54 protein-coding genes, 1 tRNA gene, 1 riboswitch and 2 other annotated features (2 of these 58 cut by a window edge) are annotated in these 57671 nt (G+C 51.9%); of the genes, 6 read left to right on the top strand and 49 right to left on the bottom strand.

From position 1 onward, the window contains the following. Together L1N82_RS10145 and L1N82_RS10140 are read right to left on the bottom strand one after the other, a co-directional pair. Window positions 1-94, bottom strand: the start of a protein-coding gene (locus L1N82_RS10145; protein ID WP_235287254.1) for a homoserine dehydrogenase. 1193 nt of this gene lie to the left of the window's left edge; only the first 94 of its 1287 coding nucleotides appear in the window; the start codon lies at window positions 92-94; its stop codon lies beyond the left edge, outside the window. Window positions 95-120: 26 nt separating this feature from the next. Beyond that, a complete protein-coding gene (locus L1N82_RS10140) occupies window positions 121-558 on the bottom strand; it encodes an ACT domain-containing protein (RefSeq protein WP_235287253.1) in 438 nt (145 codons plus the stop codon). Window positions 559-892: 334 nt separating this feature from the next. On the opposite strand from L1N82_RS10140, the gene L1N82_RS10135 reads away from it, so the two are divergent. Then, complete coding sequence (locus L1N82_RS10135) at window positions 893-1429, top strand: hypothetical protein (RefSeq protein WP_235287252.1); 537 nt, start codon at window positions 893-895, stop codon at window positions 1427-1429. Window positions 1430-1495: 66 nt separating this feature from the next. Here the strand turns inward: L1N82_RS10135 and L1N82_RS10130 are convergent, their stop codons facing one another. The 10 genes from L1N82_RS10130 to L1N82_RS10085 all read right to left on the bottom strand — a co-directional run bounded on the left by L1N82_RS10130 (window position 1496) and on the right by L1N82_RS10085 (window position 10373). Continuing rightward, window positions 1496-2725, bottom strand: a complete 1230-nt coding sequence (locus L1N82_RS10130; RefSeq protein WP_235287251.1) for a sn-glycerol-1-phosphate dehydrogenase — start codon at window positions 2723-2725, stop codon at window positions 1496-1498. A gap of 166 nt (window positions 2726-2891) precedes the next feature. Next, window positions 2892-3650: a DeoR/GlpR family DNA-binding transcription regulator gene (locus L1N82_RS10125; RefSeq protein ID WP_235287250.1), complete on the bottom strand. Its 759-nt coding sequence runs from the start codon at window positions 3648-3650 to the stop codon at window positions 2892-2894. Between the two features lie 161 nt (window positions 3651-3811). Beyond that, a complete protein-coding gene (gene obgE, locus L1N82_RS10120; protein ID WP_235287249.1) occupies window positions 3812-5137 on the bottom strand; it encodes a GTPase ObgE in 1326 nt (441 codons plus the stop codon). 13 nt (window positions 5138-5150) lie between these two features. After that, on the bottom strand, window positions 5151-5888 hold the full coding sequence (locus tag L1N82_RS10115; RefSeq protein ID WP_235287248.1) for a Spo0B domain-containing protein: 738 nt from the start codon (window positions 5886-5888) through the stop codon (window positions 5151-5153). A 158-nt stretch (window positions 5889-6046) separates the two neighbouring features. Further along, the gene (rpmA, locus tag L1N82_RS10110) at window positions 6047-6358 is read right to left on the bottom strand and encodes a 50S ribosomal protein L27 (RefSeq protein ID WP_111148492.1); all 312 of its coding nucleotides are present in this window, start codon (window positions 6356-6358) and stop codon (window positions 6047-6049) included. A gap of 15 nt (window positions 6359-6373) precedes the next feature. Next, window positions 6374-6709, bottom strand: a complete 336-nt coding sequence (locus L1N82_RS10105; protein WP_235287247.1) for a ribosomal-processing cysteine protease Prp — start codon at window positions 6707-6709, stop codon at window positions 6374-6376. A gap of 12 nt (window positions 6710-6721) precedes the next feature. Next, entirely contained in the window at window positions 6722-7033 is a 312-nt protein-coding gene (gene rplU / locus L1N82_RS10100) for a 50S ribosomal protein L21 (RefSeq protein WP_111148490.1), read from the bottom strand. Window positions 7034-7047: 14 nt separating this feature from the next. Further along, window positions 7048-7134, bottom strand: a sequence feature (ribosomal protein L21 leader region). Window positions 7135-7262: 128 nt separating this feature from the next. Then, complete coding sequence (locus L1N82_RS10095) at window positions 7263-8519, bottom strand: Rne/Rng family ribonuclease (RefSeq protein ID WP_235287246.1); 1257 nt, start codon at window positions 8517-8519, stop codon at window positions 7263-7265. Between the two features lie 41 nt (window positions 8520-8560). Next, a complete protein-coding gene (locus L1N82_RS10090) occupies window positions 8561-9460 on the bottom strand; it encodes a site-2 protease family protein (protein ID WP_235287245.1) in 900 nt (299 codons plus the stop codon). Beyond that, window positions 9426-10373, bottom strand: a complete 948-nt coding sequence (locus tag L1N82_RS10085) for a M23 family metallopeptidase (protein WP_235287244.1) — start codon at window positions 10371-10373, stop codon at window positions 9426-9428. The genes L1N82_RS10090 and L1N82_RS10085 overlap by 35 nt, the downstream gene beginning before the upstream one ends. 211 nt (window positions 10374-10584) lie before the next feature. On the opposite strand from L1N82_RS10085, the gene L1N82_RS10080 reads away from it, so the two are divergent. Beyond that, window positions 10585-11562: an aldo/keto reductase gene (locus L1N82_RS10080; RefSeq protein WP_235287243.1), complete on the top strand. Its 978-nt coding sequence runs from the start codon at window positions 10585-10587 to the stop codon at window positions 11560-11562. A gap of 123 nt (window positions 11563-11685) precedes the next feature. Beyond that, the gene (locus tag L1N82_RS10075; protein ID WP_235287242.1) at window positions 11686-12573 is read left to right on the top strand and encodes an EamA family transporter; all 888 of its coding nucleotides are present in this window, start codon (window positions 11686-11688) and stop codon (window positions 12571-12573) included. Window positions 12574-12672: 99 nt separating this feature from the next. Here L1N82_RS10075 and L1N82_RS10070 read toward each other — a convergent pair whose 3' ends face one another. From L1N82_RS10070 to L1N82_RS09915, 32 genes are all read right to left on the bottom strand, one after another. Beyond that, window positions 12673-13818 carry an FtsW/RodA/SpoVE family cell cycle protein gene (locus L1N82_RS10070; protein WP_235287241.1) on the bottom strand — a complete coding sequence of 382 codons (1146 nt, stop codon included), beginning with the start codon at window positions 13816-13818 and terminating at the stop codon, window positions 12673-12675. Between the two features lie 7 nt (window positions 13819-13825). Then, window positions 13826-14617 (bottom strand): septum site-determining protein MinD, encoded by a 792-nt coding sequence (minD, locus tag L1N82_RS10065; RefSeq protein ID WP_235287240.1) that lies wholly within the window; start codon window positions 14615-14617, stop codon window positions 13826-13828. 3 nt (window positions 14618-14620) lie between these two features. Beyond that, window positions 14621-15286: a septum site-determining protein MinC gene (locus L1N82_RS10060; protein ID WP_235287239.1), complete on the bottom strand. Its 666-nt coding sequence runs from the start codon at window positions 15284-15286 to the stop codon at window positions 14621-14623. Between the two features lie 62 nt (window positions 15287-15348). Next, the gene (mreD, locus tag L1N82_RS10055) at window positions 15349-15870 is read right to left on the bottom strand and encodes a rod shape-determining protein MreD (RefSeq protein ID WP_268821902.1); all 522 of its coding nucleotides are present in this window, start codon (window positions 15868-15870) and stop codon (window positions 15349-15351) included. After that, window positions 15867-16748 carry a rod shape-determining protein MreC gene (gene mreC, locus L1N82_RS10050; RefSeq protein WP_235287237.1) on the bottom strand — a complete coding sequence of 294 codons (882 nt, stop codon included), beginning with the start codon at window positions 16746-16748 and terminating at the stop codon, window positions 15867-15869. Before mreC ends, mreD begins: the two co-directional genes overlap by 4 nt. Before the next feature lie 41 nt (window positions 16749-16789). Next, window positions 16790-17824, bottom strand: coding sequence for a rod shape-determining protein (locus tag L1N82_RS10045; RefSeq protein ID WP_235287236.1), 1035 nt, complete (start codon window positions 17822-17824; stop codon window positions 16790-16792). Between the two features lie 43 nt (window positions 17825-17867). Continuing rightward, window positions 17868-18557 (bottom strand): RadC family protein, encoded by a 690-nt coding sequence (gene radC / locus L1N82_RS10040; protein WP_235287235.1) that lies wholly within the window; start codon window positions 18555-18557, stop codon window positions 17868-17870. A gap of 32 nt (window positions 18558-18589) precedes the next feature. Then, a complete protein-coding gene (locus L1N82_RS10035) occupies window positions 18590-19225 on the bottom strand; it encodes a Maf family protein (protein WP_328284463.1) in 636 nt (211 codons plus the stop codon). 40 nt (window positions 19226-19265) lie between these two features. Beyond that, a complete protein-coding gene (locus tag L1N82_RS10030; protein ID WP_235287234.1) occupies window positions 19266-19508 on the bottom strand; it encodes a DUF4321 domain-containing protein in 243 nt (80 codons plus the stop codon). 72 nt (window positions 19509-19580) lie between these two features. After that, window positions 19581-20969 (bottom strand): SPOR domain-containing protein, encoded by a 1389-nt coding sequence (locus L1N82_RS10025; RefSeq protein WP_235287233.1) that lies wholly within the window; start codon window positions 20967-20969, stop codon window positions 19581-19583. 174 nt (window positions 20970-21143) lie between these two features. Beyond that, the gene (gene murC, locus L1N82_RS10020) at window positions 21144-22526 is read right to left on the bottom strand and encodes a UDP-N-acetylmuramate--L-alanine ligase (RefSeq protein WP_235287365.1); all 1383 of its coding nucleotides are present in this window, start codon (window positions 22524-22526) and stop codon (window positions 21144-21146) included. An 8-nt stretch (window positions 22527-22534) separates the two neighbouring features. Next, window positions 22535-23899: a bifunctional folylpolyglutamate synthase/dihydrofolate synthase gene (locus L1N82_RS10015; RefSeq protein ID WP_235287232.1), complete on the bottom strand. Its 1365-nt coding sequence runs from the start codon at window positions 23897-23899 to the stop codon at window positions 22535-22537. Window positions 23900-23927: 28 nt separating this feature from the next. Further along, window positions 23928-26621 (bottom strand): valine--tRNA ligase, encoded by a 2694-nt coding sequence (locus L1N82_RS10010; protein ID WP_407946735.1) that lies wholly within the window; start codon window positions 26619-26621, stop codon window positions 23928-23930. A gap of 94 nt (window positions 26622-26715) precedes the next feature. Further along, window positions 26716-26949: a binding site (T-box leader), on the bottom strand. A gap of 105 nt (window positions 26950-27054) precedes the next feature. Continuing rightward, complete coding sequence (locus L1N82_RS10005) at window positions 27055-28752, bottom strand: LysM peptidoglycan-binding domain-containing protein (protein WP_235287231.1); 1698 nt, start codon at window positions 28750-28752, stop codon at window positions 27055-27057. Between the two features lie 110 nt (window positions 28753-28862). Then, entirely contained in the window at window positions 28863-29831 is a 969-nt protein-coding gene (locus L1N82_RS10000) for an RluA family pseudouridine synthase (protein WP_235287230.1), read from the bottom strand. Between the two features lie 5 nt (window positions 29832-29836). Beyond that, window positions 29837-31126, bottom strand: a complete 1290-nt coding sequence (hemL, locus tag L1N82_RS09995; RefSeq protein ID WP_235287229.1) for a glutamate-1-semialdehyde 2,1-aminomutase — start codon at window positions 31124-31126, stop codon at window positions 29837-29839. Between the two features lie 139 nt (window positions 31127-31265). Then, complete coding sequence (gene hemB, locus L1N82_RS09990) at window positions 31266-32261, bottom strand: porphobilinogen synthase (protein ID WP_235287228.1); 996 nt, start codon at window positions 32259-32261, stop codon at window positions 31266-31268. After that, window positions 32258-33811, bottom strand: coding sequence for a uroporphyrinogen-III C-methyltransferase (cobA, locus tag L1N82_RS09985; protein ID WP_235287227.1), 1554 nt, complete (start codon window positions 33809-33811; stop codon window positions 32258-32260). Before cobA ends, hemB begins: the two co-directional genes overlap by 4 nt. A 4-nt stretch (window positions 33812-33815) precedes the next feature. After that, window positions 33816-34778, bottom strand: coding sequence for a hydroxymethylbilane synthase (gene hemC, locus L1N82_RS09980; protein ID WP_328284462.1), 963 nt, complete (start codon window positions 34776-34778; stop codon window positions 33816-33818). Then, window positions 34753-35424 (bottom strand): precorrin-2 dehydrogenase/sirohydrochlorin ferrochelatase family protein, encoded by a 672-nt coding sequence (locus L1N82_RS09975; RefSeq protein ID WP_235287226.1) that lies wholly within the window; start codon window positions 35422-35424, stop codon window positions 34753-34755. The genes hemC and L1N82_RS09975 overlap by 26 nt, the downstream gene beginning before the upstream one ends. An 18-nt stretch (window positions 35425-35442) precedes the next feature. After that, window positions 35443-36264 (bottom strand): cytochrome C assembly family protein, encoded by an 822-nt coding sequence (locus L1N82_RS09970; protein ID WP_235287225.1) that lies wholly within the window; start codon window positions 36262-36264, stop codon window positions 35443-35445. A gap of 22 nt (window positions 36265-36286) precedes the next feature. Further along, complete coding sequence (gene hemA, locus L1N82_RS09965) at window positions 36287-37666, bottom strand: glutamyl-tRNA reductase (RefSeq protein ID WP_235287224.1); 1380 nt, start codon at window positions 37664-37666, stop codon at window positions 36287-36289. 210 nt (window positions 37667-37876) lie between these two features. Continuing rightward, window positions 37877-38281 (bottom strand): adenosylmethionine decarboxylase, encoded by a 405-nt coding sequence (speD, locus tag L1N82_RS09960; protein ID WP_235287223.1) that lies wholly within the window; start codon window positions 38279-38281, stop codon window positions 37877-37879. Between the two features lie 349 nt (window positions 38282-38630). After that, window positions 38631-39224, bottom strand: a complete 594-nt coding sequence (locus L1N82_RS09955) for a non-ribosomal peptide synthetase module (protein ID WP_235287222.1) — start codon at window positions 39222-39224, stop codon at window positions 38631-38633. Window positions 39225-39417: 193 nt separating this feature from the next. After that, window positions 39418-40005, bottom strand: a complete 588-nt coding sequence (yihA, locus tag L1N82_RS09950) for a ribosome biogenesis GTP-binding protein YihA/YsxC (RefSeq protein ID WP_235287221.1) — start codon at window positions 40003-40005, stop codon at window positions 39418-39420. A 31-nt stretch (window positions 40006-40036) separates the two neighbouring features. Next, the gene (lon, locus tag L1N82_RS09945; RefSeq protein ID WP_235287220.1) at window positions 40037-42376 is read right to left on the bottom strand and encodes an endopeptidase La; all 2340 of its coding nucleotides are present in this window, start codon (window positions 42374-42376) and stop codon (window positions 40037-40039) included. Between the two features lie 35 nt (window positions 42377-42411). Continuing rightward, window positions 42412-44115, bottom strand: a complete 1704-nt coding sequence (lonB, locus tag L1N82_RS09940) for an ATP-dependent protease LonB (protein WP_235287219.1) — start codon at window positions 44113-44115, stop codon at window positions 42412-42414. A gap of 221 nt (window positions 44116-44336) precedes the next feature. Beyond that, the gene (gene ispG / locus L1N82_RS09935) at window positions 44337-45446 is read right to left on the bottom strand and encodes a flavodoxin-dependent (E)-4-hydroxy-3-methylbut-2-enyl-diphosphate synthase (RefSeq protein ID WP_235287218.1); all 1110 of its coding nucleotides are present in this window, start codon (window positions 45444-45446) and stop codon (window positions 44337-44339) included. Window positions 45447-45536: 90 nt separating this feature from the next. Beyond that, a complete protein-coding gene (clpX, locus tag L1N82_RS09930; protein ID WP_111148448.1) occupies window positions 45537-46793 on the bottom strand; it encodes an ATP-dependent protease ATP-binding subunit ClpX in 1257 nt (418 codons plus the stop codon). A gap of 24 nt (window positions 46794-46817) precedes the next feature. Continuing rightward, complete coding sequence (gene clpP, locus L1N82_RS09925) at window positions 46818-47411, bottom strand: ATP-dependent Clp endopeptidase proteolytic subunit ClpP (RefSeq protein WP_111148446.1); 594 nt, start codon at window positions 47409-47411, stop codon at window positions 46818-46820. Between the two features lie 224 nt (window positions 47412-47635). Beyond that, the gene (tig, locus tag L1N82_RS09920) at window positions 47636-48937 is read right to left on the bottom strand and encodes a trigger factor (RefSeq protein ID WP_235287217.1); all 1302 of its coding nucleotides are present in this window, start codon (window positions 48935-48937) and stop codon (window positions 47636-47638) included. An 89-nt stretch (window positions 48938-49026) separates the two neighbouring features. After that, window positions 49027-49911: a hypothetical protein gene (locus tag L1N82_RS09915; RefSeq protein ID WP_235287216.1), complete on the bottom strand. Its 885-nt coding sequence runs from the start codon at window positions 49909-49911 to the stop codon at window positions 49027-49029. Between the two features lie 367 nt (window positions 49912-50278). Between L1N82_RS09915 and L1N82_RS09910 the strand changes: the two genes are divergently transcribed. After that, a tRNA-Arg gene (locus tag L1N82_RS09910) sits at window positions 50279-50352 on the top strand. 78 nt (window positions 50353-50430) lie between these two features. Here L1N82_RS09910 and L1N82_RS09905 read toward each other — a convergent pair. The 3 genes from L1N82_RS09905 to L1N82_RS09895 all read right to left on the bottom strand — a co-directional run bounded on the left by L1N82_RS09905 (window position 50431) and on the right by L1N82_RS09895 (window position 54227). Next, complete coding sequence (locus tag L1N82_RS09905) at window positions 50431-50640, bottom strand: PLDc N-terminal domain-containing protein (RefSeq protein ID WP_407946734.1); 210 nt, start codon at window positions 50638-50640, stop codon at window positions 50431-50433. Window positions 50641-50803: 163 nt separating this feature from the next. Next, window positions 50804-52552, bottom strand: coding sequence for a methyl-accepting chemotaxis protein (locus L1N82_RS09900; protein WP_235287215.1), 1749 nt, complete (start codon window positions 52550-52552; stop codon window positions 50804-50806). Continuing rightward, a complete protein-coding gene (locus tag L1N82_RS09895) occupies window positions 52542-54227 on the bottom strand; it encodes a pyridoxal phosphate-dependent decarboxylase family protein (protein ID WP_235287214.1) in 1686 nt (561 codons plus the stop codon). Before L1N82_RS09895 ends, L1N82_RS09900 begins: the two co-directional genes overlap by 11 nt. A gap of 126 nt (window positions 54228-54353) precedes the next feature. Further along, window positions 54354-54446, bottom strand: a riboswitch (cyclic di-GMP riboswitch). Window positions 54447-54795: 349 nt separating this feature from the next. On the opposite strand from L1N82_RS09895, the gene L1N82_RS09890 reads away from it, so the two are divergent. Beyond that, window positions 54796-55704, top strand: coding sequence for a YihY/virulence factor BrkB family protein (locus L1N82_RS09890; protein ID WP_235287213.1), 909 nt, complete (start codon window positions 54796-54798; stop codon window positions 55702-55704). A 34-nt stretch (window positions 55705-55738) separates the two neighbouring features. Here L1N82_RS09890 and L1N82_RS09885 read toward each other — a convergent pair whose 3' ends face one another. Continuing rightward, the gene (locus L1N82_RS09885) at window positions 55739-56083 is read right to left on the bottom strand and encodes a hypothetical protein (RefSeq protein ID WP_235287212.1); all 345 of its coding nucleotides are present in this window, start codon (window positions 56081-56083) and stop codon (window positions 55739-55741) included. Continuing rightward, complete coding sequence (locus tag L1N82_RS09880; RefSeq protein ID WP_235287211.1) at window positions 56080-56430, bottom strand: hypothetical protein; 351 nt, start codon at window positions 56428-56430, stop codon at window positions 56080-56082. Before L1N82_RS09880 ends, L1N82_RS09885 begins: the two co-directional genes overlap by 4 nt. Window positions 56431-56565: 135 nt before the next feature. Here L1N82_RS09880 and asnB point away from each other — a divergent pair, with 135 nt between their 5' ends. After that, window positions 56566-57671, top strand: partial view of an asparagine synthase (glutamine-hydrolyzing) gene (gene asnB / locus L1N82_RS09875; protein ID WP_235287210.1) — the 5' portion only. The gene runs 739 nt beyond the window's last position; only the first 1106 of its 1845 coding nucleotides appear in the window; the start codon lies at window positions 56566-56568; its stop codon lies beyond the right edge, outside the window.

Below are 57671 nucleotides of genomic sequence, written 5' to 3'. Positions count from 1 at the left end.
GGCCGAGCAGATCCTCCTGATGTCTCTCCACTATGCGGACAACACCTGTTCCGACAGTGCCAAGCCCTAGCAATCCTACCTTGACTGGTTTCATACGCTCTCCTCCACGATACATTTAATCTATCCCTGCCCTATTACCGACACTTTGCGTACTCCGTCCTGTGAACGAATGCTGTCCAGCAGTTCCGCAAGCGACGCAGGCATGCCCGATGTATCCACCGAGATTACCACATTGGCCAAGCCCTGCAGTGGAATACTCTGATGAATCGTCAGCACATTACCGTCGGAATCGGCCACAAGCCCGAGCACTTTGGATAAAACACCCGAGCGGTGATCAAGATCCATCGAAACGGTCACAATCCGTTCCCTGCCTAGCTGATTCAAAGCATAGATGCCGTCTTTATATTTATAGAAAGCACTTCTGCTGAGCCCGACACGTTCCACTGCTTCATGCACCGTCTCGGCTTCGCCTCGCTGCAGCATGCCTTTAACTTGTATGGTCTTGACAATCGCTTCCGGCAAAATGTCCTCGCGGACGACATAATAACGATCCGGCACCTATCGCCGTCCTCCTCACAAAGACAACTGTACATCTATAGTGGACATTATATCGAAACAGCCACACGGCCGCAATAGGCAATATTGGGTTAACCGCCCTTCTATTACGCTCCCTATTATACCGGAAAAGCGAGCTTGAAGCGTGAGAGATTGTTTAGGAATCATATTAGTTTTTATTTACACCAATACGCTATTTATTTTTATATTAATTGGAAATATAATGTACTTATTCGGATTATTCATATTAATAAGGAGATTTAAACACTACATTAAGTATTGTTTTAATTATGATCAACTTTATTTTCAATTTTGAACTTCGAGAGGTGTGTTATTCATGAAAACTATTCAATCAGGACCTATCAAGTCCTACAGCCCAATCTCCGATCCCCCTTCAATTCATAGCGGTGCCGACCGGTTCCTTAGAGCCATAGACACCAAGCTCTCACTAACCTTTATTGTCCACAGCTTCTGGGCAATGTTCTGGCTGCTAAACGGACTCGACAAATTCTTCAATTATCAATACTTCTATGGTGTAACGCGGGATGAGAAATTCGCCAACTATTTTGCCACCCTCAATCTGCCCGATTATATTGCATCGATTTGCCTGTACGCGATCAGCGTGATAGAGATCATACTGGCCGCCGTCTTTATTGTCTTGGCAGCGAAGTCATCATCCAATAGAAGCCTGCAGTCCCTTGCATTCAAAATCAGCATGCTGGTCTTCTTTCTCTTCTCAGCCGGCGATATTCTGTTCGGGGACCGGGCAGAGCTCTGGGAGCATGGCACCTTTATGATTCTAGTCATGACAAGCTTTATGATGGTACAATTTTATGCCAAGCAGTCCAGCGAGAACAGGAAGACTGACCACTAGATTCCATATTCCCACTGTAAAACAAAAAGAGGTTTTCTCTATAAGGGAGAAAACCTCTTTCGTTATTTAGACCATAACCTTGGAGGACTGCATGGATTTGTTGTACGCACGCAGCAGGGTAAACCGGTTGGGCCGGATATGATGTGCCCCCCGCAGGCTTCGTGACAGCAGCTCGCTGTCTACCCCCAGCTGCAGCGGCTCCGTAAAGCCTCCGACTGTTCTAAGCAGCTGCTTCAGCTGCTCTGGTGACGGGATAGCCCTGATAGCCGCCTCAATCTCCTCCCGGTGCTCATGAATGGCCTGGAACGCCTCATGATCGGCAGGATCGGACTCCAGAGATTGACCAAACCAGCCTTCAGCGGCCAGCCGATGGTACAGCTCGGATATGATCGTGCAGGCTACACCCACTTTAGCACCGTGCAGCAGCTGTTTGCGGCCGAGCCTCAGATACTCCATCTCCCAGTAGTGGGAGAGATGATGCTCAGCACCCGAAGCCGGATGGGAAACACCAAGGATCAGCATGGCCAGCCCTGACTCGATCAGGGAGTTCATTAAGCTCCGTATCCCCTCCGCATCTCTACGGGCAATGGCTTCCGCCTGGCGTACACACTGCTCCAATGCATCCTTCGTAATTGATTCCGCCAGCTTGCTGTGAGGCTCTCCTGCGGCAATCCGCCCGAAATTCCAGTCAAACAGCGACGTGTACTTGCCCAGCATATCACCAAAACCGGCTGCTACCAGCGCTGCTGGCGCTTTAATAAGAATGTCCAGGTCGGCAAATATCGCTACCGGAGATGAAGCGGCAATCGTTATTTTATCACCGCGAATGATCAGCGGCGCACCCTTCGAGTTGAAGCCGTCAACAGAAGGCGCAGTCGGTACCGACAAAAACGGCTTGTTCATCTTGTAGGCGATAAACCGCACCACATCATGAATCGTTCCCGAACCTGCAGCTATAATCAGATCCGTAGTATCGTGATCTATTTCAAGCATCACCTGGATAATGGTCTGCTCATCCGCCACCACATCGCCAATTGTATTGGGCTTCACCATGACCTGCTTATTGGCAACTCCCGCTTCCACAAGCAGCTCCGCCAGCTCGTTGCCTGCCGCCCGTGCCGTATTTTCATCAGCGACGATGATAACACGGTTGTAGCCATGATTCTGAATGTAGGCCGGCACCTTGGACAAAGCTCCGCTCTCCACTACAATCTCGTCCAGCGTCACGGTATGATAATGCCAGCCGCTCTTATCCTCAGCGACCAGCCGGTTCACTCTCTCTATCATGGTCTCCATCTTTATCCACCTCTGCTCCGTTTTCCGTTGTATTTCCCTTTCAATTCTTTCGATTTTTCTATTGAATGTCAACATTTGATTTCGTTTGCGACCAACAGTCGTTCATTATCAATCGTTTACTACTTGTTATCAGTTGCGAACGCTTGCGTCAATGAACAACAGCTTATTATTCGGCTACAACAATCTGGAGTTGATGAAGGGAATCAAGAAGACGCCGGTCTGCATGACGGTCGGTAATCAGCATATCTAGACCGGATACCTGGACACTCGTTGCAATGGAACGGCGGTTGAGCTTGGTGTGATCCACCATAGCGCAGACTTTAGCAGCATTTGCCGCCATCCGTTTTTTGAGTTCTGCCTCATATAGACTGAAATCGGTCATGCCAGCTTCAGCATGGAACGCTTCTGCCGAAGTAAAGAAATAGTCTGCATGAACCTCCTCCAAGATGCTTCTACCCAGCAGGCCTTCAACCGTCCGGGAGCTCGGCCGGAGTACTCCGCCAATCAGGATGACATTAATGCGCGGGTTGCGGTTAAGCTCAATAGCAGACTCCAGACCATTCGTCACGACTGTGAGAAAATCATAATCCACGAGAAGCTTGGCCAGCTCCAGAGCCGTTGAACTGGCATCCAGCATGATACACTGTCCTTGATGGACAAATGCGGATGCCGCTCTTGCAATCGCCCGCTTCTCCTCGCGATTCAATTCACTTCTTGAAGCGTAGCCCGAATCATGCAGCTGTGCACGCGGCATAACCGCCCCGCCGTGAGTCCGCTCCAGCAGTCCCTCTTCCTCCATTATCCTTAGGTCTGTCCGCAGCGTCCCCTCGGAAACGCCGAAACGGCTGGCCAGCTCTTTCACAATAATTTGCTTTTGCTCTTTCAATAACGCCATAATCTGTTCTCTGCGCTGTGCTGCAAACATGCCTGCCGTCTCCCCCGTCCAATATAACCATTTAAACGAACCACTCAATATTTAATCGCATAAATAGCTGCTGCATGTAAGTATATATGTAAATTATCATACCTAAAATGAAAACAAGCGGCAACAGACGACGATAAACGCCACCCATTCCGCTTGTTTTGTTACTCACCAAAATAATAATCTGCACCTTCAAAGAATTCAAAGCTGAAGTCACCGATTTGTACCAAATCTCCGCCTTTAGCCCCTTCTTTCCGCAGTGCAGTATCTACGCCCATATTACGCATTACTCGCGCAAACCGCATGACAGCATCATACGAATTAAGATTCGTCCGCTTAATGAAGCGTTCAATGCTTGGGCTTTCAACCACAAAATATCCATCTTCCTTGCGGACAGTAAACGAGTCATCGTCCTTCTTCTCGTACTTGTACACCTTCCGCTCTTCTACCTCAACCACTTCATCCACTTCCGGTGCAGACGGCATCTGATCAAGCAGATCTGCTGCCTTGTACAGAAGCTCCTGTATCCCCTGCTTCGTCAGCGAAGAGATCGGTACAATCTCGTACTCTTTGTCTCCGCGCACCTCGTCCAGCTGTTCTCTGAACAGCTCTAGCTGGTCTGCGGATTCGGGCATGTCCATTTTGTTTGCCGCTATAATCTGCGGGCGATCCGCCAGCTTTTCATTATATTTCACAAGCTCTTCATTAATTTTGACCCAATCTTCAAACGGGTCCCGCCCTTCAGAGGCCGACATGTCTACAACATGGATAATAACTCTTGTACGCTCCACATGCCGCAGGAATTCATGACCAAGCCCCACGCCTTCGGCTGCTCCTTCGATAAGCCCCGGGAGATCCGCCATGACAAAGCTACGTCCTTCCCCGACATCCACAACACCCAGATTAGGGGTTAACGTTGTAAAGTGATAGGCTCCTATCTTCGGTTTAGCCGCAGATACCACTGACAGCAGCGTGGACTTGCCGACACTCGGGAATCCGACCAAGCCGACATCCGCCATTACCTTGAGCTCGAGCACGATCCAGCGTTCCTGTCCTTCTTCTCCGTTCTCCGATATATAAGGGGCGGGGTTGCTTGCTGTTGCAAAACGGATGTTGCCGCGGCCTCCGCGGCCTCCTTTGGCAACGACTACTTCCTGGCCGTGACGAGTCATATCCGCAATAACTTCCTGCGTGTCGTCATCTATGATGACAGTACCCGGCGGGATTCTGACGACCATATCATCTGCATTCGCGCCGTGCATCCCTTTCGTCTTGCCCTTCTCGCCCCGGGGGGCCTTGAAGTGCTTCTGGTAACGGAAGTCAACAAGCGTACGCAGACCTTCATCCACACGAAATATAACATTGGCTCCGTTGCCGCCATCCCCGCCTGCGGGCCCGCCTTCAGGAACATAAAGCTCCCTGCGGAACGAGATAATACCGTCTCCGCCGTCCCCGCCTTTAACAAATATCTTCGCCTTATCTACAAACATGATGTTCCTCCGTTCAGCTGCGCAGTTCAGCGCGCAATACCATGTCCTTCATATCTGTCTCCAGCAGCTCAGCCTTAAGAGGTGATTTCTTGAGCCGCTGCTTGCATTTGTCATACAGGGCAGACGCATCGTTCAGCTCTCCATCGTATTCAAGACTAATAATTACCGCTTCCTCATTCCGAGCAATTGATAGAGCCAGATGAGCTGCGTCCCCGGTCCCGGATTTCACGGCAAAGCGGTAAGCATTAATAATATCAATTAATGCGGCTGAGACATCCTCTGCCTGAAGCGGCAGTTCCGATAAATTAACATCATCTGTCACCTCAATCTCCAGCTGTACAGCATTAGTCAGCGTACGGAAGGATTGAAGAAACAATATCAATGACGGGACGCCCAGCTTGGCAATCCGGCTTTCAACCGTCATTCGTTCTCTTATTTTTTCCACGCAGTCAATCGTTTTATCCGGTTTGTTCAGCCGAAGATAGCCGTACAAAACCTGTAAATCATTCATCCAGTCGTGCCGGTGATGGTTCAGTGTCCGAATTGCCGCCAATTGGAGTGCCTGTTTATTCTGTGCGACGCTATTTTTCCATTCTCTTCGCTCTACCCATACCCACAGTCCTGTCGCAAGCAGTGTCCAGAGTATAAACATCCCATGCATCCAAAGTTTCTCCGGCCACAGCAGAACAGCAGCAGCGGGCAGCAGCACGGAACCGGCTGTGTAGAGGCGTATAGTCCGCCATTGATTCATCAGCGAGTCCTCTCTTCGTTTCCATTCATTCCCTAGCCCCAAACAAGTATAGCACAGCCAAACGCTGCAGCCCAAGCGAATCATTAGGCAAAACTTACCTGTCCCGATATTTAAAAAAACCCGGCCTGTGAACCAGGCCGGGTTTCGGTGTTGGTGTCTTAAGCTTCTACGGCTGCAGCTACTGGAGCTACCTCCACGGGGTAAACACTCACTTTTTTGCGTTCGCGACCCCAGCGTTCGAATTTCACAACGCCTTCCACTTTTGCATACAGCGTGTCATCTTTACCGATGCCAACATTGTTGCCTGGGTGGATTTTCGTACCGCGCTGGCGGTAAAGAATGCTGCCAGCTGTAACAACCTGGCCGTCAGCACGCTTTGCGCCAAGGCGCTTCGAGATACTGTCACGTCCGTTCTTCGTCGAGCCTACACCCTTCTTCGAAGCGAATAGCTGAAGATTCAGTTTCAACATGGTTATACCCTCCTTCTAAACCGATTGTTCACTTATAACGACGTATTTGCCGTAGGATTCCGTTATGGTTTGAAGCATGACGACCATCGATTCAAGCAGCAGCTGAACCTTCTCGTCACATGCTTCAACTCCCGATGGCGGGATATCCGATTGCAGCCAGCCGTTCCGCATGGAGGCCGGCAGTTCCAATCCGGTTAAAGCTTCAATCGAATTGACTGTTCCAACCGTCACCGCGGAAACCCCGGCACACACGATATCCTTGCCTGGCTTCGCATATTCCGCATGACCTTCCACAGCAAACGAAAGAATTCGCCTGTCTGCAGCACGACGGGTCAGCGTTACTGAGATCATAGTCCGAACCTCTTACGCCTCGATCTTGCCAATCGTCACTTTCGTGTACGGCTGACGATGACCTTGCTTACGGCGGTAGTTCTTCTTGGCTTTGTATTTATACACGATGATCTTCTGACCTTTACCGTGCTTCTCCACTTTCGCGGAAACAACAGCGCCAGCCACTACAGGGGAACCTGTAACCAGGCCCTCGCCTTTGGATACGGCCAGAACGCGATCAAACGTTACGCTGTCGCCTTCTGCAACGTCCAATTTCTCGATGTAGAGCACATCGCCCTCTTGAACCTTGTACTGCTTGCCGCCAGTTTCAATGATTGCATACATAGATGGTGCACCTCCTCATGTCTAAGACTCGCCTGAAAACCAGGTGGCAGATTCCTTACAGAACTGCTCTTCTTACCTGTCCGGAGCGGTTGTAGCATGCATAGCAACAAGCACTAGACACACACACTGAACGATTATAGCATGTGCCCGCAGGTTAATCAAGCTATTCTATCGGCGAACCTGCAGATATACTATAAAGCCTTCCCTAATCCCGTTAAGCTGGACGCTGTTAATTTCCGGACGGGTGATTCACGTATAAGGTACCGCGGCCCTTACAGGCCGCACAAGGCTCCAGATATCTTCCCGCTAGACGGCCTCTGACCTTCTTCCTCGTCATCTCCAGCAGTCCGAGCTTCGTCCAGCCCACGACATGGCATTTGGTCCTGTCCCTGCGCACCAGAGCTTCGAGCGAACCCATAACCTGCTGGCGGTGCTCTTCTGAATCCATATCAATAAAGTCAATTATGATAATGCCGCCCGCATCCCGAAGCCGCAGGAGGCGCGCCACTTCCTCCGCTGCCTCCATATTCGTCTTGTATACCGTCTCCTCAAGATCCTTGGAGCCGGTATATCTGGAGGTGTTCACATCAATAACCGTCAACGCTTCCGTCTGATCCCAAACCAGCTCAGCTCCGGAGGGAAGGCGTATCCGGGCGGCAAATGCTTTGTCAAGCTCGGTATTGACACCGAATTTCTCAAACAAAGACAGCTGCTTCGCTCCCCTGTATACCTTCAGCCTGGGCTCCATTGCCGGCGCCATACTGCGGATATAAGTCAGCACTTCCTCGTAAGCCCTGCTGTTGTCAATCCAGATTTCATCTGTCTCTGCATCGAGTATATCTCTCACTACCCGCTGCATAAGACCCGCTTCCCGGTGAACGACTGCCGGCACCTCGGCTTTATCAGCCTGTTTCAGTATGCTTGCCCACCGTTCCCGCAGAGCGGCGACATCTCTTGCCAGTGAATCGGCGCCCTCACCGGCTGCTGCAGTCCGCAGTATGATGCCTTCTTCTGCCTGCCGGATGGACTCACCGGCCTGTCTCAGCCGTGCCCGTTCACCCTCCGTCGGAATTTTTTTGGACACCCCGACATAATCAGCGTACGGCATGTATACAAGCCAGCGGCCAGGCAAAGAATAGTGTGTCGTTACCCGCGCGCCCTTACCGCCAATAGGCTCCTTCATAATCTGAACCAGAATGTCCTGCCCTGGACGCACCACTTTTTCTATCGGCGGCTTTTCCCTTGGCTTCTGCTCCAAATTCGGATGCAGCAGGTCATCGATGTGCAGGAAAGCATTTTTGCCTTGCCCGATATCAACGAAAGCAGCATCCATTCCGGGCAGCACATTGACTATCCTTCCTTTATAAACACTGCCTACGGTCTGGCCGTCCGCTGCCTGTTCGGTATAATACTCTTCCAGCCTGCCATCCGTAAGCACAGCTGTCTGGACAACTTCCCGTTCTACGTGCACCAGCATCTGCTTCATCGCAGTCCTCCACCCGCCAGAGGCCCATTTTGACCTTTATTTTACCTGAAAAGCTCGGAAACTGCACGGCCCGGTTTTCCTTCCGTCAAGTAAGCCTGAATAATGTGTTCTTCGGGAATCACACCCTGCACGCTTCCTTTATCCTCTATCAGACAGATCAGGTGGTAACGCCCCCTCCGCAGCCTTCTCAGCACATCTCCCACCGAGTCACGCGGCCTAACCAGGATGGGATGCGCGTTCGAGTCTTTCATCCGTGCGGCGCTCAGCTCCCGGTGCATCAAGAAACGCACATAGACATACGGTATATGTCGCAAAAAGGTCCAGTTCGAAACAAACAGGAATATACTGATGGCCAGCAGATTAAGCTGAATCGCTCCATGATGCGCCGGCAGGTAACAGGCATACATAATCATCGTGAGGCTTACGGCTAAGCTTAACCTAGTACACATGTAAAGGGAACGGTAATAGGAGCTTGTACAGCTGAGAAGCGCTGACAGCAGCTTGCCTCCGTCGAGCGGCAGTACAGGCAGCAGATTAAACAGCCCGATCATTAGATTGGCCTTCAGTATATAATCTGCCCAGCCGGCGTCAAAACCAGCCCACTCCCCGAGCGCCCAGGCAGCGGCACCCATCCAGATGTTTTGCAGCGGTCCGGCGGCGGCTACTACCGCTTCCTCCCATGCTGACACTGTACCGGCCTCTTCTGTCTCGGCCACACCACCGAACGGCAAAAGCCGGACCTCCCTGATCCGCCACCCAAAGCTCTGTGCAGCCAGCACATGACCCGCTTCATGAATCAGCACAATGCTGAAGAGAACCAGCAGCTCGACAAAATAACCTGTTAACAAGGAAGCGGCCATGACGAGCACAAACAGCGGGTGTATGCTCCAGCGGATACCAAGGAGCTTAATCAAGCGGGACCACATCCGTCGGATCGACATAGCGGCCGTCCACCCGCACTGCGAAATACAAGAGACTGTCACCATCTGGCGTGTCGTTAAGCCATCCGAGCCGCTCTCCTGCTTCCACCCAATCCCCTGCCTCCACAGAGGTCTCACGCAGCCGTCCATAAATGGATGTCCGGTTATCCGCGTGCTGAACTACAATACTATAGCCATCGGCCTCATTACCCGAAACGAGCCCCACCCGTCCGGTTTCGATTACGGTGATTTCACTGCCCGGGCGTCCCGCAATCTCCACACCGTTCAGAGTTTCTGCGAAAGAGCGCACAACCGTGCCGTCTATTATCGGCAGAACGGCCGGCTGGGCCACGGAGCCATCCACACGCTTCGCTTCAGTAACCGTACGGTCGAATATCGGGATAAATGACGGGGCTCCAGCAAAGGTTTTTTTGTACCATTCTGCAGCCGCCTCCGTGTCCAGCTCCTCGGTTAATGCACTTAGCACAAATCGCTGTATATCTTCTGTTCCAGAAGGCTTAAGGGAAAATAACCCCCAGACGGCACCAAATATGAACAGCGATATCACCAGCTTTACCCTCATGCCACCCCAGCTTTTTCCGTAACGGGTCGGGTCTTCAAAATCGCTCGATGGTACCGGGCTCTCTGGCAGGGAAAGCTTGGACAGCCTGCCTCCCCCCTTGAGCCAGTCTTCCGATCTTCGCTTCCATTCGATCTCCGGGTCCCGTTCTCCACCAGCTGGCTGTGCACTCACACCCGTCCGGTGTACCTGCTCGTGCTTATCCGGTTGTATTCGCTGTTCAACAGAAGGGGGAGCCATGCTCGTATCCATAACTTCTCCATAACCGAGTGTACTGTGTTCATTCAAGCTTCGTTCCATCAGTTCTCTGATGCGTTCCTCCCTGCGCTGCTTGACACGGGTACGTTCTGCCATAACCGCCGCTCCCTTCCCCCGCGGAGAGGCACAAGACGGGCCGTCCACGGATAGCTTGTTCTCCTAACAAAATATGAAGGAGTCGTCCCAATTATGTCGCAGCTATACTTCGGTATATAACGTATAGATTTTTTCACTGCTTATTTTCCGGGTGGAGAACAAACTATAATAACCGTAGGGAAACACAACTTTATTCCTGAGGAGGATGAGCATGACAGCGATATTGCCGCTTGAACGCAGAGGAATTCCAGCAAGCCGGCTGGTCTTGGGCTGCATGGGGCTTGGGGGCGGCTGGAACAGCGACCCGGTTACAGACGAGCATTATAAGCAGGCGTCCGAAACGATGGAGGCTGCTCTTGCTTCAGGTATTACCATGTTTGACCATGCAGACATCTATACAATGGGGAAAGCCGAGATGGTTTTTGGCAACGCCCTGCGCGAGCATACCGGATTAAGAGAATCCATTATTCTGCAGTCCAAATGTGGAATTCGCTTCAGCGATGGGCCGGACAAGCCCCACCGCTTTGATTTTTCAAGTGAGCATATCCTAAGCAGTGTTGACGGCATCCTCAGCAGGCTAAAGACCGACTACCTGGATATTCTGCTGCTGCATCGCCCTGATCCCCTGATGGAACCTGAAGAGGTTGCCGATGCCTTTGAGAAGCTGATAGCAGCCGGCAAGGTCCGCCACTTTGGCGTGTCCAATATGGGCGCTGGGCAAATCAGGCTGCTCCAAAGCGCGTGTACTGTTCCGCTCATCGTTAACCAGCTTGAACTGAACCTGGCTCATACGGACTGGATCGACCAAGGGGTCCATATTAACCAGCATGCAGGTAAAGACCAGATCTTTCCCGAAGGAACACTGGAATTTATGCGCATGGAAAATATCCAGATTCAAGCCTGGGGACCGCTGGCAAGAGGGCTCTTTACAGGCGCACCGCTTGAGAACCAGCCGGATCATATCAAGGATACCGCTGCACTAGTTGCGGAGCTGGCTGAAGAGAAGGATACAAGCCCTGAGGCTATCGTACTGGCATGGCTAATGAAGCATCCGGCCTGCGTGCAGCCTGTCATTGGAACAGTCAATCCTGTAAGGATCAAAGCCTGCGCTAAAGCAATTGATCTTTCACTCACCCGGGAAGAATGGTACCGTCTTTACCTTGCATCGCGCGGCAGACCGCTCCCTTGATATCGCATAGATTACAGTCTGTGCTGTCCTCTGGCGTATACCTGTTAAATTTCTCCGTATGGTGGTAAGCTCTAGAGAGGTACGCTTCGAAGGGTTAATTCTACCAAAGGAGATCATTAAATTATGTGGCTAGTATTTGCTTCACTGGCAGCCGTAAGCTTCGGACTGCGCGGCGTATTCTATCACTGGACCTCTACGAAGCCAATGGAACGGAGCCTGATGCTGTGCGGTGTCTTTTTTACAGGCACCTTGATCAGCCTGGCCTGTGCCCTGATGCTGGGTCAACTATGGACCGTATCCGCGTTTACAGGCATTCTGATGGGCGTATTCTCCTTTGGCGCCAATGCCAGCATGGTGAAGGGCTTTTCGGTCGGCAAGGCATCCCTGATCGCCGTACTGACTGCTCTTCCTCCGGTCGTTGTCGTCCTGCTGGCTTTTGCCATCTGGGGAGAAACGCTTACCAATCTGCAGCTTGCATGCTTTGCTGTCATTCTCACGGGTATCCTGCTGATCCGGTTCTCGGGAGATGTTTCATTCAAGCACTTGGAAGGTGTGAAATGGGGGCTGCTCGCCACCTTGTTCTTCGGTCTGAACGATATGGCGGGCAAGTGGTCGACGATGCTGGAGGCCGCCACCTTCCCAACCTTAGTCGGCATGTTCGCGACCGGAACCGTGCTGTTCGGCTTGTCCTATCTCTCCGGCACAGCAAGACGCAGGAGCGCGGCAGCGGGCAGCGGCCGTGTCATCGCGGAAGCGGGTGCCCAGTGGAGCCGCAGCAAAACATTTGGCACCGGGATGGCGGTCGGAATTACGAATTCCGTCGGGATGGTTCTCATCCTGCAGGCATTCGATCTTGGCGTGACCGGTCTTGTATCCGCTGTGGTCGCGATGAATGTGGTCGTGATCCTGCTCTATACCCGAATTGTCGTGAAGGAGAAATTTACACGCCAGGAATTGGCTGGCATGGTCTTGGCAATTTGCGGAATTATCTTGCTTAGACTATTCGATTAATCGTCCTTGGTACTCATCATCAAGCAGGGCTGGCGCAACGGGTTCCTCCGAACCTGTCACGCCAGCCCTGTATTGTTTAATATACAGCTTTAGCTTTCTTTATACCAACTCATATTTCTCCTGATGTGCTTTAACGCTGAATACCAGTCCGATGCTCAGCATGTTAAGCAGCAGCGACGTGCCGCCATAACTGACAAACGGCAGGGTAATACCGGTAATCGGCATCAAACCGATGCTCATACCAATGTTCTGAAAGATTTGAAAGACAAACATCGATACAACACCAATGATGATGTAGGAGCCCTTCAAATCATAACACTGGAAGGCGATTATGATCATCCTGTAAATCAGTAGAAAATAAAGCAGCAGCAGTACTGCTGATCCCTGGAAGCCAAACTCCTCCCCGATGACCACAAAGATGGAGTCCGAATACGCGTAGGGGATGAACTTGCGGTTCTTCGAATCACCCTGCATATACCCGTCGCCGGTCAAGCCCCCTGAGCCGATGGCAATTAATGACTTCTCCGACTGATGCTTGTCATCATCAGATGCCGTCTCAGGGTGGATATAGGTATTAATCCGCTTGTACCAGTGCTCCTTATCATGGGAACTGAGGTAATCCCTGATTTCCGTATTGAAGGTATTAAACAGGGTCACGAACAGAACAAGCCCGCCAACCACTGCCGCAAGCCCAATCAGCACATGAGTATACTTGACGTTGCCAATCCACAGCATTCCAAGCACGATGACCACGAAGATAATCGCATTGCCAAGGTCAGGCTGGATCATAACAAGCAGGAACGGCAGCAGCGAGAACGCGGCGATCGGCAGCAGATCACTGCGGAAGGACAAGCGGTCTCCTTCCCTGCGTCCCATCAGCACGGCTAACGTAAGAACAAGAATAATCTTCATGAACTCAGCGGGCTGGAAGGACAACAGATCTCCAAGACTAAACCAGCTGCGCGCTCCGTTTATCTTAGCTCCGAAGAAGTAGACAAGCACAAGCAGCAGTACACCGATTCCATAAAGCACATGCCAGCCCTTAAGAATGACACGGTAATCAAACAGTGTAGCCCCAATGGCCACCACAAACCCCGCCGCAAAGAAGACAAGCTGCTTCAGGTCATAGTTAGTGTAGCCCGCCAACCCGTGGGTGGCGCTGCGTACGGCAAGCGTGCTGATGATCATCAGCATGATCAGAATCAGCAGGATGCCCCAATCCAGCTTCTTAAGTTTATTTAGCACAGCGCATTCATCCTATTCCAAGAAACTTCCTGAGGCGCTTGAACATGCCATTCTTGTCTTCCATCTGCATCAGCGGCACCTTGTCCCCCAGGATCCGCCTTGCAATATTACGGTAAGCAATTGCCGCACGGGATGAAGGATCCATAACGGTCGGTTCTCCGGCATTCGCAGCCTTGATCACCTTCTCATCATCCGGCACAATGCCCAGCAGGTCAATAGCGAGAATCTGGCATATTTCATCGATATCCAGCATATCGCCGCTCTTAACCATAGTCGGACGAATCCGGTTAATAACAAGCTTTGCTGAAATTTGTGCCTGCTCCAGCAGTCCAATGATCCGGTCTGCGTCTCTAACTGCCGCATTTTCAGGTGTTGTCACAACGATAGCTCTGTCAGCTCCGGCGACAGCGTTGCGGAAGCCCTGCTCTATGCCTGCCGGACAATCGATAATGACAAAATCGAAGTCCTTCTTAAGTTCCAGCACAATATCCTTGACCTGCTCAGGTGAAATATCATGCTTATCCTTCGTCTGCGCAGCCGGCAGCATATAGAGCTCGTCAAACCGCTTATCCTTAACCAGAGCCTGATTTAGACGGCAGCGGCCTTCCGATACATCAATTAAGTCGTATATAATCCGATTCTCTAGCCCCATTACGACATCCAGATTCCGCAGACCGATGTCGGTGTCTACCATACACACTTTTTTCCCATGCAGCGCGAGGGCAGTGCCCAGGTTGGCCGATGTAGTCGTCTTCCCTACTCCGCCTTTGCCCGATGTAATGACTATCGCTTCTCCCATTTGTTACACTCCTTTGAACACAATCGGATCCTTGCGCAAGCGGTGCAGCTGTGACAGCTTGTCGATCTTCATCTGCCCCTCCTGCAAATAGGCGAACTCCATGAAGGTATCCCCTGTCATCCATTCATCCGGCGGACGGCTGATAATGTCCGCTATACGAAGCTGCGTCGGGCGAAGCATCGACGAAGCGATAATAACATCCCGGCGTCCGTCAATTCCCGCATGCGCCAAACCCCTAAGGGCTCCCAGCACATAAATATCGCCTGTCGACATGATGGTTCCCCCCGGATTGACGTCGCCCATCAGCATGATATTCCCTTCATGCCGGATCGTCTGGCCTGAGCGGACAACACCCGTCATGACTTTCATATCATCCTTCTTAACTGCTTTGGCAAGCTCCTCATCCTGTTCCCCATCCACAGACTGGACCAGGAGATTTCCCCGCTGCCGGATAACCGATACGATCCGTTCCTTCTCTTCCTCACTGGCACGTCTAGACCCAAGCTTCACCTGAACATGGACTAGCGGTCCGGTCAGCAGCTGCTGGTGAGTCGTTTCCAACTTATAGTGAAGCTCGTCAAGCAGCTCTCCGAAATCACAACTGTCATCAAGCAGAAAGACGAGACCTTCTTTGACCCCTTTGATCGTTATATGCTGTTTTTCGGTCACGCTTTTCCCTCCCTGAACCTATACCATTCGGTTCACACTGCCCGGAATCCTGCTTGATGCCGCTAATCGACATCATCTGCACTGCCTTTACCCGAATTTTCAAACATCCGCCTTGCCGGTATGTACAGTGCAAGCGCAAAGCCCAGCTGCAAAAATAGACTGGGCAGGATATGCTCGATAAGCGCAAATGCATAGGTTTCCGAGGTGATTTGAAACGCCTTGTATATAAAATAGACCAGGGAATCATAAAACAGTGACCCGATTCCAATGGCAGAGAGCGCCATCATGATGGTGCTTCGCCTATGCTCCAGCATTAAGCCTGTTAAATAACCGCAAATTCCCATTGCAAATGAATGAACACCGAGCAGATGCCCGTAATATACAATATCCTGCAAAAGGCCAAAGATGAGACCTAGTGTCAAAGCCGTATGCCGGGCTGAATACAGTGCTGAATACAGGACAAAGACAAAGACAAAATGAGGCACAAGCCGTCCTTCCAATGATCCGGGGATCAGCCAAGGGTAGATCGTTCCTTCAAACAGAAACAACAAAACCATCAAGAAGACTGCAAGGCGAAGATTCATTCTTCTAGTCCTTCCATTTCGGGCGGTACAACGACAAACACCTCATACAAGCGGTCCAGCTTAGCGGTCGGTTTTATCTCTGCCACATGGGTAAGACCGAAATCGCCGACCCGGCGGGACTTCACTGTACCTATAACGAGTCCGCGCGGAAACACGCCGCCAAGCCCCGAGGTAATAACTGTATCCCCCTTATCCAGCTTATCATCTTCAGCTATCTTGGACATTACAAGCATCCCCGTCTGTGTGTCATAGCTGTCGATCATGCCGAAGGAATCCAAATTGCCGAGAACCGTGGCAGCGATAGGCTTGGCTCCAGGGGTATCCGCATTCAGCTCGGTAATGGGCATAACGGTTGAATAGACTGGGAACACCCGGCTCACAACACCGACCATACCATCCACAGTGATGACAGCCATATCCGGCTTGATGCCGTTCCTTGATCCCAGGTTTATTTTAATAACATTGTTGTAAGGGTCTTGATTATCTGCGACCACCTGGGCAATCACAAACTTGTAATCATTCATCTCTTGCTGCTGTTTGGTGAAATCCAACTCTTCCTGCAGCCGCTTAACTTCCTGCTCCAGGAAGTTATAAGCGGTGGCGTCCCGCGCATATTTTGCCGTAGTCATCCTCAGCTGCTCGTTCTCACGATAAAGCTCCTTCATCGTCCTTACATCCTCAAACAAGCCCGCCAAGTAAGCAGCGGGCTTGTAGAACCATTGCTGAACAAATGTAACGGAATCGCCGATAAAGTTCTCAGGCCAAGACAGCTTGTCGCGCTTGGTGAGCGAGAACCCCATAACAGCGATAAAGACGATCAGGCCGATCATGAGCGCGAACAATCGTTTATTTCGGAATAATCTAAACAGTCTGCTCACCCGCCCATTACTAATTCATAGTACTTATCCCTTGAACTCCCTTAGCGCTTAGAGCGTATAGACGAGCCTGCTCTTGGCTTGAAGAGATGAATATTCTCAAGTGCGCGCCCTGTCCCTATGGCCACGCAATCAAGCGCATTCTCCGCAACGATAACAGGCATTCCGGTTTCCCTTGCAAGCAGCTTATCCAAATTGCGCAGCAATCCGCCGCCGCCCGTCAGCACAATACCGCGATCCATAATATCCGCCGAAAGCTCGGGCGGACACTTCTCCAAAGTCACCTTGACCGCATCAACAATTGCATTAACCGTATCGGTCAGCGCCTCCGTAATCTCATCCGAAGATATCGGAATCGTCTTCGGCAGGCCGGTTACGAGGTCACGTCCGCGGATTTCGATCTTCTCGGTCTTATCGAGCGGCAGAGCCGAGCCGATCTCCAGCTTAAGCTGCTCGCTTGTCCGCTCGCCAATCATCAGGTTATACATGCGTTTGATATATTGGATGATCGCTTCATCCATCTCATCTCCGGCTATCCGGATTGAACGGCTGGTAACAATACCGCCCAGCGAGATCACGGCAACCTCGGTCGTACCGCCGCCGATATCAACAACCATACTGCCTGTTGGCTCCCAGACTGGAAGATCCGCTCCAATTGCAGCTGCGAAAGGCTCTTCAATTGTATAAGCCTCCCGGGCTCCCGCCTGCTTGGTAGCATCCTCCACCGCCCGCTTCTCAACAGCGGTTATTCCCGACGGAACACAGACCATCACATTCGGATGGCGCGGAAACAAGGAGCGCTGCTTTTGGGCTTGGCGAATAAAATATTTTATCATCGTTGCCGTTGTCTCGAAATCGGCGATAACGCCGTCTTTCATCGGTCTTACGGCACGTATATTGCCAGGAGTACGGCCAATCATCTTCTTAGCTTGCTCTCCGACTGCTTCAATGGTCTTCGTATCGGTACGCAGGGCAACCACCGACGGTTCCCTAACGACTATTCCTTTACCACGGACATATACAAGGGTATTCGCCGTTCCAAGATCGATACCCAAATCCTTTGTGAACCCTCCAAACATCGCTGTACTCCCTTCTATCTGTCAGACAATCCCTCTTATTATATTACATTAAACCTTGTTCCTTCAAACTAACGTAACGGTTATCTCCAATGACAATATGATCGAGAACATCGATGCCGACAAGCTCTCCCGCTTTGCATAAACGTTCGGTAATGGCAATATCTTCAGGGCTTGGGCTCGGATCACCGCTAGGGTGATTGTGCAAACAGACCAGCGATGCGCTGCTGCATTTCATGGCGGCACGAAAGACTTCCCGAGGATGTACAAGGGAAGCGTTCAAGGTGCCGATTGATAAGGTTTCACGGCCTATAACCTGATTCTTCGTATTCAGGAAGAGACATATGAAATGCTCCTTCTTCAGGTAGCGCATCTCCTCCATCAAAAAATCAGCCGCATCCTGAGGCCGGCGGATCGTAAGCCGCTCCTCATCACGGCTTTGAGAGAGCCGTCTGCCAAGTTCTATGCCCGCACGAAGCTGCAGAGCCTTTGCCGGACCGATTCCCCGGATGGCCGTTAGTTCTGCCAGACTCATATCCGTTAAATTCCGAAGGCCTCCGCAAGAGCTGAGAATTCGGGAGGCCAGATGGACGGCGGACTCATTCCGAGTGCCTGTCCGAAGTAATATTGCCAGCAATTCTGCATGGCTGAGCGCTTCCGCTCCGACAGTCATCATGCGCTCTCTAGGTCGGTCTTCATTCGGAACATCACGCAGGACTAAACGCTCGGGGTTCATACCTGCTCCTGTCCGGCTGCTAACGCAGCCACTTAGATCGTTTCCACTCCAAAATCGGCAAGAAGCTCTGCGAGCAGTGATACCGGCAGCCCTACAACATTGAAATAACAACCTTCAATCCGGTCTACCAGCACAGCACCCAATCCCTGAATGCCATAGGAACCGGCTTTATCCATTGGTTCCCCCGAAGCAATATACCGCTCAATCCTGCCCTCATCCAGCGGCTTCATATGTACGCGGGTAACCCGGCTCTCGCCTCTGGTGCGGCCGCTCTGTAAATCAATGACAGCTACGCCTGTAAACACCTCATGCGGCCTGCCCTGCAGCCGCTTTAGCATGGCGGCTGCCTCCCCGGCGTCAGCCGGCTTGCCCAGCTTGTCACCATCCAGCACGACTATTGTGTCTGCGCCGACAATTACGGACGGCGACTGGATACGGCCTTCCTTCAGGAATCGGTCTCTAACCGCTCCCGCTTTACGGACAGCCAGCTGTTCCACGACCTTTGCCGGAAGCCATTCGTCCGGTGTTGTCTCATCGGCATCCGATGACACAATCTCCACCGGGATTCGCAGACCAAGCGATTCGATCAGAACTCTTCGGCGCGGCGAGGCTGATGCCAGTATCAGACGCTCCGGCATCTTTTCAGTTGGAATATATGCAGCTTCCACAATCATTCAGCTCCTCAAGCGCAAATGGCTGCCCGGATGATTACAGCTTCCGGTAGAGCCATACAGCAATAATAACGCCAATAATGCTAATCAGGCTGATATCCAGCGTTAGCGTGAAATCAAAACTGAACACCACCAGATCTGCTTCAGGCGACCATCTCAGCCGGGCGGTTTCCGTCAAAAAAGACAGCACTGGAATGCCGACCAGCCACCGCGACACTAGCGCGCCTGCCACCAGGCCGATGATGATGAACAACACTAGAATCCACGCATTTTTCCGCATCTTCCAACTTCCCTCGCCTTTTTTTGACACCTGACCTATATTATACGTTGGAAAGTACAGGTTTACAATGCGTCAAAACTGGCCAAACCATTCCTTCTGAGCGAAAACCGCCGACATCAAGGCCGACTGGGCCTGCCAGATGTAGCTTCTCGATTCCTTGGACTGATAAGCTGCAATAGAATTGGCAGCCGTCTCATAGGCTAAAGCTATATGGCTCAGCTCTTCCGCGCCTTCCGCGTTAACACCCTTACGGAATGCTTCAAACGAAGCAGCCCAAGCATTATAGCTGTCCAGCCATTCCTTGACGGATACCGAACCGCCTTCCAATATAGTAACGGTTAATCCGGCCAAATGGTTTGCAAGCTCCGCTGTTTGGGTGAAAAATTGTTCAGCATCCTGCCCGCCGCCTTCATGAGGAAACCCGCTCACTTCCGGAATGTCGACCGCTTTAACATACACTTCAAGACCGCTCAGCTGCTTGGCCAGTGCTTCGGCTTCGGCTTTGGTCGCTGCCATACCTGCATATACCCGGAAATCGTCAGCCTGCAACGCTGCTGCCGAATAACCACGGCTCTTCAGCTCCGCCATAGCGGCTTCCATACCCTCCGCTTGGCTAAAGACACCGTACTGTAGCATGTAATAGGTTTCAGCGGGTATCTCTGCTGCTGTGGGGGCAGATGTCTGGTTTGATGCAACCTGAGTGGGAGCAGGCTCGTTAACAGCGCCCGACTTCTCTGCCACCTTACCGGCGCCTTGACTACCCGGCAGAACGGAATTGCCCGCGAAGAGTGAGAGCAGCAGGTATCCGAATAACGCCCCCGTAGCTAGAGCCCCTCCCACTGAACCGAATACCTTGAGCCAGGAAGGCCCGCCCGGCTGCTGCCTGTGAACAACATAACCCCTATAACGCTTGTCTTCTGGCTCATCGAGCTCGTCAACAGAAGACTCTGACAAGACTGGTGCCGGATTGACCTCTGGCACAGCTGGGCTATTAATTACGCGATTCTTCCCGGACCGCTTATTATCGGCTCCCCGGTCCCCGGCAGGCTTCCCGTCTGACTCGTATCTGTCCTGCCCGCTTCTATGCTCATCGCCCAGCGGAATCAGCTGGACCGGCTTCCGTTCAGCTTCAACTGCTGGCTGTGCTTCATAACGTTCGATGTCAGAGATATTTTCAATTTCTTTCCCGCTCACCGAGACTATTGAGTCATCTCTTTGCTCCTCGCTGGAATCGTCGTCCTCCCGGCCTCCACTCTCACGGATCAGCTTCTCAAGTGCAGCCGGATCATCCTGAAACGGACTTTTCCAAGCTTCAACATCGGTTGTGAATTTCAGTTCTTCCGGATATAAGGAAATAACGTTGGAGCCGGAAACCGGCGGCACCCGGTTCTCTGCAGACGGCCCGCCGTTTACCTGAGCCTTGTGATCGAAACGATAGGTGATGCGCGCTTTCGGTTTCATATCAATCTCTCCTTGTCCATATCATCTGCTAGTATTCTATGATTGGTTTGAGAGATTTATGAGTGGCAATAACACCTTAAGCTGAACATAGCAAAACAGCCGTGCGTTTATATCGCACGGCTGTTACTGTTTATACTATAGTAAAGGCTTCACACTACGCTAAGTATTATAGCCTCACTGTCCTTTGAGTTTGTCGGCCAGTGATACGGCTACCTTCCAAATATCTCCTGCGCCCATAGTAATGACGAGATCGCCTGGCTTAACGCTATCCGCCAGGTAATCCAGTACCTCTTCCTTAGTAGGGAGGTAGGAGGCGTTCGCGTTGCTATTCTCAATAATCATATCGACTAATCGCCGTGAGTTGACACCCTCGATCTGCTGCTCCCCCGCAGGCGAATAGATGTCGGTAATGATCACTTGGTCAGCCTCCGGGAATGCCCGGCTGAACTGCTCCAGAAGAAAGAAGGTACGCGTATACCGCTGGGGCTGGAAGACGGCGATTATCCGTTTACCAGTCGCTTTGGCCGCACTTATCGTCGCCTGGATCTCAGTAGGATGGTGGGCGTAGTCGTCGATTACAAGAATGTCATTTACTTCGCCCAGCACTTGAAACCTGCGCTTGGCCCCGCGGAAATCGAGAATCGCTTCTGCCACCTCTGCGAACGGCACCCCTGCCTCCAGACAAGTAATGACGGTGGCAAGTGCATTGCTCACATTGTGCAAGCCGGGAACAGACAGCTCGATTCGTCCCAGTACACTGCCCTCTTTGACAAGATTGAAGGAAACCTTGCGGTCTCCAAGCTTAATATCTTCAGCCTTATAATCGGCAGGACTGTCGATGCCATAAGTAATAATTCGACCGCCCTTGCCTTCAGACTGAGCCAGTACTTCACGTACATTCTCGTCGTCGATACATACAATTGCTTTGCCGTCTTCCTTAACCTGGGATAGGAACCGGACATAAGCCGCCTTCAGCTTATTGAAGTCGCCGTCATAATTCTCCAGATGATCCGCTTCAATATTAGTCACAATGGCGATTGCCGGATGATAATGGAGGAAGGAGCCGTCACTTTCATCCGCTTCCGCCACCACATATTCACCTTTGCCTGCCTTTGCATTGGTTCCCACATTGACGATTTCTCCGCCGATAATATAAGTCGGGTCAAGACCGCATGACTCCATAACGAGTGCAATCATGGACGAGGTAGTGGTCTTGCCATGGGCACCAGCGACCGCAATGCCTTTGCCGGCATTCATCAGCCTGGCCAGCATCTGGGAACGGTGTATAACAGGTATATTACGGAGCTCTGCCGCCTTACGCTCTACATTGTCTTTGGAAAGCGCGGTTGAGTAGACGACCAGGTTGGCCCCTTCCACATGTTCCGCCTCATGTCCAATATAGATTTGTGCACCCTTGGCGGCCAGCTTCTCGGTCAGCTCCTGCCTGGCGACATCGGATCCGGTCACCTTGTAGCCCATCTCCAGCATTACTCTGGCGATGGCGCTCATCCCGTATCCTCCGATGCCAATGAAATGAACGTGCTCTGCCGTGTTCAACTTGCGCTTCACCAACCTTTTTCAGAATCCTTATTGTAGAGCAAGCGGGAGCGGACATCGGCGATTAAATACAATGTGCCGGATACGACTGCCAGGTCACCCGGAGCTGTCCGTTGCTCGAGCAGCTCAAGCGCTTTTCGCCAATCCGATTCAACCGTTATACTTGCCTTGCATTCCGGCATGGACGAGGCCAGCTCATGCAGCTGCCCGGCAGCCAGCCTCCTGCGGAAATCAGGCTCGGTTACGATTAAAGTATCCACTATTGGTAGTATATGCCGCAATGTATCCCGATGATTCTTATTCTCCAGCATCCCGATCATTAAATGCAGTTTCCCGTAAGTATAGGTACCCTTGAGAGCCGCAGCCAGTGTAGCCATTCCTTCCGGATTGTGGGCCCCGTCAAGCAGGATTCGGGGGTCCTGCTTCACAAGCTCAAGTCTGCCCGGCCACTTCGCCTGCTGCAGCCCCCGCTGCAGATCTTCATCATCAACGATCAAGGCGTAATACTGACGAAGCACCTCAAGCGTCATAACGGCTGCCGCTGCGTTGGTCCGCTGATGCGCTCCCGCCAGTGTGATGACAAGAGGTTCTACGCTGCGAAAGGGTCCTTCAAAGCGAAACGCTTGCTCCTGCTCATTAACCGTGAGCATCGTTTCATGAAACTGCTCGCCCAGCACATATAAAGACGACTTGCGCGCCGCTGCTGTTTCACGGATAACCGCAAGAGCCTCAGGCTGGCTTACCGCCGTGATGACAGGGACCCCCGGCTTGATGATCCCCGCCTTCTCATAAGCAATCTTCTCAATCGTATCTCCAAGAACATCCATGTGGTCATGCCCGACATTCGTGATGACGGACACGACAGGGTTAACCACATTCGTGACATCAAGACGTCCCCCCAAACCGGTCTCCCAGACGACATAGTCGGGATAAGCCACCTTGCCAAAATACAAAATAGCTAGCGCGGTCGAAACCTCGAACATGGTAGGCGAGCCCAGCTCAGTGGCCGCAATAGCCTCAACATGCGGCTTCAGCGTATTAGTCAGTTCAAGGAGTGTTTCTTCCGGAATGTCATCGCCATTATATTGAAACCGGTTCGTAAACTTCGTAATGTAGGGGGATGTAAACATCCCGACATCGTAACCGCAAGCCTGCAGAACAGACTGCAGGTAAGCACACACCGAGCCCTTGCCGTTAGTTCCTGCTACATGTATAAACTTCAGACGCCGCTCGGGATGCTCCAACGCTTCCAGCAGCCGTTCAATCCGCTCCAGACCCGGGCGGATACCATAGGGGATCAGCCCGTTTATCCAGTCTCTCGCTTCTTCATAAGACTTGAGTGAACCAGCGTGGTCCTGCTGATGTTCGGTCAATGGTACCGGCCTCCTTCCGCTTTGCGCGTTAACCGCGCAGCTCCGTAATCCTTGCGATAACCTTGTCTCGTTTGTCAGCATAATCCTTCATCTTGGCGCGTTCTTCTTCAATTACCTTGGCAGGCGCCTTGGCTACGAAGCCTTCATTTGCCAGCTTTTTTTCCACACGCTCCACCTCGCTGTTAAGCGACTGAAGCTCCTTCTCAAGACGGATTATTTCTTGGGAAATATCGATCAGACCGGCCAGCGGCAGATAAAGCTCGGCGCCTGTAACAATCGCTGTCATCGCTTTATCCGGCGCCGACATTCCCTGGCCAAGCTCCAGCTTCGATGTTCCGCAGAAGCGCTGGATAAATTCCTCATTCCGCTGCAGGATGGCCAGCTCTTCCGGTCCAGCGGCATTAACCAGCAGCTCGACCTTCTTGCTCATCGGGACGTTTACTTCCGCACGGATGTTCCGCACAGACCGGATCATATCCATGAGCAGCTCCATCTCGCGCAGCGCCTCCGGCGACTCGAGCCCAGTCTCATATACCGGCCAGCTTGCCATTGTTATCGTATCGCCCTCATGAGGCAGATGCTGCCAGATTTCCTCACTGATGAATGGCATGAACGGGTGAATCAGGCGCTGTGTGCGGTCAAGCACATAAGCCAGTACCGACTGGGTCGCGCGCTTTGCATCGGCATTTTCGCCATACAGACTCAGCTTCGCAAACTCGATGTACCAGTCACAGAGATCATCCCAGATAAAGTTGTAGAGAACCCTTCCTGTCTCACCGAACTCATAGCTGTCAATCAGGCGGGTTACCTCCCGCACGGTCTCGTTCAACCGGTGAAGAATCCACTTGTCAGCTGTACCCAGCGGAACCGTAATATCGATATCAACTGCGTTCACACCCTCAAGATTCATCAAGGCGAAACGCGAAGCATTCCAAATCTTGTTGGCAAAATTACGCGCCTGCTCGACCTTCTCCCACCGGAACCGGAGATCCTGACCAGGAGTGCAGCCAGTTGAAAGCATAAAGCGCATGGCATCAGCGCCGTACTTCTCAATAACTTCAAACGGATCTACGCCATTGCCAAGCGACTTGGACATCTTGCGTCCCTCGGCATCACGCACTAGACCGTGAATAAGAACATCCTTGAACGGAATCTGGTCTGTAAACTCCAAGGCGGTAAAAATCATGCGGGCCACCCAGAAATAAATAATGTCATAACCGGTTACAAGCACGCTTGTTGGATAGAACCGTTCCATATCCGCTGTCTTATCCGGCCATCCCAGTGTGGAGAATGGCCATAGCGCCGAGCTGAACCAGGTATCCAGAACATCCTCGTCTCTGCGCAGCTCGCCGCTGCCGCAGGAAGGACAGCTCGACAAGTCGTCACGGGAAACATGCATCTCGCTGCAGGAATCACAGTACCAGGCCGGGATACGGTGTCCCCACCACAGCTGGCGTGATATACACCAATCACGAACATTCTCAATCCAGTGCAGGTAGATTTTCTCAAACCGGTCCGGCACGAACTGTACCCCGCTGCCTGATTTCTGGGCTTCAATTGCCCGCTCAGCCAGCGGCTTCATTGCTACAAACCATTGGGTAGAGAGATAGGGCTCTACTACAGCTCCGCTGCGCTCACTATGTCCAACCTGGTGAACGTGCTCTTCGATTTTAACGCATACGCCCTGATCCTGCAGATCCTTCACAATCCGCTTGCGGCATTCGGAACGGTCCAGGCCAGCATAAGGTCCCGCTTCAGCATTCATCGTGCCGGTCTCGTCCATTACTATAATCTGCGGCAGGTTGTGGCGCTGTCCAACCTCAAAGTCATTTGGATCATGGGCAGGTGTTATCTTCACCGCGCCGCTGCCAAATTCTTTCTCTACATACTCATCCGCGATAATCGGGATTTCCCGGCCGATAATCGGCAGCACCAGATGCTGGCCGATAAGATGCTTGTACCGCTCATCCTCAGGATGAACTGCTACAGCCGTATCACCAAGCATCGTTTCCGGTCTGGTCGTTGCCACCGTTATGTAGCCGCCGCCTTCCTTAAGCGGATACTGCAAATGATACAGGCTGCCCTGTATTTCCTTGTACTCCACTTCGATATCGGATAACGCGGTACGCGCAGCCGGATCCCAGTTAATGATCTTCTTGCCGCGGTAGATCAGGCCCTTGTCATACAAGCGGACGAATACTTCTCTAACCGCCTTAGACAGACCTTCATCCAGAGTAAACCTCTCCCGAGAATAGTCGAGGGATAGTCCCATCTTGGCCCACTGGTCCCGGATGGTCTGCGCGTACTGACCCTTCCATTCCCAAACCTGATCCAGGAACTTCTCCCGTCCGAGGTCATAGCGGGATTTGCCTTCCTCTCGCAGCTTCTGTTCAACCTTCGTCTGGGTAGCGATCCCCGCATGGTCCATACCAGGAAGCCACAGCGTATCATATCCCTGCATTCTCTTGGCACGGACCATGATATCCTGCAGCGTAGAATCGAGCGCATGCCCGATATGCAGCATACCCGTCACATTCGGCGGCGGGATTACGATTGTAAAGGCAGGAGCCTCGGGGCGCTTGCCAGCTTCAAAATAGCGGCCGTCAAGCCAGTATTTGTACCAGCGCTGCTCCGCCTGCTTGGGATCATAGGTTGTCGGCATTTCCGGCTTGCCCGCCGCTTCATTAGCTTCCATTTCACTTTTTTCCATACGTTCTGCCATCAGTGATAACCTCCAAACTTTATTCACACCCGGTAATCCGGACGGTGAGTACCTTCCATTCCAGTAAGCAGACAAACAAAAAAGCCCTTCATCCTCAAAGGACGAAAGGCTGAACTTCCGTGGTACCACCTTTGTTCCGCATACTACTAAGCATACGGCACTTCATAATCGATAACGGCTGCCTGCCGGCCGGATCTCCCGGACTATCCGTTCGATCGGGCAACTCCGGGGCGACCTGTAGCAGTTACATCCTGCGAAACCTCTCAGCCAAAACACGGTTCGCTCTCTGAAGGCATTGCTGCGTACTCTTCCCCTTCATTGTAGATAGGTATATGATATTGCTTATTATTACCTATCATAACGATCTTATTCCTTTCCGTCAACATCATTGAGCCGGCCTCACCGAAAGCCCCTTACTGCATATGCCCGGTGACTAAGGAATCATCAGGACCTGGCCTTCAGAAACAGTCTGCTCCTCGAGCCGGTTATAAAGCTGCAGCTCGCGAGGGTGCAATTCATACCGGCCAGCGATTGCTTCAAGAGTATCCTCCCGCTGCACAATGCACATGCGCACCTTGCGGAATTCACGCTCCCCATCGGATTTGCTAAGGAACAGCTTCTTCCATTCAATCTCGTCGCCTTCAGACGGCTGCGCTTCACGTTCTTCCGCTTGAGCCGCATTTGCCAGATCCTGTTCCGCCTGCCTGGCCGCCTGATCTCGCCTGGAGGACTGCAGCAGGGAGCTGTAGCCGCTATCCGATCCAGCCTTCACTTCCTCAGGCCGTTTTGCTCCTAACGCGATCTTCATTTCCTGCTTGGCCTTTTCCTGCTGATTTCCCGGCTGATCAGCTGTTTCCGGCATGTCTGCCTTAGCCGTCACAGCTTCTGTTAGTACATCACTGCTGCCGGATACAGCGGCGCCCTCCTCTTCAGGAACCGCATCTGACGCCTCCGAAAATTCCCCCTGCAGATCAGCAAAAGCCTGACTATCCGACGCAGCCGTCGGCTGTACCGCTGATGCCTCTGCTACTGATTCAGTACGCTCTCTCTCGTCCTGGCTTTTATCTGCAGTGCTCTCAAGCTGCTGTTCATTCTTCGACGGGGATTCTTCCGGCCAAGAATTCCATGCAGCTGGCTTCTGCTCCCTCTCCGGTTCGACAGCTGCTTCAAGAACAGGTTCTTGTAATGCTCCGCCCGCGCTGGTGTCATCCGCCGATCCTTCATTGCTGGCATCCTCGGCATCCGGCCATGATTTATCGCCAGGAGCCACAGAACTATCAGCATCGCTCCGACCTGCTCCCTGCCAGGACCCCGGTTCATTCCCAGACCGGTATTGACGGTAGGCTTCGCTTTCCTCAATTCTGTATGCATCTGGGCTCCATGTCGCTGACTGTGAAGCCTCGTCGGCAATCGGTCTATCCGAAGCAAACGAGAAAGAAGACCACTGAACCGGCTCAACCCGTTCCTCGTGCTCCTGCCGGAGGCTGTCCTTCTGCGTTCGAGCAGTATTCTGATCGGCAGCGCTCATGGGCTCAGGCCTATCTTCTGCTTCCTCAGTCGTCCCTTCAGTGGTTGCCGTCGGCTGTTCAACCGCCGCATAGCCCTTGTCCCCTCCAGGCTCATCCTGCTGCTGATACGCAGGCATTCCGGGTGCAAGCCCCGCCTCATTCTGCTCCCCGGGTGAGTACGGCTGATCCAGCGCCTCATCCTTCGTATGGACAACTGTAAACGGCTCTGCTCCCCAGCTGTAGCTTGGCGGCGCCTGGTCCCGAGTCTCAACACCCGTAAGGGACAAGACGCCTGTAATGTTGAGCGTTCGCGCAGACAGCAGGTCCACATCAAAATTATCAATCTCAACTGTAATGTCTTCCAGGGACCGAACCCGATTCATGGGAAGCGTAATCTCCACCGGTATCCAGTGCTCCAGTGTACGGGAATTCGCAGCTTCCCCTTCCGAACCGTAAATTCCGCTGAGCAGCAGATTACCGCGCAGCAGCACCTGATCCCCCTGATTCACAACCTGAATGTGAGGGACCAGCTCAATTTCCTCCAATTCATGAATATCCGCGACATCAACCGGCAAGTGCACACGTTCGTAAACGTCAAAGCGTAGTCCGCTTGATTGATTCAACGGCTGTTCCTCCCTTCCGGTATTGACTGTTCAAGCGATACCCAGCTGCAAACAGCTTCACTCAATACCTATCTATATGGCAGGAGGAACATTGGCATGCCTATCAATTTCTACAGCAGACCAAGCTCCTGGGCAGCCGCTGTCCACCAAGCCGGCCTTACAGAATAAACCGTAACGGTATGGGACAGCCACGGGTGGGGAAAGGACAGCTCCTTGCCGTGTAGCGCCTGATGTGTCAGGCTGCTGCATCTGCGCGCACCGTATAACGTATCACCAATGAGCGGGTGGCCAAGATGCGCCATATGGACGCGGATCTGATGCGTCCGGCCAGTTTCCAGCTGCAGTGTAACAAGGGACGCTTCGGGGGTACGGTGCAGCACTTCATAGTGCGTAACCGCATGATCCCCTTCCGGTGTTATGCGCCTTCTGGAACGATGATGCCGGTCTTTCCCAATCGGCGCATTCACAGTACCTGTGTCACGTTTAACCGGCCCTTCGACCAACGCTTCATAGCGACGGTCAATCCGTTTGTCGCGCATGGCTTCATCCAGCCGCCACTGGGCCAGGTCATGCTTGGCGTACAAGACAGGACCCGCTGTATCATCGTCAAGACGATGTATATGGCGCAGCAGAGTCGCTTGCCCCCTCATCAATGCATGCCGAAGAACCCATTCATCCAGAGTTCCGTAATGCCCCGGACGTGAAGGGTGAACGGCCATGCCTGATGGCTTATCGGCGACGAGGCAGTGATCATCCTCATACAGAATAGATGGCGCATCCATGCCTCCAGCAGCCCTCATGCTACCCGGCGCTCCGGCCAGCAGCGGATGAGCGGCCAAATCAACATGCGGGTAAGCCTTCAACAGCAGTCTTCCGTTATCCAGCCGGATCCCGCCGACCGAGAACAGCCGGTTAACCCATTTATCCGGGAATGCAGCAAGAGCCAGCAGCCACTTCCGCACGTCATGCGGATGGCTCCCAGCCTCCAAGCCCTCTGGTAAAACAGCGGGAAGTGGAATTGCAATCCACTCCCCTTCTTTCACAGCACGCTGCAAATCAAGGATCATCTGTTCCTTCATCTCCATTATAAAGCCTGTAGAGCCTCGCCATGCGCAGCGATTGTAGCATCTATCTCTGCTTCCGTATGAACGCCAGATATAAACATCCCCTCATACTGGGACGGCGCAATACTGATACCACGGTTGAGCATACCGGCAAAATAAGCCCGGAACCGGTCCAGGTCCGCTTTTTTAGCCGTATCATAATTGGTAACTGGTCCTTCGGTAAAGAACGGGCAAACCATCGACCCAACACGATTAATAGTCGCCGGCACGCCTACCCGGGCTGCATTGGAGGCAAAGCCCTGCTCCAGACGCTGCGCCAGACGATCGAGCAGCTCGTATGTATCCGGGGTAAGCAGTTTTAATGTTGTATAGCCGGCCGCCATAGCAAGCGGGTTGCCTGACAGCGTGCCAGCCTGGTAGATCGGTCCGCTTGGCGCCATCATTTCCATAATATCTCGGCGTCCGCCATAAGCCCCTACAGGAAGGCCCCCGCCGATAACCTTACCAAGACAAGTCAGATCCGGCGTTACTCCGTATAGTCCCTGCGCACAGTTGTAATGGACACGGAAGCCAGTCATCACCTCATCGAAAATAAGCAGACTGCCGTACTGTTCGGTTACCTTACGAAGTCCCTCTAGAAATCCGGGCTGCGGCGGCACAACGCCCATGTTCCCCGCTATCGGCTCTACTATGACACATGCGATTTCTTCGCCAAATTTCTCAAATGCCAGCCGCACAGAGTCGAGATCGTTATAAGGCACAGTGATCGTGTGGGATGCAATGCTTTCCGGCACTCCAGGACTATCCGGAAGCCCAAGCGTTGCCACTCCTGAACCTGCCTTGATCAGCAGACTGTCCGCGTGCCCGTGATAGGAGCCTTCGAACTTGAGTATTCTGCTCCGCTTCGTATATCCTCTGGCAAGGCGGAGAGCACTCATTGTGGCTTCGGTTCCGGAGTTAACCATTCGAACCACTTCCACCGACGGGACGCGATCCACCACCAGCTCTGCCATCAAGGTTTCCAGCTCAGTGGGAGCCCCAAAGCTGGTTCCCTTCTCTGCTGTCCGTTTCAGCGCCTCAACCACCTCCGGATGGGCATGCCCCATGATCAGCGGTCCCCAGGAAAGCACATAATCAATGTAGCTGTTGCCGTCAATGTCAAATATTCTGGAGCCTTCACCCCGCTCCACATATACAGGTGTTAAGCCCACGGATTTGAATGCCCGTACCGGGCTGTTTACGCCGCCGGGGATAACACGCTTCGCCTGCTCAAATGCTGCTGCTGATTTGTGATCCGAACGTTGACTCATCGTTAAGGTCACTCCTTATTGGTTGGGATGCTGCCGGCTGCTTAGCCCGGCCGTCTATGGCAAACACGGCCTCCTCGCAGCAGGTATCTGCCTCCATGCGAGCGGCCGCCAATATCATTGTTCAGACGGGCAGGCAGTCCTAGGTACGGTCCGCCAGCCACTCTGCGGCATTAATCGCATCATACGTAATGATCAGATCAGCACCCGCCCGCTTCATGCCGGTCAGCAGCTCCAGCACAATCGCCCGCTCATCCAGCCAGCCATTCGCAGCTGCCGCCTTGACCATTGCATATTCTGCACTCACATTGTACGCCACGACTGGAAGGTCGAAGTTCTCCTTCAGTGCCCGAATTACATCCATGTACGCGAGCGCCGGCTTTACCATCAGCATGTCCGCGCCTTCCGCCACATCCGTTTCTGCTTCGCGCAGCGCTTCCCGGATATTGGCCGGGTCCATCTGATACGTTTTGCGGTCACCAAACTGCGGCGCCGAGTGAGCAGCGTCACGGAATGGACCGTAAAAGGCTGACGCATACTTAACGGAATAAGAGAGTATCGGGATATCGGCGTAACCGGCATCATCAAGGCCCGCCCGAATTGCCTGCACGAACCCGTCCATCATGTTCGAAGGGGCAATCACATCTGCTCCCGCCTCCGCCTGCGAAACAGCCGCACGGACTAGAAGCTCAAGTGATTCATCGTTATCCACAACAGCCGCGCCGGACGAATGCTGATGAATGACACCGCAGTGGCCGTGATCGGTGAATTGGCACAGGCAGGTATCCGCTATGACCAGCATATCCGGAGCCCAGCGTTTGACCGCTCGCGTCGCCTCCTGCACAATGCCGTTCGGATCGTAGGCCGAAGTGCCGACTGCGTCCTTCGTTTCCGGAATTCCGAAGAGCAGTACAGCTTGAATGCCCGCATTCTGCGCTCTGCGAATTTCCTCCTCCAGACGATCCAGTGAAAAATGGTAAACACCCGGCATCGACGGAATTTCTTCCTTAATATTGGTCCCGTAAGTCACGAATATTGGATAAATAAAATCGTTAGCCGTCAGCACGGTTTCTCTGACAAGACCGCGCAGTGCCGCAGTACGGCGGAGACGGCGGTGGCGCACAATTGGATAGCTCATCGTGTTCCTCTCTCCTTCTGCCTGTGGCTGATTATCGTTTGGACAAGATCCTCAATGGTCGCTTCGGCTGCCTCTATATCTATCTGGAGTCCTGCCTGGGCAGCGGTCTGCGAGGTAACAGGCCCGATACTGACGAGATTGGCACCGGCGATCAAGCCGGCAGGATCCTCTGCTCCAAGCGCGGACAAGCGTGCGAGCAAATTAGTAATCGTAGACGAGCTGGTAAAAGTAATATAATGAATATCATTATTCTTCAGGTATTCTAAGATATCATCGTCGTCAGAATCGGCCATAACCGTTGCATAAACGTCAATCTCAACAGGTTCCAGCCCCCTTCTGCGAAGCTCCGCCGGGAGAATTTCCCTAGCCAGGTTCCCCCGCGGAAGCAGCACCTTCTGCCCGGGCTTCAGTGCCTCATCCACACTGTCAAGCAGCCCCTCAGCCTGAAATTTCTCAGGCAGAGCATCAATGTTTAGGCCATAGCCCCGCAGGGCTTCTGCTGTCTTAGGTCCAACTGCAGCAATTCTCGCTCTGCCGAATCGGCGGATATCGAGCCCAAAGCGCTGCAGCCAGCGGAAGAAATACTCCACACCGTTCACGCTGGTAAAGAAGATCCAGTCATACTCCTCCGCCTGCTCAAGAGCCGCACGTATCGCAGACACCGGCTCCTCCCCCGCAGGCTCCCTTGTTTCAATAACGGGAAATTCCACTGGCTCACCGCCAAGCTCCTCTATCCTCTCCACCAGCTCGCTGGCCTGCGCGCGGGCCCGGGTGACCATCACCCGTGTGCCAAAGAGCGGCTTCTGCTCCACCCACTTGAGCTTGTCCCGCTGACGTACGACATCGCCGACCACAATAACGGCAGGAGGCTGAAAATCCGTCTCTATGACTCGTTGTTCTATATTGGAAAGTGTACCTGTCAGTGTATCCTGCTCCACACGTGTCCCCCACCTGACAAGCGCTACCGGGGTATCTGGAGATTTGCCGTGCTTGATCAGCTGTTCACTGATATAGCCAATCTTGGCCACCCCCATCAGGAAAATGAGCGTCCCGGTGGCATTGGTTACCTTGTCCCAATGAATGGACCGGTCCAGCTTTTCCGGACTTTCATGCCCGGTAATAATGGACAGTGAGGAAGCAAAGTCCCTGTGTGTGACGGGGATGCCCGCGTAAGCAGGAACAGCTATGGCCGAAGTAATGCCCGGAATAATCTCGTATTCAATCCCATGCTCCTGCAGGAGCTCCGCTTCTTCCCCCACACGGCCGAATATGGTCGGGTCTCCACCCTTCAGTCTCGTAACAACCTTGCCTTCGAGAGCTAGATCAACCAGCAGCTGGTTAATATCCTCCTGCTTCATCGTATGGCGGTCGGGCAGCTTGCCGACGTATACCTTCCCCGCACCAGGCTTCATAAATTTCAGCAGACGCGGGCTTGCCAGCCGGTCATAAACAATTACATCGCTACGCTTGATACATTCCAGACCTTTTACTGTAATCAGTTTCGGGTCACCAGGACCTGCTCCTACCAGATACACTTTCCCCTTGGTCATTCTTCTATCCCCTAACTTCCGCCAAAATACGTTCCGCTCCATCTTCTCCGAGCAACTCTGCCAGCTGTCTGCCAAGCTCAACCGGATCAGTGCCGGTCGAAGTTCTCTTCAGAATGATGGACCCGTCCGGCTTACCCACCATGCCAGTCAAGGTTATATCTTCTCCATCCACGGTAGCATAAGCGCCTATCGGTACTTGACAGCCTCCGTTCAGTACGCCAAGGAACGTACGCTCCGCTGTTACAGCCAGAACGGTCTCTCTGTGATTGTAGAGCGCCAGCAGCTCACGAACCTGCTCATCTTTCTCCCGGCATTCAATCCCAAGTGCTCCTTGTCCGACAGCCGGTACGCACTCCTCCGTAGGAATGGCCGCAGCCGCCCGGTCCTCCCAGCCCATACGCTGAAGGCCAGCCATAGCAAGCAGAATCGCGTCAAAGCCTTCGGTCTCCAGCTTCTTAATCCGGGAATCTATGTTCCCTCGAATCCACTCTACCTGACAATCCGGCCGCAGCCGTTTAATCTGGCAAGAACGGCGCAGACTGCTTGTACCTACCTTGGCACCCTGCGGCAGCTCGGCTATTGTGGCGATTCCGTTAGTTATCAGCGCATCGCGAGGATCTACCCGCTTAGGAACCGCACCGATCATCATACCCGTTTGAAGCTCATGCGGTACATCCTTCATACTATGTACCGCCATATCAATATCTCCATCCATCAATGCCTGTTCGATCTCTTTGACAAATAGACCTTTTCCGCCTACCTTCGATAAGGTGACATCCAGTATTTTGTCCCCTTTGGTTACGATTTTACGAATTTCAAATCGGTAAGGCAAACTATGCTCCCGGCATATAGCTTCTAAAGCCTCAATAACTTGTCCCGTCTGGGTCAGTGCCAATGCGCTCTGTCTTGTACCCACTACAATGGTTCTGACTGGTTTCTGGCTATCTGCAGCAGTGTTCGTCATCATCCATTCCTCCTTCTAGCTGTCTCTTAATTCTATATAAGCGCTCACGGATCCGCTCTTCATCGATATCCATCCGCCAGTCGTCCCCCATCATATGGACCGCCCGGCGGAGCACAGCATGGCGCAAACCGCTATCCTTCAGCTCTGCAGCCGCCATTACGCGCAGTCTGCCTAGCCAAGCTGTAAAATCCTCGTACTCACTGCCGTAACGCTCCTCAAGCTCCCGGGCAATATGAGCCGCAAGGGCCGGACTATTCCCGGAAGCAGTTACGGAGATGACCAAGTCTCCCCGCCGTACCACCGAAGGTGTGACAAAATCCCCTTCCAGCGGCTTGTCAGCCACTGTACAGGGGATTGCTCGACGCTTCGCCGCTTCCGCAACTTCCCGGTTAACAGCCCTGTCACCGGCAGCAGCGAAAACAAGCGCAGCATAATCCAGGTCTTGTTCCCGGTATTCCCGCTTACAGCAGTGAATAAACCCGCCTGCAGCCAGCTTCTCCAACCCGTCTGTCAGGGCGGGGCTCACAACCACTACCTCCGCACCGGCTTCTAGCAGACCGTGCACCTTACGCTCCGCTACCGGTCCGCCGCCAATCACGATACATCGAATGCCTTCAAGCCTCAGCATAATAGGATAATATCGAACCATCAGCAGCCACCGCCTTTATCAGGAAAAAGAATGGAACCGGGAAAATGAACTAAGCAGCAAATTCAATATCAAAACCGCGTAAGAGAGTAAATTCCAGCGTGTTGTTCTCCAGCCCGGCTGGTGTAACAGAATGCGTTTAACCACATAACTAATGTAGAAGAACAGCGCAACAAAGGAGGAAATCACTTTCCAATCCAGCAGGAATGCCGTACGTCCTTCAAACAGCAGCGACGCGACCGCAAAGGCCAGCGACATAATCATCAGCGGGACACCAATCACCACAGAACGAAACGTATACAGCTCCATACTCTCCAGACTGGGAAGCCGCCTCATCGTCTTCGACCAGTTCTTAGTCTTCAGCTGGAAGTGAAGAAAAAGGTACATGCCCGAGAATATGGCTGCAAACGTAAAAGCTGCATACGCGCACAAGACAAGACTGATATGTACATATAATAGCTCACGGGCCAGCTGCCAGGTTGCAAGCGGCATTTCTTCTGAAGCGTTGCTGAATAAATTAACCGTAAGCAGGACAAAAGCAATCACATTAACAAAAAAGACCAATAGGTCTATGCGGAAAAATCGGCTGGCCACCAGTGATACTGTTACAAGGAGCCAGGAAAAAAACAGCATATACTCCAGTCTGGACAGTAGAGCAAAATCCGCATAATGCAGGATTCGCATAAGCAGATATCCAGTCTGTAAGGTCCATACGAAAATAAGCAGCCCTGTTCCGATCCGTTTCGCTCTCCGGCTTGCGTCGACGAAGTCGGAGAAATAAAACAGAAGGCTCAGGGCATACATGTAGATCATCGTGTCAAATAATAGATTATGTGTAACCATGGGTGCCTCCTGTTAGGCCAACCTATGGAGTAGCGGTTGCGAATCCGCTTGCCGCTGGCCCTGCCGTGCTCCGCACGGGCGCCACTTTAGGCTGGGCCGCTTCCGCTACCCGCTGCGCTTCATTCATTGCCTTGAGCGGTTCTTCAAGCGCAAACAGCTTGACAAACAAATCCATCGCTTCATCGGCCCGTTTGTCGCCAGCCATTTCTTTGATCCGGAGAATCGGTTCACTCATCAGCTGATTCACCATGCTCTTGGTCAATTTACTGATTACTTTCCGTTCATGTTCATCCAGATTCGGAAGCTTGTTAAGCATGCTTCCCATGGTCTCTTCATGGACAGCGGCTGCCTTCGACTGAAGTGAGCGGATCAGAGGAACGACGCCAAGCGTTTTGTACCAGCTTCGGAACTCGTCCTTTTCCTCTTCGATCATCGCCTCAATCTTAACCGCTTCCCTCCGCCGCTGCTCCAGGTTGCTCTCCACAATGCCTTCCAGGTCATCAATATCATACAGGAACACATTTGGAATTTCTGCAATCGCAGGGTCAAGATCACGAGGTACAGCGATATCTATCATGAATAACGGACGGGATTGGCGGCGCTGCATCTCCTGCTGAACCATCGTCTTCGTCAGAACAAAGTCCTTTGCTCCAGTTGAACTGATAATGACATCTGCTTCATGTAGTCGGGTCTCCGCTTCCGTAAGCGTAATCGGCTCGCCCCTGAACTTGCCCGCAAGCTCCAACGCACGCTCGTAGGTCCGGTTAACAACGAGTACCCGCTCCGCGCCGTTAGCATGCAAATGCTTAGCCGTCAGCTCACTCATCTTGCCGGCGCCAATAATCATAACCGTCTTTCCGCTGAATTTGCCGAATATCCGCTTGCCGAGCTCGACAGCAGCATAGCTCACGGAAACAGCCGATTCACCAATTGAGGTCTCTGCATGAGCACGCTTGGCCAATGTTACCGCCTGCTTAAACAGCATGTTAAACAGCGTTCCGGTCGCTTTCTCCTGTTGGGCAAGCAAGAACGCATTCTTTACCTGGCCCAGGATCTGGGTTTCTCCAATGACCATAGAATCCAGTCCGCTCGTAACGCGGAACAAGTGATCAATCGCACGATCGTCTTCATACATATATAGATGCTGCGTGAATTGGTCACGCGGCAGTCCAAACCACTGTTCCATAAAGCTTCTTATATAATGTCCGCACAGGTGATGACGGTCCACGACCGCATAGATCTCTGTGCGGTTGCAAGTACCGACAATGACGCCTTCCAATATGCTCTTCGTATGTTTGAGCTGTCTGACCGCCTCCGGTAGATCGGCTTCAGCGAACGAGAAACGTTCTCTGACCTCTACAGGAGCTGTTCGGTAGTTCAGACCGACCACTATGATGTGCACAAGCGTCACCACCTTTACTTGTTTCTTAAGCTGTGTTAATTATAGCATAGTTCGACAGGTTGTACGGATTCATTTATGAATAAAATATGAATGCAGATCAACCAAATATAGTGTAAACAAGCACTCGGTTGATTATACCAGAAACACCCGTATGAGGAAAATAACAAAAAAATAACCACAGCATCAGCTGTGGTTATTCGATCATGCCGGTTAAGATTTGACCAGCTCTACATGCTTTAATTCAGGGTCAACCACCTGTAATTCGCCCAAGCCGCGTACAAGCTTCTTGGCATGAGCCGTCGTTGGCTTCAATACCGACAACATGTAATCAATCGCGAGTTGAGGATCAACTGTTTCACCACAAGTATAACAATCCAGTGCGGCAAAACCTCTCTCAGGATACGTGTGAATGGAGAGATGACTTTCTGACAGCAAAACGAGAACCGTCGCCCCTTGAGGCTCAAACTGTTTGGATTGTACCGACAGTACTGTAGCGCCGCATGCCTCTGCAGCCTCTACCATCTGAGCTTGTAAAAACTCAGCATTGTTCAGCAAATCGAAATCTACACCCCAAGTGTCAACAGCTACATGCCTTCCGAAAGTTGAATATTCCATCTTCCGGTTCCCCCTTCCTAGGAATAAAATGTTTGAAAAATTTCATCCGCTAGGACCTACGTCATTCACTACCCGAGGGAATAATCTCTCGCAACATTACATGTCCTGAGTGAATCCTGGTTCCTATTATCATGTCAACGAAGTTAAAAATAACATCTATCGTCGAATAATGCAATAGTTTTTTTCAAAACCGACGCGAGATGTACAAACTCTCATTTTCCATTCCGCTGCGCATCTTTCGTAGACAGAGTATGAGCGATTACGCGCAGTTGTGCCGTCTTCATTGTAAAAAAATAAACCGCCCGAGCCTGAGGGCTCTAGCGGTTTATTTTAAGTCTTAGCCCCTTGCTCAGGGAGCTTCAAGGATGAATAGCTTTTGGGTATGCTGCTTCAGACGGGCATCAATGTCACTGATTTCGGCCGGATTCTTCGATTGATTCCGGAGGTCCAGCAGTTCGTTAATGGCACTCTGAATCCGCTCGATCTCAAATTCAATCTGGCGGTTGTGGAATACACGCTCCAGTTGACCGAGTGTATCCTTCAGCTCGAAGACCGTCCGGGTTTCACCGGCTGCATGCTCTTCAATCTTCTGAACAGCACCCTTCTTATAGTGGTAGACCATCGTATAATTCGGATAGATACGGTTCACGATCGCATCGCCGCGGAAGGTGGATACCGCTTTGCGCATGGCGTTAGTCAATTTCTGATGAACCAGGCGGCAGGAAAGCACACACACAAACAGTTCTTCATGTCTTTCAAAGGTCAGGCGGATTTCTTCACTCGCTGCTTCATCCACGAGGGCCAATTCATGATTGCCGTTCTCGAGCACCCGCACCTTCATGCGAACATTCTGATCTCCCATGAAACGGACAAACTTGGCCATCTCTTGCGCCGTTAACTGCAGACAGGCTTTCACATATTCCGTGGCTAACCGTTGAGCCATAAAAATCTCCTCAATTCTTTAAACTTACATGACTTTCTGCCTGATTCTATTATAAGCCATTTAGCTTCCAACTTCTTGCCGGCGAGGCTCGATATTTCCGCATATTTCTGAATAATCCCGTGGATTTCACGAAGAGTCCAGCCTTTTTCGCTGTATCCTCTCTTTTGTAGCAAATGTTAAGCGGGTTTCTGCCTTATCCGGCAATTGCTCGCTGGATTACTTCCCACAGCTCTTCCCTACCAATACCCTTTTCGGAGGAAAATAAAACAAACTGGTCAGAAGGATCCGCCTGGAGTGTCTCCTTGGCAATCCGTATATGCTTATCCCACTTGCCCTTCGGGATTTTATCACACTTGGTGACGACGACGCATACCGGGATTTCATAGTGTTTGAGCCAATCATACATCAAACAATCATCCTCGGTCGGGGGAAAGCGGATATCTACAATCTGGATGAGCAGCTTCAGCGGCTCGCGCCCCCGAATGTAAGATTCAATAATCTGTCCCCATTTGGCCCGCTGGGCCTTGGATACCTTGGCATAACCATAGCCTGGAAAGTCCACAAAATATAACATGTCATTAATGCGGTAATAGTTAAGCTGCTGTGTCTTTCCGGGCTGTGAGCTGGTTCTGGCCAAATTCTTGCGCTCGATCATCCGGTTGATGAGCGAGGATTTTCCCACGTTCGAACGCCCTGCCAGAGCAATCTCCGGCAAGGCGTCCTCAGGGAATTGGTCCGGTTTAACGGCACTGATTATAAACTCGGCTTGCTTGATTTTCATAAAAGGGTTCCCTGCTTTCAGTTAATGACGATTAATGTACATCAGCTTGAACGGTCAGCGCATGCTCCAGCACTTCATCCATATGCGCAACGGGGACAAACTCCAGCTCATTGCGGACGCTGTCTGGAATATCACGCAGGTCCCGTTCATTGTCTTTCGGGAGCAGCACTTTCTTGATGCCGGCGCGGTGAGCGGCGAGTGACTTTTCCTTCAGGCCGCCAATTGGCAGCACACGTCCCCGCAATGTAATTTCCCCGGTCATCGCCACTTCCCTCGATACGAAGCGGCCGGTCAGCGCCGATATCAGCGCGGTAGCCATCGTAATCCCCGCGGACGGGCCATCCTTAGGAATTGCTCCTTCAGGGATATGGATATGGATATCATTCTTCTCATGGAATTCCGGATCAATCCCGAGCTCCTTGGCTTTGCCTCTGGTATAGCTGAAGGCTGCCTGGGCTGATTCCTTCATTACATCGCCGAGCTTGCCTGTGAGAGTCAGCTTGCCGCTGCCCGGCAGCACGGTCACCTCGATGACAAGTGTATCTCCGCCTACCTCTGTCCATGCAAGGCCGGTAACTGCACCGATCTGATCCTCCTGCTCCGCAAGACCAAAACGGAATTTGCCAGGACCGAGCCAATCCTTAACCTTGTCAGTGTCCACTGTGATCGGAGCGGCCTCCAGGCTCGCAACAATCTCCTTGGCTGCCTTCCTGCAGAGCGCCGCGACTTGCTGCTCGAGATTTCTGACACCCGATTCCCGGGTATATTCCCTTATTACCTGCATGATCGCATCATCCTGCACGATGAGCTGCTCTTCCGCCAACCCATGCTCGCGCTTCTGCTTGGGGAGCAGATATTTCCTCGCAATCTGTATTTTCTCCAGCTCTGTATAACCCGGAATATAGAGCATTTCCATCCGGTCCAGGAGAGGCCGCGGGATATTATGAACAGCGTTCGCCGTCGTTATAAACATGACATTCGACAGGTCAAACGGAACCTCTACAAAATGATCACTGAATGTGTTGTTCTGCTCAGGGTCCAACACTTCAAGGAGTGCAGATGCCGGATCGCCCCGGAAATCCATCGCCATCTTGTCGATCTCATCCAAAAGAAACACCGGGTTCAGCGAACCCGCAGTCTTCATTCCCTGAATGACACGCCCCGGCATCGCGCCGACATAGGTACGACGGTGGCCGCGGATTTCCGCTTCATCACGCACGCCGCCAAGAGAAATCCGGACAAACTCACGGCCAAGCGACTTGGCTACAGAACGCGCGAGCGAGGTTTTACCTACCCCTGGCGGGCCGACAAGGCATAAGATGGGCCCCTTCATCTTCTTGACCAGTTGCTGAACGGCCAAATACTCGAGGACCCTCTCCTTCGGCTTCTCAAGGCCATAATGATCTTCATCCAGAATAGCTTCGGCATTCTTGATATCCAGGTCATCCTCGGTTAGCTTGTTCCATGGCAGTGCCAGCAGCCAATCCACATAGTTGCGGATAACACCTGCTTCTGCCGAAGCAGCCGGCATTTTCTCGAGACGATCGATCTCCTTCTCGATTTTCTCCTTGACGCTCTCCGGCACACCTGCTTCTGCCAGCTGGCTCCGGAGCTCCTCAACCTCACCGGCGCGGCCTTCCTTGTCGCCAAGCTCCTTCTGGATCGCCTTCATCTGCTCACGGAGATAGTACTCCTTCTGAGTCTTCTCCATCTGCTTTTTGACCCGCTGGCTGATTTTCCGTTCAAGCTCCAGTACTTCCCGCTCGTTATTCAGAATATCAAGCAGCTTCTCCAGGCGGGCACGGACATCAACCGTTTCGAGAATTTCCTGCTTGTCTTTAATTTTCAAGGATAAATGGCTTGTAATCACATCCGCCAGCCGCCCTGGCTCATCAATATCCGATACAGCCGCCAGTGTTTCGGGCGTCACCTTCTTGGAGAGGTTGATGTAGTGCTCGAACTGGTTCAAAACCGTGCGCATCAGCGCATCAATTTCAGGATCTGTCGACTCCTGTTCCGGCAGCTCCTTCACCATCACCTCATAAAACTCTTCATTATGCAGGTATTCCTGTATCTCGGCGCGGATAACGCCCTCTACGAGAACGCGGATCGTACCGTTAGGCAGCTTCAGCATCTGCCTAACGCGCGCGATTGTACCCACTCGGTATATATCTTCTACCGTCGGCTCTTCAATATTAACTTCCGACTGCGAACACAGCAAAATCATATGATCTTCGATCATCGACCGCTCCAACGCCCGGACTGATTTATCCCTGCCGACGTCTAGGTGGAGCACCATGCTGGGATACACAAGAAGACCCCTCAGCGGAAGCAATGGCAGCCGCCGCCCTTTTCCTTTGCCAGGTCCCATGCAAGCACCTCCAAATTGTCTTTCCCCTTATTTTATCATTCCGCGGATTCGGCCTGCAAATACGACACCCCTGGTGTATGAAATAATTCACCGGGCTTGACGATTTCCAGTTCGGGAACCTGCAGCTCAATGGACGGGAATGCCGCTTTAAACAGATCGTCCACATGATCCGCAGGGATGACCTTGAGTCCATCCAATCCGCCAAATATGTCCTGCCAGTTGTCCTTCGGAATCAATACTGTCTCTGCTCCCGCCTGGAATGCTGCCTCAACCTTGGCCAGCACCCCGCCTACCGGCTTGATGTTGCCGTGAATCCCTACCTCACCAGTCATCGCCAGTTTATTATCAACCGGCTCACCCATAATCGCGGAGGCTATGGCCGTCAGCATGGCCACACCTGCGGATGGCCCGTCAATCGGCGTACCGCCCGGGAAATTGATATGAAGATCGTAGTGCTGCGGCTGGAAGCCGTAACGGCGGAGCACGGTCAGTACATTTTCCACCGAGCCCTTCGCCATGCTCTTCCTCCGGAGCGTCCTCGCGCCCCCTCCGAGCTCCTCCTCATCTACAACGCCTGTAATAGTGAAGCTGCCTTTACCGTTCCGGACCGGTATAGCACTGACCTCAATCTCCAGCAGTGTCCCCATGTTGGGGCCGTAAACCGCCAGCCCGTTCACGAACCCGACCTGTGGCTCTGACGGCACCTTGCGGTCTGGCCGAGGCGGTATCTGACTGCTGTTCACCACCCATTCAATATCTGACGCCGTTATCGTATCACGCTTCTCCGACATCGCAAGTCCGGCAGCCAGCTGCACAACATTCACTGCTTCCCGGCCGTTGGTTGCATACTTCATAATCACATTAACCGCTTCCTGATTGACGGGAAACCCAATTTTCTGAATTGCATTGGATGCAATAACGGCAATCTCTTCTTGTAAAAGCGGCCTGAAATAAATCTCCATGCAGCGCGAACGCAGCGCTGGCGGCAGTTCCGTTGAGGAACGTGTCGTCGCTCCCACAAGCCGGAAATCCGCTGGCAGTCCATTCTGAAAAATATCGTGAATATACATCGGAATATTATGATCTTCCGAGTTGTAATACGCGCTCTCCAAAAAAACCTTTCGGTCCTCAAGCACCTTTAACAGCTTGTTCATCTGAATGGGATGCAATTCACCGATTTCATCAATAAACAGCATTCCGCCATGTGCCTTGGTAACAGCACCCGGCTTAGGCTGCGGGATACCGGCAACGCCCATGGCACCCGCTCCCTGATAAATCGGGTCATGAACCGATCCGATTAGCGGATCCGCGATCCCTCTCTCATCAAACCGGGCGGTCGTCGCGTCAATCTCGGTAAATTTCGCTTCCGGCAAGAAAGGCGATGACGGATTTCTTTTTGCTTCCTCCAGCACAACTCTGGCTGCGGCCGTTTTCCCCACTCCCGGCGGCCCGTAGATGATGACGTGCTGCGGGTTGGCGCTGCACATGGCAGCCTTTAGAGCACGCAGCCCGTCCTTCTGCCCGATAATATCGTTCATCGTCTGCGGCCGCGTCTTCTCTGCCAGCGGCTTGGTCAGCGAAATCGACCGCAGCTTTCTGAGCTTATCCATCTCTTTACGCGATTCCTTGTCAACAGCCGAACGGTTTGTCTTCTGGTTTCGCAGAAGATTCCAGAAGTATAAGCCGATAACAACAGCGAAAAACACCTGAATCAACATCAACACAATACTTAAATTCATCCCAATCCGCTCCTCCCAAAGGTAACCGGTTAACCCGCTTTAACACCACTGCATCCTCTATTTATGTACCGGGCAGTTGTCCTTCGAAAGCCCCGCAAACCAGCGGCGGGCTCCCGATAAAGCAAAACACCGGCAAAAGGCTAATACTTGGTAGTATTGCCCCTTGCCGGTAGGAATAACCGTAACGACATATGGAATTTATATGGATGGAAGGACAGCTTTTACACCGGCATATGCTTGCTGCGGCCGGGAATTTCTCCTGTTGCTTCATATACGCGGACGATTTCGTCAATTTCCTTCTTTAGCTCACTCAGCAGCTCGGTCTCCGGAACTTTACGAATCATCTCCCCGTAGCGGAACAGCATTCCTTCCCCGCGAGCACCCGCTATGCCAATGTCAGCTTCACGCGCTTCCCCAGGGCCATTAACTGCACAACCGAGTACAGAGACCTTAATCGGCACCTTGATCTGTGATATATATTCCTCAACCTCGTTGGCAATGGAGAAGAGATCGATATCCAATCGACCGCATGTCGGGCAGGATACAAGCGTTGCGGCATTGGTAATCAGTCCGAAGGTTTTGAGCAGCTCACGTGCCACCTTCACTTCTTCGACCGGGTCAGCACTTAGACTGATCCGTACTGTATTGCCAATTCCCATGGCAAGCAGGGCCCCTATGCCCGCGGAGCTCTTTACGGTGCCGGAAAACAACGTTCCCGCCTCCGTAATACCCAAATGCAGCGGATAGCGGATTTTTTCAGCAGCCATGCTGTAAGCGGCAATGGCCATCGGCACATCCGAGGCTTTCAGCGAAACGATGATATCGTGAAAATCCAGATCCTCCAGAATACCGATGTGGAACAAAGCGCTCTCTACCATCGCTTCCGGTGTCGGGTAGCCGTATTTCTCCAGCAGATGGTTTTCCAGCGAGCCGGCATTTACACCGATCCGAATCGGAATGTTCCGCTCCTTGCAGGCTTTCACTACTGCCTCTACCTTTTCCCTTCGACCTATGTTGCCAGGGTTAATACGTACCTTGTCGATCCCGTTCTCAATGGCCTTCAGAGCAAGGCGGTAGTCAAAATGAATATCGGCAACAAGCGGAATGTGGATGCGCTTCTTGATTTCTTTAATCGCTTCAGCTGCTTCCACATTGTTTACCGTCACACGCACCACCTGACAGCCTGCTTCCTCAAGACGCAGGATTTCATTAACTGTCGCCTCTACATTCGCTGTCTTGGTTGTGCACATGCTCTGGATGATAACCTCGTTGCTGCCGCCGATAGTGAGATTCCCGACTTTGACCGGTATGGTGTCTTTCCTGTGAATCATAAGTCTCCCTCTCCCTATGAACGTCAAAGTCCACCCTTCGGAGGCCGCGGTTGCGGCTCCCGGCAAGGGTGGATTCGACGTTTATCCGTATTAGGCGCTTTCTTCCTTCTTCTTACCCTTCTTGGTTGTCAGCTCCGGCATGATTTTATCCTGAACGACCTTCTCGGTAATCAGGCAGTTGTTCACTTCGTCGCGTGACGGCGCTTCATACATCACGTCGAGCATAATGCCTTCGATAATCGCCCGGAGTCCGCGAGCACCCGTGTTGCGCTTAATCGCTTCCTTCGCTATCGCCTCAAGAGCCGCAGGCTCAAACTCCAGCTTGACATTATCCATCTCCAGCAGCTTCTGATACTGCTTAACAAGCGCGTTCTTCGGTTCAGAGAGAATCCGGATGAGCGCCTTCTCGTCAAGCGGTTCTAGAGCGGAGATTACCGGCAGACGGCCGACGAATTCCGGTATTAAACCGAATTTCAGCAGATCCTCCGGCAGTACGAGCGACAAATACTCGCCAGGCTTCAGATCCTTCTGGCCTTCGCCGCCTGTATTAAAGCCGATAACCTTCTTGCCGATCCGGCGTTTAATCAGCTGCTCCAGACCATCAAATGCACCGCCGCAGATGAAGAGGATGTTGGTAGTGTCAATCTGGATAAATTCCTGGTGAGGATGCTTGCGTCCGCCTTGAGGAGGTACAGAAGCAACCGTGCCTTCCAGAATCTTCAACAGCGCCTGCTGAACCCCTTCACCCGATACGTCGCGTGTTATTGATGGATTCTCGGATTTGCGTGCTACCTTATCAATCTCATCGATATAGATAATCCCGCGTTCAGCCTTCTCCACATCATAATCAGCAGCCTGAATCAGCTTGAGGAGGATATTTTCCACGTCTTCGCCGACATAGCCCGCTTCCGTCAGCGAGGTTGCGTCTGCAATCGCAAACGGCACGTTCAAAATCTTGGCCATTGTCTGAGCAAGGAGTGTCTTACCTGAGCCCGTTGGCCCAACCAGAAGAATGTTACTCTTCTGAAGCTCAACATCCTCAATCTTGCTCTGTGAATTAATCCGCTTGTAATGGTTATAGACAGCTACGGCAAGTGATTTCTTGGCCTGGTCCTGTCCGATAACATATTGATCCAGAATGTCCCGGATATCCTTCGGCTTCGGAACATCCTTCAGATCGAGCTCTTCCTCATGGCCGAGCTCCTCCTCAACGATTTCCGTGCAAAGCTCAATACACTCATCGCATATATATACACCAGGACCAGCAACAAGCTTGCGCACCTGGTCTTGGGATTTGCCGCAGAAAGAACACTTCAGCTGGCCTTTCTCATCATTGAACTTAAACATCGGATCACCCCTTCTTCGTAATGACTATATGCTCGGCGTGGGCGTGGTGACGACCTTATCAATAAGCCCGTAAGCCAGCGCTTCATCCGCACTCATAAAATAATCCCGATCCGTGTCACGGTCGATCTTGTCGTACGGTTGGCCGGTACGGTCCACATAAATCTGATTCAACTTCTGCTTGGTCTTCAGAATCCAGTCGGCGTGAATCTTGATATCGGTCGCCTGACCGCGTACTCCCCCAAGCGGCTGATGGATCATTACTTCGCTGTTTGGCAGCGCCAGTCGCTTGCCTTTGGCGCCGGCTGTCAACAGCAGCGACCCCATACTTGCGGCCATACCGACGCATATCGTCGATACATCCGGCTTGATAAACTGCATCGTATCGTAAATACCCATTCCCGCCGTTACCGAACCACCTGGCGAGTTGATATAGAGATGGATGTCTTTCTCCGGGTCATCAGCTGCAAGGAATAGCAGCTGCGCGATGATGGCATTGGCCACATCATCATCAATAGCGCTCCCAAGGAATATAATCCGGTCCTTAAGGAGTCGGGAATAAATATCGTAGGATCGTTCTCCCCGATTACTTTGCTCTACCACGATCGGTACAAGATTCATGTGACCAACCTCTTTTCTTTTCGGGATCGAATACCAATTACCATTTTATCATGTTCAGCTCTGCATGTCATTTTTCTGGTGTAGTACAGTATACGGGCGCCTATGACCAATATGTATCGGGGGAAATTCCCCATTTTTATACAAAAAGCTATGTAGGGGCGAAATAAGGCACGTGCCTGAAGTACGTGCCTTATCTCTGTAATTGGGTTATGACGGGCGCGGCCTTATGCCACTTCCGTAGTTGTTTTGCTGTTATCAAGCAAGAACTTGATCGTCTTGCGGAGCGTCAAGTCCTCTTTCAGGTTCTCGATGTTGCCATTGCGCGTGAAGATATCACGCAGCTCTTCCACAGGGCGGTTATACGATGCGGAAAGTTTCTCGAGCTCTTCGTTCACATCTTCCTCGGTAACCGAGATGTTCTCTTCCTTCGCAACCTGCTCCAGCACCAGGTTGTTCAGAACGCGCTTCTCGGCATCGGACTTCATTTGCTCGCGAAGAGCTGCCTCGTCCTGGCCGGAGAACTGGAAGTACAGCTCCAGGTTCATACCCTGCATACGAAGGCGATTCTCAAAGTCGCGAAGCATGAAGTCGGTTTCTGTTGCGATCATCGCAGCAGGAATATCCACCTCAGCATTGGCTGCTACTTTGTCTACAACCGCGATTTCACGAGCCTGCTCCGCTTCCTTTTCCTTGCGTTCCTTCAGCTTGGCGGACAAGTCCTGCTTGTACTCATCAAGCGTATCAAATTCACTGACATCCTTTGCGAACTCGTCATCGAGAGCCGGAAGGTTCTTACGCTTGATCTCATGCAGCTTCACCTTGAATACAGCCGGCTTGCCCTTCAGATGCTCAGCGTGATAGTTCTCAGGGAAGGTTACTTCCACATCTTTAAAGTCGCCAGTCTGCATGCCGATGATCTGCTCTTCAAATCCCGGAATAAAAGAACCGGAACCGATCTCCAGCGAATAACGCTCGCTCTGGCCGCCTTCAAACTGCTCGCCATCCACATAACCGTCAAAATCAATAACAGCCGTATCGCCGTTCTCAACCGCGCCTTCGTCGATCACAACGAGCTCGGCATGACGCTGCTGAAGACGCTCCAGCTCTGCATTCAGCTCTTCTTCGGTTACTTCTGTGCTCACAGCCGGCACTTCCAGCCCTTTGTATTCGCCCAGCTTTACTTCCGGCTTAACTGTCACCTTCGCTTTGAAGATGAAAGTCTGGCCCTTGCCGAACTGCTCGACATCGATTTCAGGACGATCAACAGGCTGAATGCCAGTTTCCTGTACGGCAGCCGAATATACATCAGGAAGCAGAATGTCAATTGCATCCTGATACAGGCTTTCCACGCCAAAACGCGCTTCGAAGATGCCGCGGGGCACCTTGCCCTTCCGGAAGCCCGGAACATTAACCTTCTGTGACACCTTCTTAAACGCCTTGTCGAGCGCTTCTGTCACTTGATCAGCATCCACCTCAACGTTCAGGATACCTTGATTCTTTTCTATTGTTTCCCAAGTTGCTTTCATATTATGCCTTCCCCTCCAAAACTGACACATCCGTCAATTCTATTCACGATTTTAAACCATTCCATTATAAACTAACATCGAGCCCAATATCAAGGCTGTCCTGACGGGTCGATACCGGTAATCCCAACGCGCCTGAGCGCTCTGCAGGCCTGCTCGTAACGAAACCTGAGGGATTCCGGTATTCCGTATGTATCGCGTATTGCTTCATCATCTGCCGATCCGTATGCAACCAGCAGCAGATTCATATGGAGAGCTGCAGCCCAGCTGTCAACAACCGCCTCATCAGGATCGAGCATCCGGTTGTAATCGGAGGTGCCGTACAGAAACTGCAGGTACTCCTTCCACAGCTCGCGGGCAAAATGAGGAAGTGTCGGATCGGAAACCTCCGTTATCTGCTCAACTCTCTCCAAAATGGCAATAACCGCTTCCGGGAATTCCTCCATAGCAAGAGGTGTGGATTCGATATCAAGCTCCACCGACTCACCAGCCCGGTCAGCAATATGTATTCTCCCGGAAACGCCACGTCTCCTTAGGCACTGCAGGGCTTTAAACTGGATGGCCGGGTGCAAAGGCTCATGAGACAGCCATTCAAGCAGCGTCCGGTCCACCACGTCACTGTTAAGGTATACCGCGCGTTCAAGCGCTAACAGCTGCTGTTCCAGCACTGGATGATGCTGCATGATGTGAAGAACCTGGCGTACATAGTCCTCATCCGAATTTTCAGCTTGTGAGGAGCCGAGAGCTTGCTCCCTCATCAACCGCTCATCTTCATCCTCAGCCTCTTCAATAAAGGGACCGCCCTCACCCTTTTCGGGGAAAGCGACTTCTATCCAGGCAAGGAGGTTTCGCCACTCCTCGTAGTGATGCTCTTCTTCCCCCTGGCAATTGAGCAGGAACCGCAGCAGCTTTTTGGCTTCGCCAAACTGCTCCGCCTCCAGCAGCCGGGTAAGCTGAATCTGATAGTGATCCAGCATTTTCGGAAACAGATAAACATTATCCTTCGAATCCTCATGCGGATGGTTAGGGGTCGTAATAAGGAATCACCGCCTTTAAACATGCGATCCAGGCCCGCCGCGCCTGGTGCTGTACGAACACAGGGCCTTTCGGGTGAAGGCCCATCATCGATTTCGTTCATTAAGTATAGCATGACCTGTCAACTGAAAGAAAAGACTCATTTCTTCCTATATTGATTTTTACCCTTTTCTGTGCTAATATAACCATTGCTGTCTCTAATGCATCTGAAATTCAGGATGATGGAATTATTGCAGATGCCGAATTAATGCTTGCACGGGCAAGACAGATATGATACAATAATCTATGTTTCTGTCTCGCTTGCATCTTGTCCCAGTAGCTCAGTTGGATAGAGCACTCGCCTTCTAAGCGAGTTGTCGGGGGTTCGAATCCCTCCTGGGACGTTCCTAGTTATACATGGCGAAGAACCGCTTCTTATGAAGCGGTTCTTTTCTTTTGACCTCATATTTCAACAGATCCCATCAATCGTTGCGGACAATAAGATATATAATAAGCCCTAAGATCGGGAAGATCAGCGTAGCGACAAGTACAAGCAAGCAGAATTCCCGGCTTCTCCCCCTGCTCCGCGCATCCCTGTAGGCCCAGATGCTTGTGATAATATTAAGCAGATATAATCCAGCTATGAACATAATCACGGTCAGTCCGCTTACAAATAGCAGCTCCACAATCATCCCTCCTTTATATGTCTGTCTCTTTAATCTTACGTTACCCATTATCCTGATAATCAAAATTAAAAACCGGGGGCCGCTCCAAAACGGATGCCCCCGGCTGTATACGTATTTCTACCTAATATAATATACGGTACGTCCACACAACTGCTTATACTGATGCTTATCAGATCTTGAACTTCTCGATGGATTTCTGCAGTTCATCGGAAAGCTCGGACAGCCGCCCAATTGTACCCGTAACTTCCTGCACAGACGCACTCTGTTCCTCGGAAGCGGCTGCCACCTCTTCAAAGCCTGCCGCCTGCTCCTGAGTAACACCCGATATCTGCTGCATGGCATCCGCTATTTTGGCGAAGGATTGTTCAAAGCCGGTTAATGTCTCCAGCAGATGATCCGTGCGCTCCGAATAGTTTGTGATGCCATTTTGAATCTCCCTGAAGTTAGCATATGTTCCGGTAATCCAACCGTGACCTTGTTCAACGGCCTGGTAGCCCTCCGCTACCCGCTCAATTACGAGATTACTGTTCTCCTGCGTGCTGGAAATCAGCTCCGTAATGGAGAGAGCTGCTTCGGCAGACTGCTCAGCCAGCTTACGAACCTCCCCTGCCACAACTGCAAAGCCTTTGCCCTGCTCACCAACACGGGCGGCCTCGATGGCAGCATTGAGCGCAAGCAGGTTAGTCTGCTGGGATATGCCGGAGATGATACCGATGATCTCGCCGATCTCTCTAGAACGATCGCCTAGCTTCTGAGCGGCTTCACGAGAGTGGAGCATGACATCCCGAATCGTCTCCATCTGCTGAAGTGTCTGTTCTACCAGCTTCTGGCCTTCTTCGGACTGTCCTTTAACCTGGTAGGAGATTTCACGCATGCTTCCTACCTCTGCGGTCACTACAGCAAGCTCACTGTCGATGTCTGAGATGGTCGATGTGCTGGTTGAAATACTATTTACAATATGTGTTAGCCCGTCGCTGAGCTTGTTCATGGATTGTGCCACTTCATCCGAGCTTTCACTGGTGCCCTGCGCATTATGATGCAGCATCCGGCTTGTCGCTGACATCTCTTGGGACATGCTAGCAATCTGGTGTATCAGCCCCTGCAGGTTATGGCCCATAGCTTTGAAGGATGAAGCAAGTCTGCCAAGCTCATCATTCCGTTTCATCTCGAAGGTTTCGCTGAGATCGCCAGCAGCAACCTTCTCAGTTGCATCCATAAGAATTCGGATAGGTCTTGTTACGATACGCCCTAGAACCACCGCAATGCCAATGCCCAGAACGGCCACAATGACGGTAATCAGAATGGTCGTGAACTGGACCTGCCGGGCTGCTTCTGGGATGGCGCTGGCATCTAAATCTATACCTAAAATGCCATAGGCCTCTCCTTGCGCGTTCTTCATCGGGGAGAATACTGACTTATGAGTGCCAAATTCATCACTGTAAATATCGCTGGTCACTACCGTATCCTTCTCAATCGCCTGATGCATCGCCGGCGTGAATTCATACGGTGTTCCGAAGTCATCCTGCAGACCGGTCAGTACGTCAATCCTCTCCGTACCGCTGTGGTTCGACAGGATATAGATGTTCTCAAGACCGTGATTCTCCTGGAGGGATTCAAGCGCCTTCTTGATTGCGTTATAGCGTGCATCCCGATGCGCTTGAATCGGAACATTATAGAGCGGTACCTGACGAATCGTCTGCTGCGCGATCATGATGTCTGTTTGCAGACGCACATCAAACTGCTCCAGCAGCTTGCCCGAGAGCTGCTTGTTAATCAGTGTGCCTGAGACCGCAAAGGCGCTGCAGGCCATCAGCACAATCAGGAGAATGCATAACAGAATTTTCCCTGTCAGGGAACGGGTAATGCCGATCTTGCCTTTGCCTGATGATAGTTGAGTTGTTGTCGGCTTACGCTTCAAGGGGAACCAGACCTTCCTTCATGGATTGTGCTTCATATTCAGCTATTACGGTTGCTGCAGCTTGCTTCAAGTAGGTCACAATCTCTCCTACATGCTCAACCTGCGTATAAGGTGAAATTACGAACAGCTTGGAGGCATATAGCGCGGTCTGATTGCCGTCCTTCGTCTCCACAACCAGATGTTTCTTGGTATCACCAAAGAACATACGGTCCCGGCCTTCACCGAGCGCCTCAAATAACCGTTCATTCATCTCATTCGTTCTTGTAATCTGCTCCAGCGTGCACTCGCCAGCTACCTCCTCCGAGAAGCCCGGTACATCCTTCGGGTAAATCCGGAACAGCGTAATTATTCCGGGATTGGCCGGATTAACGATTACAAGCTCAGGAGCACGGAGCGCAAGCTCTGCACGGAAAGCCAGATTTACTTCCACGAACTGTGCCAGAAGCCTCCGGTAGCCGTCCGCGCCGAAAGCCAGCAAAGCACTATAGATACTGATCGAGCTGGCCATTCGCGAGCATTCCAGCGTATAGCCGGTATGGTACTGGCCGTAGCCGCGGTGTCCTACATAAGGGGTCTCCTCCGGCTCAAGATCGATCAGATTCAAATCCTGAGCGTTCTTCACCAGGAAAAGACTTGTCGTATACGGCGTTTGTCCGAGCTTCTGGAAATCAAAGCATAACGAATCGGCCAGGCCCAGATGAATCATCCTGCTGCGGATTGCTTCCAATGCTTCAAGCACTGGAGCGGAAAAAGCAAGCGGGTTAGCTGCAAAGTCATAATCGTTGAAGAAAGCAAAAAATCCTCCAAGCGCAGAATCAGCATGAATATGAGGCCTCTGCAAGCCATGAGCAGCTGCTACCTCTTGTGCCGTTGCGTATACGCAGCTCACGTCATCAATTCCCATGGCATCTGTTGTGGAGGTCGTTGCCACGATATAAACAGGTATGCCTCCCTTATGAATCACCTGCTCAAGCTTGCGCTTCAAATCCGCTATGTCCATTGAACTGTCGGGGAGTGTCCGCACCCGAACCAGCCGGTCGCTGCCGAGCCCGGTCGCTTCCATCGATTTATATAAGCTGTAGTGAGCCGCTTCCGAGCAAAACGCGTACAGATTGCCCGGAACCCCGCTCCGCTTGGCTTCCGGGGCAAACTTCGCGATAGCCATCCTTAATCCGGTAAAGATAGCGCCTTGTCCGCCCCAAGTAGTGTAGCCGCCGCTGACAAGCGGATCATAGCCGGCCACTCGGGACATCATCGCGATTACGTTGACCTCAGCTTCCGCTCCTGCAGGACCGTATACATCCCATAAATTGTTGCCATTGACCATAAAAGCAGCCAGCATGCCTACTATCCCGGGGATACTCGCCATAGGGAGAATATTGGTCAGAAAATACTTGGTGTGGTAAGGATGCGCATGGAGCAAGTGGAGCAGCTTGTCTCCAACCTCCTCGAGCTCCATTCCTTGGACAGGCACGGAGCTTGTCTTCAGTATGTCGTTGTAAAATGATTCTGACCGGTCTTTGCTGCCCTTCAGGTAAACTGCATCCGGATCCTTCAGCGCATCCGTCCCTTTGAGCAGCTGCTCAAACAGACCAAGCATTACATGACGTCTCTCCGCGCTGCCATCATCACTGGGAAACAACTGCCTGATGTCTGTTATACTCTCCCTATCCATTACAAACCTTCTTTCTCTATTGTTTATTAATTTACAACTCAGTTTGGACGCGACTTCACCTGACAGTGGCGAACATAGCAAAATAAGCGTTCAGTGCTTCTGACAGTTGGAGCATCCGGACGCTATCTTTGCAGCTGGCTGACGTTACCGCACAAATAAACGATTGTAGTCCCTGTAGCTTTGCGTCGCTGCCTTTCGGCAGCTTTGCCCCTATATAATTAGAGATTCAGCGGCACTCAACTGATTATAATTCTCGCCACATAAACATGCTTTGGCGTACTCTTCCCCTCCCGAGCTAGCAAAATCCTGACTTCTAATCTCTCATCTCCTCTAGTCTATTAGTTGCATGATCTTAAGAAATGGAAGACTTTGAGATTTTAAAGAATGGCTTCATAATACTATTTTCAAGTCGACAAATCAATAACAATCACGAAAATAATGTCGAATTATAACAAAACTTAACGACCACTAGTCTTCTATTCCTAAACAGCTTCACCCTGCCGATTATCGGCAATCAAGCCAGGGTAATAGAGCATAAAATAACCGGGAAATAGGAAGGAGGCTGCCGATGAACCGCAAAGAAAGAACGATTCATTTTGCCAAGCAGCTGTATGCCCGTGTTAAGGACGATGAAGTGCCTGCACTGGGGGCGCAGCTTACCTACTATTTGATACTCGCATTCTTTCCCTTTTTAATTTTTCTTGTCAGTGTCTTGGGTTATGCGCATCTGTCCGGCAGTGAGTTGATTGAACAATTAATCAAGCTGCTGCCTGAGGAAACAGGCCAGACCGTCCGCGGAATCGTTAATGAAGTCACGAGCAACCAGAGCGGCGCTCTTCTCTCCTTTGGTATGCTGGCTACGATCTGGGCGGCTTCCAACGGTATCAATGCGGTAATCAAGGGAATTAACAAAGCTTATGATGAAGAGGAGACCCGTCCCTTCTGGAAGGTTAGAGGAATTGCAATATTGTCTACACTCGTGCTGGCCGTAGTCATTCTGCTGGCTATGCTGATGGTTGTCTTCGGCCGGGTGCTTGGCGAGTACATGTTCTCATGGATGGGGTATCCGGCGGGATTTGAGCTTCTCTGGGGCATAATGAAATATGTTATACCGCTTCTTGTCATGTTCGGTGTATTCATGCTGCTGTACCGGGTAACACCGAACCGCAAGCTGACCTGGAAGGAGGTCATACCAGGATCCGCATTTGCCACGATCGGCTGGATTATGACCTCGCTGCTGTTCTCTTTCTACGTGAATAACTTCGGTAATTACACCAAGACGTACGGCAGCCTCGGGGCCGTTATGGTTCTGCTGATCTGGATGTATATAAGCGCCATCATTATTGTGCTCGGCGGTGAGATCAATGCAACCGCAGCTCTCGGCGGGAAGGACCGGAAACCTCGTACGGCACAGAGCCGTGTGTCTTCCCCTAGCTGGAATATAAACAAGAACAAGCCTACTTCCGCCAGGTCGTAAGGCTTGTTATTCTTTTTCAAGGCTATATCTGTTCCTATCCGATAAGCTCCCGTCTAAGCACTTCCCTGATGTTCCCGTGCGACAAGACCTGATCTTTGAAGGATGCCTGCTCTTCCCCGCTCTTCTTCATCCCGCCAGCTTCGAACAGTGCCGTCTCATCGGTGAAAGCCTGATGCATGCTGTTGTCATACCAGTCGATCTCATAATCCGCGTCATTCTTGACGATGGCAACCACTTCAAAGTCATTATCCTTAGCAGGGGCAAAATAAACAAGCACCTTCGGCGCTTCCGCCTGATTGGTGTTCACCTCCACTTCACCACACGTCCTTCCTTCCCGATCCGCAACTCTTCTAAATGCTGCATGGATGACCTGTATCATACCGTTCCCTCCGGCTCATTCGTATGCATGCTCTCAATATGCCTCTTGGTTTCATCTGTGCCCAGCATGTGCAAAAGCTTATATATGTCGGCCAAAATTGCCTCATATCCATCATTAATCTCATCACGGGAGGCCGTGCCATAGGGATGCTTCACAAAATGAAACACCTGCGCCTCGTCCATGCTCGAGAGCTCTTCAAACAGCTCCTGCAGTTTGTTCAGCTCTTCCTCATTTGCTCTGATCTCCAATTCGTATGCAGCGGCCCCGGGATCCTCCAGTATTTGCCCGGCACTTACAGACACATAGAAAGGTTTGCGGGCAAAATACGCCCCATTGCCAGTTTGCATGCCGTACAGCTCCTCATTTGTGAAAATATCTGCACGGTTAGAGTTCCAAGGGGACAGACATTTTATGCCTCTGTTCCGCATATATCTCCATTACCGCGCTATGACGGAAATAAAGACGGGAGAGGACTGAGTGATATGTGCGGAATCACCGGATGGATCGATTGGTCGCATGATCTGACCCAGGAAAGCGCAACACTAGAAAAAATGACGGATACGCTCACAGCGCGGGGACCCGATGCCTCGGGAACCTGGATTACTGCGAGTTGTGCGCTCGGCCATCGCAGACTAAGCGTGATTGATCCTGAGAACGGCCTGCAGCCCATGATCAGGCAAGCCGGAGACAATACATTCGTTCTGGTATACAATGGAGAGCTGTATAACGCTCTGGAGTTAAAGAAGGAACTGGTATCGCGCGGGCATACCTTCACCACAACCTGTGATACGGAGGTTCTGCTGGCCGCTTATGTGGAATGGGGACCAGAAGCACTGGAGCGCTTCAATGGCATCTTTGCCTTTGCCGTCTGGGACTCGAATGAACAAAAGCTGTTTGCAGCCCGTGACAGGCTCGGGGTGAAGCCATTCTTTTACAGCCGCACGGAAGGATTGTTCATCTTCGGTTCCGAACCGAAGGCTATACTGGCCCATCCCTCCTTCAAACCGGAGGTGGGAGCAGAAGGACTTGCGGAAATCTTCATTATCGGTCCAGCACGAACCCCGGGACAAGGCGTATATCGTGAGCTCACCGAGCTTAGGGCTGGCCAGTGCTTGACGGTCGACAGATCCGGAGTTCGTGTTCAGACCTACTGGAAGCTCGAGAGCCAGCCCCATGAAGACGATGTACAGACAACGGCCTCGAAGGTCGGCGAGCTGCTGCGCGATACAGTGGAACGCCAGCTTATCTCCGATGTACCGGTCTGTACGCTCCTGTCCGGCGGACTGGACTCCAGCGCTCTCACTACCCTGGCCGTCAACTACTACAACTCCACCGGTCAAGGTATTGTGGACACCTTCTCCGTTGACTATGTTGACAACGACAAGCATTTCAAAGCGCATGCCTTTCAGCCAAATGCTGATGCACCCTGGATTAAGCGGATGACCGAGCATCTGGGGACGCGGCATCACAACATCTATTTTGACACGCCTGAGCTGGCCGGTGCGCTGGATGAAGCGGTATTCGCCCGAGACCTTCCGGGCATGGCGGACGTGGATGCCTCCCTCTATTTGTTCTGCCGGGAGATCAA

The organism is Paenibacillus tarimensis (assembly GCF_021532315.1).
Taxonomy (GTDB): domain Bacteria; phylum Bacillota; class Bacilli; order Paenibacillales; family Paenibacillaceae; genus Paenibacillus_I; species Paenibacillus_I tarimensis.
The sequence above is the reverse complement of the archived record's forward strand: the minus strand, read 5'-3'. Positions and strand labels throughout refer to the sequence as shown.

What these genes read in the sequence shown, in the direction of transcription:
- L1N82_RS09915 (WP_235287216.1), bottom strand. Translation starts at nt 49,911, where the DNA reads ATGCTGGATCACTATCAGATTCAGCTTACCCGGCTGCTGGAGGCGGAG.
- clpX (WP_111148448.1), bottom strand. Translation starts at nt 46,793, where the DNA reads ATGTTTAAGTTCAATGATGAGAAAGGCCAGCTGAAGTGTTCTTTCTGC.
- L1N82_RS10090 (WP_235287245.1), bottom strand. Translation starts at nt 9,460, where the DNA reads ATGTCGATCCGACGGATGTGGTCCCGCTTGATTAAGCTCCTTGGTATC.
- L1N82_RS10115 (WP_235287248.1), bottom strand. Translation starts at nt 5,888, where the DNA reads ATGAATCAATGGCGGACTATACGCCTCTACACAGCCGGTTCCGTGCTG.
- clpP (WP_111148446.1), bottom strand. Translation starts at nt 47,411, where the DNA reads ATGAATCTTGTACCGATCGTGGTAGAGCAAAGTAATCGGGGAGAACGA.
- L1N82_RS09885 (WP_235287212.1), bottom strand. Translation starts at nt 56,083, where the DNA reads ATGATACAGGTCATCCATGCAGCATTTAGAAGAGTTGCGGATCGGGAA.
- speD (WP_235287223.1), bottom strand. Translation starts at nt 38,281, where the DNA reads ATGGAATATTCAACTTTCGGAAGGCATGTAGCTGTTGACACTTGGGGT.
- tig (WP_235287217.1), bottom strand. Translation starts at nt 48,937, where the DNA reads ATGAAAGCAACTTGGGAAACAATAGAAAAGAATCAAGGTATCCTGAAC.
- L1N82_RS10030 (WP_235287234.1), bottom strand. Translation starts at nt 19,508, where the DNA reads ATGCGGAAAAATGCGTGGATTCTAGTGTTGTTCATCATCATCGGCCTG.
- L1N82_RS10130 (WP_235287251.1), bottom strand. Translation starts at nt 2,725, where the DNA reads ATGGAGACCATGATAGAGAGAGTGAACCGGCTGGTCGCTGAGGATAAG.
- L1N82_RS09970 (WP_235287225.1), bottom strand. Translation starts at nt 36,264, where the DNA reads ATGGTTACACATAATCTATTATTTGACACGATGATCTACATGTATGCC.
- L1N82_RS09895 (WP_235287214.1), bottom strand. Translation starts at nt 54,227, where the DNA reads ATGGATAGGGAGAGTATAACAGACATCAGGCAGTTGTTTCCCAGTGAT.
- hemL (WP_235287229.1), bottom strand. Translation starts at nt 31,126, where the DNA reads ATGAGTCAACGTTCGGATCACAAATCAGCAGCAGCATTTGAGCAGGCG.
- minD (WP_235287240.1), bottom strand. Translation starts at nt 14,617, where the DNA reads ATGGGAGAAGCGATAGTCATTACATCGGGCAAAGGCGGAGTAGGGAAG.
- L1N82_RS10025 (WP_235287233.1), bottom strand. Translation starts at nt 20,969, where the DNA reads ATGAAACCGAAAGCGCGCATCACCTATCGTTTCGATCACAAGGCTCAG.
- lonB (WP_235287219.1), bottom strand. Translation starts at nt 44,115, where the DNA reads ATGAATTTAAGTATTGTGTTGATGTTGATTCAGGTGTTTTTCGCTGTT.
- L1N82_RS10125 (WP_235287250.1), bottom strand. Translation starts at nt 3,650, where the DNA reads ATGTTTGCAGCACAGCGCAGAGAACAGATTATGGCGTTATTGAAAGAG.
- L1N82_RS10105 (WP_235287247.1), bottom strand. Translation starts at nt 6,709, where the DNA reads ATGATCTCAGTAACGCTGACCCGTCGTGCTGCAGACAGGCGAATTCTT.
- L1N82_RS09890 (WP_235287213.1), top strand. Translation starts at nt 54,796, where the DNA reads ATGAACCGCAAAGAAAGAACGATTCATTTTGCCAAGCAGCTGTATGCC.
- L1N82_RS10045 (WP_235287236.1), bottom strand. Translation starts at nt 17,824, where the DNA reads ATGTTTGGAGGGTTCACAAAGGATTTGGGTATCGATCTTGGAACGGCG.
- L1N82_RS10135 (WP_235287252.1), top strand. Translation starts at nt 893, where the DNA reads ATGAAAACTATTCAATCAGGACCTATCAAGTCCTACAGCCCAATCTCC.
- obgE (WP_235287249.1), bottom strand. Translation starts at nt 5,137, where the DNA reads ATGTTTGTAGATAAGGCGAAGATATTTGTTAAAGGCGGGGACGGCGGA.
- hemC (WP_328284462.1), bottom strand. Translation starts at nt 34,778, where the DNA reads ATGATGACGAACACTGCTGCAGATAGCCAGAAACCAGTCAGAACCATT.
- L1N82_RS10000 (WP_235287230.1), bottom strand. Translation starts at nt 29,831, where the DNA reads ATGAAGGAACAGATGATCCTTGATTTGCAGCGTGCTGTGAAAGAAGGG.
- L1N82_RS10010 (WP_407946735.1), bottom strand. Translation starts at nt 26,621, where the DNA reads ATGGCAGAACGTATGGAAAAAAGTGAAATGGAAGCTAATGAAGCGGCG.
- ispG (WP_235287218.1), bottom strand. Translation starts at nt 45,446, where the DNA reads ATGATTCACAGGAAAGACACCATACCGGTCAAAGTCGGGAATCTCACT.
- L1N82_RS09880 (WP_235287211.1), bottom strand. Translation starts at nt 56,430, where the DNA reads ATGCAAACTGGCAATGGGGCGTATTTTGCCCGCAAACCTTTCTATGTG.
- L1N82_RS10075 (WP_235287242.1), top strand. Translation starts at nt 11,686, where the DNA reads ATGTGGCTAGTATTTGCTTCACTGGCAGCCGTAAGCTTCGGACTGCGC.
- L1N82_RS10095 (WP_235287246.1), bottom strand. Translation starts at nt 8,519, where the DNA reads ATGAAGCAGATGCTGGTGCACGTAGAACGGGAAGTTGTCCAGACAGCT.
- mreD (WP_268821902.1), bottom strand. Translation starts at nt 15,870, where the DNA reads ATGAATCTTCGCCTTGCAGTCTTCTTGATGGTTTTGTTGTTTCTGTTT.
- rpmA (WP_111148492.1), bottom strand. Translation starts at nt 6,358, where the DNA reads ATGTTGAAACTGAATCTTCAGCTATTCGCTTCGAAGAAGGGTGTAGGC.
- L1N82_RS09905 (WP_407946734.1), bottom strand. Translation starts at nt 50,640, where the DNA reads ATGATTGTGGAGCTGCTATTTGTAAGCGGACTGACCGTGATTATGTTC.
- L1N82_RS10080 (WP_235287243.1), top strand. Translation starts at nt 10,585, where the DNA reads ATGACAGCGATATTGCCGCTTGAACGCAGAGGAATTCCAGCAAGCCGG.
- L1N82_RS09975 (WP_235287226.1), bottom strand. Translation starts at nt 35,424, where the DNA reads ATGGTTCGATATTATCCTATTATGCTGAGGCTTGAAGGCATTCGATGT.
- lon (WP_235287220.1), bottom strand. Translation starts at nt 42,376, where the DNA reads ATGGGACCTGGCAAAGGAAAAGGGCGGCGGCTGCCATTGCTTCCGCTG.
- rplU (WP_111148490.1), bottom strand. Translation starts at nt 7,033, where the DNA reads ATGTATGCAATCATTGAAACTGGCGGCAAGCAGTACAAGGTTCAAGAG.
- cobA (WP_235287227.1), bottom strand. Translation starts at nt 33,811, where the DNA reads ATGACCAAGGGGAAAGTGTATCTGGTAGGAGCAGGTCCTGGTGACCCG.
- yihA (WP_235287221.1), bottom strand. Translation starts at nt 40,005, where the DNA reads ATGAAAATCAAGCAAGCCGAGTTTATAATCAGTGCCGTTAAACCGGAC.
- hemB (WP_235287228.1), bottom strand. Translation starts at nt 32,261, where the DNA reads ATGAGCTATCCAATTGTGCGCCACCGCCGTCTCCGCCGTACTGCGGCA.
- L1N82_RS10085 (WP_235287244.1), bottom strand. Translation starts at nt 10,373, where the DNA reads ATGGCAGAACGTACCCGTGTCAAGCAGCGCAGGGAGGAACGCATCAGA.
- L1N82_RS09955 (WP_235287222.1), bottom strand. Translation starts at nt 39,224, where the DNA reads ATGGCTCAACGGTTAGCCACGGAATATGTGAAAGCCTGTCTGCAGTTA.
- radC (WP_235287235.1), bottom strand. Translation starts at nt 18,557, where the DNA reads ATGAACCCCGAGCGTTTAGTCCTGCGTGATGTTCCGAATGAAGACCGA.